Below are 57351 nucleotides of genomic sequence, written 5' to 3'. Positions count from 1 at the left end.
TGGCCGCCTCACCCGGGCTCGTGGTCGGCGCAGCGGTGGTGGTGGACTCGGCAGCCGACGTCGTCGAACTCGCCTCGGTCGTCGACTCGGCGGCCGAGGTGGTGCTCGTCGGCGCTCCGGTCGCCGTCGAGTCGTCACTCCCGCAGGCCACCAGCATCGAACTCGCCGCCACGGCGAACACACCGAGCGACAGAGTCCTGGTGAGGGAATTACGCATCATCGATCGAAATCCTTCGGTCGTCGGGTTCGCAGGCGAGACTACCGCCGCGCTCTGTGAGAACTCTGAGCTGCTATCCGCAGGTTCTACGGCGCGATCGTGGCAACGCCGTCCTTCAGCGTGATGATGCCGAACTGGAAGTTCTGCTGCTTGCCACCACCGTCGATGTCGAACTGATCACTGGTGGGGTAGCCCAACCGGCCGCCCTCGTAGCCGACCGATCCCCATGCGTCGAAGATCGGACCGTACGGTGTTGACCAGGCTCCGCTGAGCGGACTCCAGTAGATGTTGCCCGTCTCGAACTGGTTGAAGCGTCCGCCGTCCCTGATCGGGCCGAGCTCGTTGGACTTGGGGAACCCGAGAGCTCCACTCTCCCAACCCAATTCGCCGTACTTGCCCAGAATCATGCCCTGCACCGAGTGCACACCTGCATCGGGAGAGGTGTAAATGGCACCGATCTCGAAGCCCTGTACCGATCCGGGCTTGTTCGGCGTTTCGACCTCGTCGAGCACCGGGTAGCCCAGCGGTCCGCCCTCGTAACCCTGGGCAGCCCACTCGTCGAGCACAGCACCCTTGACCGCGTGCGCGCCGGTCTGCGGCGTGAAGTAGACCATGCCGTTCTGGAAGGCGTTGAACCGTCCACGGCCGTCGGGAGTACCGATCTCGCCGGTCGTCGGGAACCCGAGAGCGCCCTCTGGGCCCCCGTTGCCCTGGTAGATGCCACCGATGGCACCGGCGACGACCTGCGCACCGGTATCGGGGGTGAAGAAGACCCGGCCGAAGGTGAAGTCCTGAGCGCGACCACCGGCCACGTTGTACTCGGCGGTCAAGCACGGGCCGAGCCACGAATTGGCACCGCTCGCGTTGCCGATCAGTCCGGCGACGCTGCACGCGGGCTTGTCGACCTCGACACCGAGTGCGGTGGCGAGCTGCGGCCACAGCTGATGCAGCTCGAACTGCCAGTACGGCCACGAGTGCGTGCCCGACGGCCGGTAGTTGACCTGAGCGGGAATGCCGAGCTGATTGAGCTTGGTGGCGAACGTCTGCGAGGTCAGTCGCGAGAGGATCTCGAGACCCATGCCGGCGTAGTTGGTGCTCACGCCGGGAATGGGCGACGGCTGATCGTACGGTCCGGCCGAGCCGTTGCCGCTGGAGATGTAGAGGCTGACGCCTTCGAGCTTGTCGGCCAACATGTACGGATCGTGCTGTGCCCACAGAGAATTCGAGGGCGGCCCCCACATAGCGCTGGAGCTGTAGCCGCCGGCGTCGGTCATCGCGTACTGGATTGCCTGCGGCATGCCGAGCGAGGTGGTGCTCAGGATGCCCGAGAGCGAGCCGGCGAACTTGAAGAAACCGGGGTTGCGCGCGGCCAGGAACATCGCGGACGTGCCGCCCATCGACAACCCGACGACTCCGCGGGTGTCGGTGCTACGCCAGTCCCGCTCGAGGATCGGTGGGAGCTCCTTGGTCAGGAACGTCTCCCACTGGTAGTTCTTGCCGTTGTCCTGATCGACCCAGTCGGAGTAGAAGCTGGACTGGCCGCCGATGGGGAGGACCACGTTGACGTTCTTGTCGGCGAAGTAGGACTCGGCGTCGGTCTCGGCCGTCCAGCCGTTCTCCTGATCGGTCGCGCGTAGGCCGTCGAGCATGTACACCTGCGGGAACGTGGCCTGCGGGTTGATGTTCCAGTCACGCGCGAGCAGCAGCTGAACCTGGATGGGCGTTCCCATCGAGGGCGACTGGATCCACAGCGCGACGCGACGATCGGAGAGCCAGTCCACCGACGTGACGGTGGCACCGGACGTCTGCGTGTAGGCGGGGCCGGCAAGCGCAACAGGGGCCGTCTGCGCGATGGGGGCGGCGGAGGCGACGGTCGTCGCCGCGAAGGGGATCATCAGCGCGGAAGCGACGGTCAGTGCTGCTGCCGCTCGTCGAGCCCGTGTGCCGGCCGATGTAGTCCGACCGAACCGAACAAGCTCAGTGCGCATGATGGTGACTCTCTTTCGACGTGACTTTCGAAGGTCTCCTATCGAGACATGCTTCGTATGTCTTTCTACACGTGCCCGGTGCCGACGAGCAGCAGACGCGCTGTGACTGGTGGTGCAATTGTGAACTGGTTCGACGGTGGCGATCACGGTCGAGACCGAAAAATGCCGCCCGGCGCACAGACGCGGGGCGGCATTTCTCGAAGAACGACTTCTCGATCGGTGTCAGGCGTTGAGCGCGTCCAGGATCTGGCCGCGAGCCTTCCACAGCTCGGCTCCCCAGTACGGCCATGCGTGGATGCCGTTGGACGGGAAGCTGTAGGTGGCCGGGATGCCCAGAGTGTTCATCCGGATCTGGAATGCACGGGTGTTGGCGAGCGAGAGTGCCTCAAGCGCCATGCCGTTGGCCGTGTTGTAGAAATCGATCGGCGCGGCCGGACGATCGAACTCGCCGGGCAGACCGCTGGCTGCCGAGATGTACAGGGACAGGCCCTCGAGGCGCGGCGCGAAGACGAACGGGTCGTTGCGCAGCCACGCCGGGTTCCAGGGCGGTCCCCACATGGAGTCGACGTTGAAGCGACCTGCGTCGAGCATCGCGACGCGGATGGCCTCACGCATGCCGGGCGCCGAGATGTTGAGGTAGCCCGAGAGCGAACCGGCGAACTTGAACTGATCGCGGTGGTACGCGGCGAGCGTCAGAGCTGCCGAACCACCCATCGACAGTCCGAGAACACCGTTGTTGCTACGCGAGACGCCGTAGTTCTCGAGGAACGCGGGCAGCTCCTCGGTCAGGAACGTCTCCCACTTGTAGGTGACTTCCTGGCCGTTGAAGTTCGACGAGGTGTACCAGTCGCTGTAGAAGCTCGACTGACCGCCGACGGGCATGACCAGGGTCACGTTGTCGTTGGCGAACTGATCCTGCGCGTTGGTCTCGAACGTCCAGGCGTTGCGATCGTCGCGTGCGCGCAGTCCGTCGAGCAGGTACAGCGCAGCGTTTCCGCCGCGGGCCGCCCACTGGACCTGGACCTTGATGGGGCCCATCTCGGACGGGACGATCAGGTCTTCACGGCCACCGGCAGGGGCCTGATGCGCGACGGGAGCGGGCGCTGCAACAGCGACTGCTCCACCGACGACACCGGCTGCGAGGGGAAGTACGAGCGCTGCAGCACCGACGCCGAGCAGGCGCTGACGCCAGCGTGAAGACGCCTTCGGTGTTCTGCTGAGGCCGGCAAATCGCATGAATCGTGCTCTCTTTCATCTACGCGGTCTCCGCGACATGCGGCCCCCGGCAATCGAACAGGGCTTTCCTGGTGGCCCCTCCGGGCCGAAGGACGATGTGGTCCCGAAAAATCTGAGGTTCTGCTGTGAAAACAGGCGAACCGCTCGATGGAGGTTATTCCATCGAGCGGTTCCAAGGCAAAACTGTGATCAGCGTCCCAGTTTCACCTCGACGTTTCCCTGGAACAGGAGACTATCCTGCTCGGTCCCCGCTGAACAGCCCTGAAAAGTCGTGAAGTTTCACTAAGGGCCGGAAAACGGACCAAACAACCGAAATGTTCCGTGACCGGGTCAGTTACCGATGTTGGCGCTCAGGTCCGGTGCCATGATGCGGATCTGCTCGCCCCAGTAGCCCCACTGGTGGGTACCGACGGCCGGGAACGCATACGTGACGTTGTTGGCACCGATGCTGGCCATCCGGATCTGGAACGCCCGACTGTTCGCCAGTGCGATGGCCTCGAGGCCCATGCCGTTGCCGGTGTTGTAGTAGTCGATGAAGCTCCGCGGGCGATCGAGTCCGCCGGGCAGACCGCTACCTGCGAACACCCACACGCGGGTTCCGTTGTCGCGCAGACGAGGCGCGAAGACGAACGGGTCGTTGCGCAGCCACGCCGGATCCCACGGCGGTCCCCACATCGCGTCGATGTTGTAGCGACCGGAGTCGAGCAAAGCCAGACGCATCGCTTCACGCATGCCGGGAGCGGAGATGTTCAGGTAACCGGACAGCGAGCCTGCGTAGCTGAACTGGTCCGGGTGGTAGGCAGCGAGCGTCAGAGCAGCAGAGCCACCCATCGAGATACCGATGACACCGTTGCGGTTGGGGTTGAAGCCCCAGTTGGCGCGCAGGTTCTCACGCAGGTTCTGCGTCAGGAAGGTCTCCCACTTGTACGTGGTCTGCTGGCCGTTGAAGTTCGACGGTGCGTACCAGTCGGAGTAGAAGCTCGACTGTCCGCCGACCGGCTGGACGACGTTGATGTTGTATCCGGCCAGAACGGCACCGGCGTCGGTCTCGTGCTCCCAGCCGGAGATGTCGGTGGTGGCCCGCAGCCCGTCGAGGAGGTAGACGACACGGTTGGTGTTGCCGTCCGCGGCGCGCCAGACGCGACTCTTGATCGGACCCATGCTCGAGTCCGTCCAGACGTCGATGGCATTGCCGTCGAAGGCAGCGTTGGCAGTTGCGCCACCGCCGGCTACAGCCAATCCCAGTGGGAGGACCACCGCCATCAGCATGGACGTGGCGGCGCGGCGTCCCCAGGACCCACCCCGCTTGTCCTCGGACCGGCTCTTCCTTCTACCCAGCATGCACTCGACCTCTCAGCTGCTTCATCGTCACATCGGTTACGCAATCAACGCTTGATCTCGCAAGTTCTCCATGTCTGCCGCCCGACCACACAGGTCGGACGCATACACATCCTCCGCACTTATCGCACGAAGGACGACCCCCGTTACATGATCGAGATAGCTCATCTTGGCGTCGAGACCAATTCGGCGCAACCCGGTGACCTTTTCGTGTTCGGACATCTAATTGTCCGCCTTCAATATCGGGGCCGGAAGATCACATCGTTGTATTTCGTACTTCGGCACTCGATCGAACCGATATCCGGCGTAGAACAGCGAGCGCTTGAAATTCCGGACGAACAAATCCTTCGTCAACGGGGCCCGATACGAGGTGAGCAGCTCCTGGGTGTCGGGGCAGGTCAGTGCCACCTGAGCCTCGGTGACCCAGTCCTCGTCCATGTACCAGGGCAGGTAGGGATAGACGGCGACGAGTCCGAGATCGGCCACCACCCAGTCCGGATACAGGTTCTTGTCGTGTCCGATCCGGCCGTTCTCGAGCCGCTCGGTGTGTGACGCCAACGGGTATGCCAGCCCCATCTGGTCGATGACCCGCACGTCGAGACCGACGTTCATGCTGGTCATTCCGAGGTTGAGGAAGAAGACGGTGTGACCGAACCCACCCTCGGGGATGGGGAGCGGTGGTGGCACGACATCCCAATACGTGAACTGAGCCGACGGCAACAGCAACCCGCCGTCGGGAGTGTCCTCGATCGCCTCGACCATTCCCCGCATGCGCGGGTAGTCGAGGTAGTCCGAGGCCAGGATCGGATGGGCGTGCCCGGTGTTGAGCGAGTAGAACGCCCGCTCGTCGACGATGCCGCTTCGGCCGACGATCGAGCCCTGCGGCATACCCGTCGTATTGGCAGCCGCGACGGCCCAAACCACGATGCCACCCCAGACGAAAAGATCGGCGACGAAAACCGCTGTGGCGCGATCTGCAGACCAGCGTTTCGGGAGGGCAACCGGCAGCACCGAAATCGGCAACAAAAGCGTGAACAATGCCGGCAACAATGTCCGACCGTGCATGAAATCGCCGCCGACGCGGATGGCGTACAAAGCCAGCAGTAGACCACTGATCAACACGAAGACGACCACGGCGGTCGGCGTCCGCAGCGCTGCGAGCCAGCCGCCGACGGTGCGGGGCAGGGACAACCGCACTCGCGAGGCCGACAGTGCAGCACCGACGACCAGCAGTACGAGCGGCAGCCACAGCAGGTACGGCCCCACGAGGTTGGACAGGTACTCGAACCCCTGCGACCACTTGGCTCCGCCGGCATCCTTCGACACCGCGGTGTTGGGGTACGGCAGGCCGTAGTAGCCCATGCGCCAGATCTGATAGAGCACCGGCACGGCTCCGGCGAAGGCGAACACTCGCAGCCTGGACAGCCAGCTCTGCGGGGCCAGGAAGATCATCGCCAGCGCCAGCACCGCCACGATGGACAGTTCCGGACGCACCAGCGGGCCGAGCCCGGCGAAGAAGGCCAGCAGCAGTAGCTCGACGCCACCGGAGCGGCGCTGGCCCCAGCGGACCATCAGCAGCCACAGCATAGCCAGCCAGAAGATGACCAGGCAGGTCTCGAGCCCGGATGTCGCGAAGTCCCGGGCGGGCGGAACCGCGATGTAGACCAGTACACCGGCGGGCAGGAACAGAGTCTGCGACGCGGTGCGACCACGTAGCGCGAACGTGCCCATCATCGCGAGAACGACGGCCGCCGTGGACAGAACCAGTGCGATCGTCAGCACGACGTACTCGAGCCGGCCCTCGCTGAGCCAACTGCCCGCGTAGACGAGGTAGGTCCAGATGGTGCTGGTGTTGGTTTCCACGCGTTCGCCCGCGTTGAACACCGGTCCGTTGCCTGCCAGCAGGTTGCGGACGGTACGCAGAACGATCAGGCCGTCGTCGGCGATCCAGCGGCGCTCCCACGCACCCCAGAGGAACAACGCCCCGGTGACCACGGTCCCGATCCAGAAGACGGGCCTGGTGATCGATGCCCGAGCGGAGTTCTCTTCTCGCGCGTCTCGCTGGTCAGGCGAGGTAGACAGCGACACCAACCACTCCGATCCACGCTATGGCGAGCAGCTGCAGAACCCTGTCTCCCAACGCGATCTCTTCGGGTTCGCCTGCCTCGCCGCCATCGACATCCACTGCGTATCGCAGGATTGCGATAGTAAACGGAATCATCGAGATGGCGAACCAGTTGGCACCCGTGCCGGCATCTTCCTGGAACGCCCACAGGCCGTAACAGATGACGACGGCGGTCGCAGACAGTGTCCAGACGAATCGCAGGTACGTGGTGGTGTAGTTCTCGAGCGATTTGCGGATCTTCGCTCCGGTGCGTTCGGCCAGCTGGAGCTCCGCGTAGCGCTTACCGGCCGCCATGAACAGCGAACCGAACGCCATGATCAGCAGGAACCACTGCGACAGCGGAATCGAGGCAGCGACCCCACCGGCGATCGCCCGGAGCAGGAAGCCCGAGGAGACGATGCAGATGTCGAGCACGGCCTGGTGCTTGAGGCCGAAGCAGTACGCCAGCTGAATCGCGATGTAGACGCCGATGACCAGCGCCAGCTTCCAGTTCGCGATGAACGAGAGACCGATGGCGAGACCGAGCGAGACAACCGCCATCGCGTAGGCGATGTTGACCGGCAGTACGCCCGCGGCGATCGGCCGGAATCGCTTGGTGGGGTGCGCGCGGTCGGCTTCGACATCCAGGGCGTCGTTGACCAGGTAGACCCCGGACGCGGCGAAGCAGAACACGACGAACGCGAGCGCGACGGACAGCAGAACGTCGGGGTCGGTGACCGAGCCCGCCGCCAACGGTGCAGCCAGCACCAGGACGTTCTTGACCCACTGACGCGGACGAAGCGCCTTGACGATGCCGTCCGCCAGGTTCTTCGGCGGTGCGCCTACGGGTGCGGCATCCTCGCTCATTTGTCTCCTTCGAACTTCACGACGGCCGCAGCCGTCAACGCGCCGAGTGCCGATCCGGCCAGCACATCGGTGGGGTAGTGGACTCCGAGCACCAAGCGCGAGAGCAGCATGGGTGGGACGAGGACCGCCGGTAACGGTAGCCCGGTCACCCGGCCGAGGAGAACCGCGGCGGCTGTGGTGGATGTCGCATGCGAGGACGGGAAGCTCAGTTTGCTGGGTGTCGAGACGTTGATGCGCACGGCCGGGTCGTGGGGCCGCGGCCGGCGCACGATGCGCTTGATGACGATCGACGCGGCGTGGGAACCGACTGCCCCGACGGCCACCGAGGCCCACTGACGCCGACGCGGCTTGTCCAGTGCAGCTCCGATACCGGCGATCGCGACCCAGCCGAGTGCGTGTTCGCCGAAGTGCGACATGCCGCGGGCGACGGTGATCGCGCCGGGGGCACTGCCGACGGTGCTCTGCACCTTCTCGAGGATCCGGACTTCCGTCGGAGCCTCGGTCTGTCCCTTACGCCTGGTAACGAAAGACACGTTCCCACGTTTCCTTACTGGTCAGGTGCGGCACGGCATCGCGGTACCGAGCCTTGAGGGCGGGGAATTCGGCTGCCAACTGCTTGCGCAGCGACAGTGCTTCCTTGAGCAGCGCCGCGGCCTGCTGACGATCCCGCTTGCGGTACACGACGCCCCGGCCGTCGGCGGTGGTGACGGTGACGCCGTCGACCTGAGACAACAGGAACCAGCGCGCGTCGAGAGTCGGGACGTTGAGCTGCGGGCGATCGTGATGCTGGGTGTGCGCAGGCTTTGCGTTGTGCAGCAACCCCTTTGCCAACCGGCTGATCTTGGCGAGCGGGTTGGTCGGCAGCCCGACGGCTCCCACTTCCTCACCGGACGCGAGCGGCAGCTCCGTGGAACTGCCGACGACGATCGCGTCGGGAAATTCCTTGCGCAGTGCGTGCACCGTCGGCAGCGCGGTGGGCAGGATGTCGAGAATATGCTCGGGACCGGCAAGGAAGTCGCGGATCGCCAGGTTCTGAATGGCGACCGTCGAGTACTCGAGGCACAGCAGGTGCTTGATCGTGGCCTTGACGGTGTCGAGGACCAGGCCCTTGCCGTCCCCCGGCATGTGCAGCGAGGCGACGACGAGTCGATTGCGCAGGTGGAAGTACGCCTGCCAGTCGATCGCGTCGTCCTTGTCGCTCCACGCCATGTGCCAGATCGCCGCACCCGGCAGGGTGACCGTCGGGTACCCGGCGTCCCGTGCGCGCAAGCCGTATTCCGTGTCGTCCCATTTGATGAACAGCGGCAGCGGCTGCCCCAGTTCCTCGGCGACGACCCGCGGGATCATGCACATCCACCAGCCGTTGTAGTCGACGTCGATACGTCGGTGCAGCAGCTTGCTGGTGCGCAGCGGGTCCTCGGAGAAATCGTGGTCGTACTCCACGTTCTGTGCGCCGGTCCACATGAAGTTGCTGCGATCGATCACTTCGCCCATGACGTGTAGGTGACTGCGCGCCTGCAGGTTGAGCATCTGACCGCCGACGAGCGTGGGGACCTTGGCGAACCGAGACATGGCCAGCGCGCGCAGGATCGAGTCGGGTTCGATCTCGATGTCGTCGTCCATGAACAGGATGTGCTGGCACTCGGTGTTGTTCAGCGCCTCGTACATGATGCGGCTGTATCCACCGGATCCGCCGAGGTTGGCCTGGTCGTGGATGGCGAGGCGACCGCCGAGCGCCGCTGCCGCCTCGTCGAAACCGGGCTCGTCCTTCGCCTTGCGGGTGCCCTGATCCGGCATGATCACGGCCTGGATCACCTCGAGAACCAGCGGGTCCGAGCCGAGGGCGACAAGGGCTTTGACGGCGTCGGTCGGGCGGTTGAACGTGGGGATTCCGACGGCGACGGTGGCGTCACCCGGAGCCTCGATCGGGGCGTACCAACCCGCGCTCTCGAGAACCACCTCGGAATCGGAGGTGATGTCGAACCAGATCCAGCCGCCGTCCTCGAACGGGCCGAGGTCGATCAGAAACTCTTGGGCTGCATCGCCGTCCACGGCCTCGCGGCCCTCGACGTGGATGCGTGAGGCATCGGCCTTGGATCGGTAGACATCGATGCGGCAGTGCCCGGACACCTCGACACGGAGCACGACGGACTTCAGGATGCTGTAGCGCCGCCAGTAGCTCGCGGGGAAGGCATTGAAGTAGGTGCAGAACGACACCTCGGATTCGGCACCGACCGTGACCGAGGTCCGCGACAGCGAATGCGCTCGTTTGGCATTGGTGAGCGCCTCTTCGAGGTACAGCGTGCGCACGTCGAGCGGTTCACCCGAACGCGGCAGCAGTACGCGCTGCAGAAGCGATTTTCCGAGAATCGGCGAGATATCGGCCACACCGTCCGCGAGCAGGTGCTTGGCGGTCACTTGTCGCCTGCCAGGGGTGCGCCGGTCTCGAAGTGCGGAACCAGGGTGTTCTCGTACATGTTCAGCGCGCTCGCGATGGCCATGTGCATGTCCAGGTACTGGTAGGTGCCGAGGCGACCACCGAACAACACTCGGTTGGAGGCTGCTTCGGTCTTGGCGCGGTCGCGGTAGGCCTCGAGCTTCTGCCGGTCGTCGGGAGTGTTGATCGGGTAGTACGGCTCGTCGCCGCTCTTGGCGAAGCGGGAGAACTCACGCATGATGACCGTCTTGTCGGTCGGGTACTGGCGCTCGGGGTGGAAGTGCCGGAACTCGTGGATCCGGATGAACGGCACGTCGCCGTCGTTGTAGTTCATCACCGGAGTGCCCTGGAAGTCGCCCGTCGGGAGCACCTCGGTCTCGAAATCGATTGTGCGCCAGCCGAGTTCGCCTTCGGAGTAGTCGAAGTAGCGGTCCAGTGGGCCGGTGTAGACGATGGGGGCGTCGGGGCTCTCGGCCACGAGCTCGGCCTTGACGTCGAACCAGTCCGTGTTCAACCGGACCTCGATCTTCTCGTCGGCGGCCATCTTCTCGAGCCACGCGGTGTAGCCGTCGACCGGCAGTCCCTCGTAGGTGTCGTTGAAGTAGCGGTTGTCGAACGTGTACCGCACCGGCAACCTTGTGATGTTGCCTGCGGGCAGATTCTTCGGATCGGTCTGCCACTGCTTGGCGGTGTAATCCTTGATGAACGCCTCGTACAGGGGGCGTCCGATCAACGAGATCGCCTTCTCCTCGAAGTTCTGCGCGTCCTTCGAGTCGAATTCACTGGACTGCTCGTCGATGAGAGCCCGCGCCTCGGCAGGCGAGAAGTACTTGCCGAAGAACTGCGAGATCAGACCCAGGCCCATCGGGAACTGATACGACTGGCCCTTGTGCAGAGCGAAGACGCGGTGCTGGTAGCCGGTGAAGTCGGTGAACTTGTTGACGTAGTCCCAGACCCGCTTGTTCGAGGTGTGGAACAGATGGGCGCCGTACTTGTGTATCTCGATACCCGTCTCGGGCTCGGCCTCCGAGTACGCATTGCCGCCCAGGTGGTGCCGCCGATCCAGCACGAGGACACGCTTGCCCAACTGGGACGCCGCCCGCTCCGCCACGGTCAGTCCGAAGAACCCGGATCCGACGACGATGAGGTCGTATCGGCCGGTCACGGAGGCGTCGGAAGAGGTGGTCTCGGGGCTTACAGCAGTCACGGGCAACCAGGGTATCCGACGATCGTGACCGCTCTGCCCCACCAGGCGCCGATCACCGGGCCCGGTGTCATTCGAAGGAACGTCGGAGCAGGTAGGTGTCCATCACCCAGCCGTGCCGGGACTTGACCTCCTGGCGGGCGCGGCGGATCTCGCCCAGCACGTCGTCGAGCGGGCCCGCAACCAGCTTCTCGTCCGCCGTCCCCAGGTTGGCACCCCAGTGGATGCCCCATCCCTCGCCGGTCAGCGCGCTGCAGGCCAGGTTGCCGTCGAGCATCACCACGAGATTGTCGAGACCGGCGGCGACATCGCCCGCCAGGTTGCGGCCGGTGGTGATGACGATCGGTCCGCCGATGCGGTTGAGGACGAGCCGATGACTCGCCGCCAGCATCGACACACTGGAGATGCCGGGTGTGACATCGAACTCGATGTCACCGCGCAACATGGCAAGCCGCTCGACGACGCGGACAGTGCTGTCGTAGAGCGCGGGGTCTCCCCAGACGAGGAACCCGACGACGGTGCCCTCGGCGAGGCCGTCGAGCACATCGGCGTAGGCGCGGGCGCGGGCGTCGTGCCAATCGAGGACCGCGCTCTCGTACTGCCGGGGCGAACGGTCGCGTGGCGGGTCGGGCACCTCGATCACCCGGTAGCTGCCACCGTGGTGGCGCTCGAGGATCTCCTGCCTGGCTGCTGCGAGATCGCCGACCGACGCACCCTTGTCGGCCACGATGAACACGTCCACGGCCCGCAGCTTCTCGACGGCCTGGACGGTCACCTGGTCCGGGTGGCCACCGCCGATGCCGATCAGATGGATCTTCACGAGCGGTCCCGACACGCGTCGTACAGGTGGGATTCGGTGACGACGCGTCGAGCCAGGGCGGGTCCCACCAGAATCACCGCCGCCTGTCGCAGGTCGGCGGCCTCGACCTGATCTGCGATGTCGGCCAGAGTGCCGCGCAGAATCAGCTCGTCCGGCCTGCTGGCATGGAAGACGACGATGGCCGGGCACTCCGGGCCGTAGAACTCCGTCAGTTCTTCGGTCAGGATCCGCGTGCGAGTGATCGCCAGGTGCAGTGCCAACGTCGCCCGGGTGGCGGCGAAGTTCTTCAGCGCCTCGGTATCGGGCATCGCCGTCGAGCGAGCCTGCGCACGGGTGAGCACCACCGATTGCGTCACCTCGGGAACCGTCAGCTCGACGCCCAGTGCGGCAGCTGCGGCTGCGTAGGCCGGAACGCCCGGGGTGACGTCCCAGGGCACGCCTGCGGCGTCGAGTCGAGCGGACATCTCCGCCAGCGCGGAGTAGAGGGACGGGTCCCCCGAGCACAGGCGAGCGACGTCCTCCCCGCGTTCGTGGGCGGCGACCAATTCTGCGGTGATGGCGTCGAGGTCGAGCTTCGCGGTGTCGACCAGTCGGGTGCCTGGGGAGCAATGTTCGAGGATCGCGTCGTCGATGTAGGTACCGGCGTAGACGCAGACAGGGCTCGATCGCAGAAACTCGACGGCCCGCAGCGTGAGCAGGTCGGCAGCGCCGGGTCCGGCTCCGATGAAGTGCACAGTCACAGCTGATGAGCGTAGAGGACATGTTCGACGCGCCGGGACGCTCGAACTTCCCGCCGATGGCTAACTGTCAAGCTAAGGTTTAGTCTTGTGTCTGATGGGACTCATGTTGCTGATGTGATTCATGTTGTTCAGCAACTGGAGATCCTACGACGCGTACCTACCAACAACCAGGGAGTACCGCCTTGCCGAACCGTCGAACGAAGCCGTCGATCGTTCTCGGTGCTGTCGCACTGCTGGCCGTCGCGACCCCTTTTGCGGTCGCAGGCCTCACCGACAGCACGACAACCGGAGTTCGACCGGCCAACGAGACAACCCCCGTCACTGTGCCGACCAAGATCGTCGAGACTGCGCTGAGCGCTGCACCGGACATCGTGATTCCGCTGCAGGAGCTCACCGGACTGCCGTTGCCCGATCTCCGGCTCTCCGATCTGAAGTACCTACCGCTGCCGGATTCCATCGTGATCCCGCCGATCGAGATCCCCGACATCCCGGGTCTCACCACGCCCGCGCCGGGCAACGCGACCGCACAGGCGCCGATTCCTCGGGTGGATGCAGCTGCACCCGTGAATCCCGAAGCTGCCGATCCGACCGGCCCGCCGCTCGGTGCCGCCGTGAAGGAGATCAAGCAGGACACCCCGTTCAGCATGGTGGCCCTGACGTCCGAGCAGCTGGACGGTGCTTCCGCTCAGGTCCGCCGGCAACTGGAGGACGGCTCCTGGGGCCCGTGGCTGGAAACCGCGCCGGTGGATACCACTGCGAGCGACGCCGTTCCCGCTGCGGAAAAGCAGGGCACCGAGCCGATCTTCGTCGGACTGACCAACGCCGTGCAGGTTCTGTTGACGCCGCTGACCGGTAGTGCCGCACCGATTCCCGAGGTTCCGGTCGTCGAACTGCCTGCCACCGACGCTCCAGCCGAGGCTCCCGCTGCGGCGGAACAGCCACTGGGCTACACCCCGGCATCGTCGAGCAAGCCACTGCGCCAGCAGGATCCGGCCCCACTCGATCCGGCTGCAATGGATCCGGCCGCAGCCGAGCCTGCACCGGCAGATCCGGCAGCGGATCCGGGCCAGGCGAGTTCTGCAGAGCAGTTGGCTGCGGCCGTCAACGACATCAGCGCCGTACTCATTACCCCCGGCACGTCGCCGGTCGACTCGGCATTGAGCGATATCGCCACTCCCGTCGCCGGTGACGCAGGCCCCAAGGTCATCACCCGCGCGCAGTGGGGTGCCGACGAGTCGATCCGTTGCGCCACACCGACGATCGACGACTTCCTGGGCGGTGCCACGGTGCACCACACCGCAGGCAGCAACGACTACTCCAAGTCCGAATCGGCCGAGATCGTCCGCGCCATCTACGCGTACCACGCGCAGACGCTCGGCTGGTGCGACATCGGTTACAACGTCCTCGTCGACAAGTACGGCCAGATCTTCGAGGGTCGTGCGGGCGGCTTGGACAAGCCGGTTCAGGGCGCACACTCGGGCGGGTTCAACGAGAACACGATGGGCATCGCCATGATGGGCGACTACTCCAACGTCGATCCCTCGCAGGAGACCATCGATTCGGTCGGCAAGTTCCTCGGATGGCGACTCGGCAAGGCCGGCCTCGACCCCGAGGGCACCACCACGATGACCTCCGAGGGAACGGATTTCACGTTCGTCGGCCGCGGCCAGAGCGTCGACTTGCCGGTGATCTTCGGTCACCGCGACGTCGGCAACACCGAATGCCCCGGTGACGCCGGATACGCACGACTCGGGGAGATCCGCGACATCGCTGCGGCAAACCTCGGCGGCGGCGGAGATGCAACTCCGGTCTCGCCCGACGTGACCGACACTGCTCCCGATACCGCAGTGACCGATTCGACCCCGTCACGTCCGGGCACCGACGTCAGTTCCACTCTGGGCGAAAACATCCCGGCCCTGGTCGCCGAGCTGCAGCGACTGGCGGCGACCAGTCCGGTCGCACAGAAGTGGTTGGCGTCGGGCGGAGAAACCGGCTCGCTCGGCGTTCCGGTGAGCGGTCTGGTGCAGGTGAGCGGCGGCCGTGAGAAGGCGCAGTTCGCCAACGGCGAGATCATCACCAACATGGCCGGCCAGGCCGTGGCCGTCATCGGCAAGATCTTCCAGCAGTACGTGCAGCAGGGTGGCGTCGACGGCATCCTGGGTCTGCCGCTCACCGACGAGTTCCGGGTGCCGGAAGGCTTCCGGACCGACTTCGAGAACGGTTCACTGATCTTCAACGAGCTCACCGGAATCGTCACCACGGTGATCAAGACGTACAACGACACCTACAACGCGGAGATGCAGAACCCCGTCGCAGCACCGGTGGAACCGGCTCCTGTACCCGAGCCTGCTCCCGCACCGGAACCCGCACCCGCGGGCTGAGTTCGGACAGTCGACGAGGGCCGAGTCACCGTGGTGACTCGGCCCTCGTCGTGTTCGATACGCCCCAGGGCCGGAGCGTCACCACCAGCGTTCGAGGACGTGCGCCACTCCGTCTTCTGCGTTGGTGACGGTCTGTTCGTTCGCCGCCGCGACGGCAGCGGGGTGCGCGTTGCCCATCGCGACGCCCAGTCCCACCATCGACAGCATCGGCACGTCGTTGGGCATGTCGCCGAAGGCCACGATGTCCTTCACGTCCACCGACAGCGTCTCGGCGACCTTGGCCAGGCCCGACGCCTTGGTGATGCCCGGTGCCGAGAGCTCGATGAGTCCGTTGTCGGTGGAGAACGTCAGGTCGGCTCGACCGGAGATCAGCGGGGACAGGATGTCGGCCATGTGTCCGCTGGTGGAGCCGGACAGCCGGATCAGCAGCTTGACGGCCGGAACGTCGACCACGTCGTCCTCGGTCATCTCGACGTTGTCGGGGTTCAGCCAGGCGTGCTCGTATCCCGGGGAGCTGACGAACTGAGGGGTGGCCGAGTCGTGTGCCGTCCGGCCCACTCGCTCGGCGGCAAGTCCGCAGCCGGGCAACGCGCGGTAGGCGAGGTCGGCCAACCACTGCAGCGTCTCGACGGAGAGGGTCTCGGCGCTGAGCACACGATCGTTGGCGGCGTCGTAGATCACCGCACCGTTGGCGCACACCGACATCGGCGCGTATCCCAGCTGATCGACGACGGGATGGATCCACCGCGGCGGCCGGCCGGTGGACAGGACGAAGGGAACTCCGTCGGCCACGACGGCCGAAACGGCGCGCCGAGTACGTTCGGTAACGCGTTCGTGCTGGTCGAGCAGGGTGCCGTCGACATCGCTGGCAACGAGGCGGGGGGCGAGGCGGGGGCGAGGCGGGAGGTGTTCGGCGCGTTGGTCATCGTGACGTCATTCTGCCCTAGTGTCGAAGCACCCTGTTTTCGACATGCACGTCTTCGATGTGGAAGGAACGGTAGATGACATCTGTCAACCGTCAGATCCGATTGGCTCAGCGCCCGGTGGGACGTCCCGACGAGTCGACGTGGAACCTCACCGAGGAACCGATTCCCACGCCGGGCGACGGCGAGTTCGTCGTCACCGTCGACTACGTCTCCCTCGACCCCGCGATGCGCGGCTGGCTCAACGACGCGCGCTCGTACGTACCGCCCGTCGGGATCGGCGAGGTGATGCGGGCGCACGCCGTCGGTCGGGTGCTGGAATCCCAGCATCCCGATTACGCTGTCGGAGAGATCGTTTCGGGGTCTTTCGGCGTCACCGAGCACGCACTGTCGGACGGCACAGGCGTGCAGAAGGTCGACGAATCCATCGCACCGGCACCCACGTGGCTCGGAGCGCTCGGGTTCCCTGGGCTGACGGCGTACTTCGGCCTGATGGACGTCGGCAAGCTCACCGAGGGCGACACCGTGGTGATCTCCGGAGCTGCCGGAGCCGTGGGCAGCATCGCGGGTCAGATCGCGAAAGCCAAGGGAGCCACTGTGATCGGCATTGCCGGTGGACCCGAGAAGTGCGCGTGGCTCACCGAAGAACTGGGCTTCGACGCGGCGATCGACTACAAGAACGAGTCGGTGTACAAGGGCCTGAAGGCGGCTGCACCCAAGGGCATCGACGTGTATTTCGACAACGTCGGCGGTGAAATCCTCGACGCGGCCCTCTCCCGGCTGCGCAAGGGAGCACGAGTGGTGTTGTGCGGAGCCATCTCCGGCTACAACGCAACGGATCCACAGCCCGGCCCGGCGCACTACCTGTCGCTGCTCATCAATCGGGCCTCGATGACGGGGTTCATCATCTTCGACTACCTGGACCGCTACCAGGAGGGCATCGACGCACTGTCCGAACTGCTCACCAGCGGCAGAATGACGGCACGCGAGCAGATCGAGATCGGCGGCGTCACCGCCTTCGGATCGACGCTGAACCTGCTGTTCGACGGTGCCAACACCGGCAAGTTGGTGCTCGAGGTCGGCGAACGCACCCACGACTCGGAATTATGACGGCGTCTCGTTCGTTGAACCCCACGTATCGACCGATAATGAGCTAGGAGAGCAAAGATGTCTGCAGCCACCGAAACCGCCATTCTCGCCGGAGGATGCTTCTGGGGAGCCGAAGAGCTCGTTCGCAAGCTCCCGGGAGTGATCTCGACCCGCGTCGGATACACCGGAGGCGAGGTCCCCAACGCGACGTACCGCAACCACGGCAATCACGCCGAGGGCCTCGAGGTCGTCTATGACCCCACCCAGACGACGTACCGCGATCTGCTCGAGTTCTTCTTCCAGATCCACGACCCCACCACCAAGAACCGTCAGGGCAACGACATCGGCGCCAGCTACCGCTCGGCGATCTTCTACCTCAGCGACGAGCAGAAGCGCGTCGCCGAGGACACGATCGCGGACGTCGACGCGTCGGGACTGTGGCCGGGCAAGGTGGTCACCGAGGTGACCGCGGCCGGAGATTTCTGGGAAGCCGAGCCCGAGCACCAGGACTACCTGCAGAAGTACCCCGAGGGCTACACCTGCCACTGGGTGCGTCCGGAGTGGAAGCTGCCGCGTCGGGCCTGAGCGGCTGCGCCGCACTGAGCGAGGAGCCTGCGGTCGTTCCGCAGGCTCCTCTCCGGTCTCGTAGCCTGCTACGAATTGCCGCGCACGTGTCGGCGGAACTTGCGACACTGATCCGGTGACTTCCGACAGAACCCCTCGGTCGATGGCCGACGTCCTTCGTTCGCCGCGTTTCTGGCTTGCGCCGATCCTGGTCGTCTCAGCGCTGATGTCGTTTCTCGCCGCGCTGTATCTGGGCGGCGTGCTCGACCCCAGGGGCAATCTGCACGACCTACCCATCGCGATCGTCAACCAGGACGAGGGCGACACCCTTGCAGGCGAGCAGCGCAACATCGGCAACGACATCGTCGCGGGTCTGCTGCAGAACGTCGATCCGGAGAAGGTCGATTTTCGGGAAGTCGGTCCGGCACAGGCGCAATCATTGCTGTCGACGGCCGAGGCCTACGGTTCCATCGTCATCCCGAGCGATTTCACCAAGAGGATGGGAATTCTCGCCCAGGCGAGCGTGATTCCCGGGGACGTCGAGAAGCCGATCATCACGGTCTACACCAACCCACGTGCCGGCAGTTTCGGGATGTCACTCGTGACCGGAGTGGCGACACCGGCCTTCGAATCGGTCAATCAGACTGTGGGACAGCAGATCACCGAGCAGGTGCGCCAGCAGCTCGGTGAGACTCAGCTCGCCGGTGCAAGCGCTCTCACCCTCGCGCAGCCGATCGATGTGATCGTTGCCCAATACGATCCTCTGCCCGACGGCACCGGCGGTGGCCTGTCCGCCTTCTATTACGCGCTCTTGCTCGTCCTGGCGGGCTTCACCGGTGCGACCATCGTCAGCGCCCTCGTCGACGGTTTACTCGGATTCACGCCCACCGAGATCGGCCCCAAGTACATCCATCGGGGACCGACCCAGATCAACCGCTTCCAGACGCTGCTCGTGAAATGGCTCGTGATGATCGTCCTGGCCATGCTGGTGTCTGCCCTCTATCTGCTGATCAGCCATCTGCTCGGTATGCCGATCACCCATGCCTGGACTCTGTGGATGTACGGCGCGTACGCGATCGCCGCGGTCGGCATCACGGCACTGGCGGTGATGTCCGCATTCGGCACGGCAGGACTGCTGATCAATCTGATCGTGTTCATCATTCTGGCGTTGCCGTCCTCGGGCGGCACCATTCCCCTCGAAGCCAGCCCGCGATTGTTCACCTGGCTGGCGCAGTTCGAGCCAATGCACCAGATCTTCCTCGGCACCCGCTCGATCCTGTACTTCAACGCCTCACTCGACGCAGGGCTGCTGCACTCGGTGGGCATGACGTCTCTCGGACTGCTCATCGGGCTCGTGTTCGGTGTGGTGTTCACCCGCATCTACGACGGCAAAGGCCTCGACCGGAGCCTCGATTCGACCGGCGCTCTCAGCTGACGCCAGTACACTCGATCCAATGCTTGCTGTGAATACGGCCGGGAGCGTGGTACCCCGACGTGCCTTCCACGCTTACCTCGACGTCGCGATCGTCGTACTCGTACTCGTGGGTACCAACCTCATCGCGCACTTCACCACGGTGTGGGCCAGTATCGCGACGGTTCCGATCGCCGCGGTTCTGCTGGTCGTCCTGGCGAACCGTCGCGGTCTGGGGTGGGCCGAACTGGGACTGTCTCCTAAGCAGTGGAAGACCGGATCTCTGTACGCACTCGGAGCCGTCGGGGTCGTCCTGACCGTCGTCGCGATCGGTGCGTTGCTGCCACTGACTCGGCCGTTCTTCATGGCCGACCGGTACGCAACCGTCTCCGCCGCCATCGTCGCATCGATGATCGTCATCCCCCTGCAGACCGTCATCCCGGAAGAACTCGCGTTCCGCGGGGTGCTGCACGGCACGCTGGGTCGCATCTACGGAGCTCGGGGTGTGTTCGCCGCCGGATCTCTGCTGTTCGGTCTCTGGCACATCGCGTCCTCGCTGGGACTGACGGCCGGCAACGTGGGGCTGAGCGGATTTCTCGGTGGCGGGCTGTTCGGGCAGATCGTCGGTATCGCGCTGGCCGTGGTGGCCACTGCGGCGGCGGGTGTGGTGTTCACGTGGCTGCGCAGCCGCAGCGGAAGTTTGATCGCGCCCATCGCCCTGCACTGGTCGTTGAACGGACTCGGCGCGCTGGCTGCTGCGCTGGTCTGGCACGCGTCGGTGAGCTGAAAGACATGAAAGACGACCTGCACCAGTACCTGCGGATCGCGCGCGAAAACATGCTGTGGAAGCTCGACGGCCTCACCGAGTACCAGAAACGACGACCGATGACGCCCACGGGGACGAATCTCCTGGGGTTGATCAAGCACCTGGCGATCGTCGAATACGGCTACTTCGGTCTCACCTTCGGCCGCGAGTTCCCCGCCCCATTCGCGGATTTGGTGAAATCAGCCGAGGCGCGACTGAACTCCGATATGTGGGCCGCTGCCGACGAATCCTCCGAGTCCATCGTCGACCTGTACCGCGAGGCCTGGTTGCACGCCGACAAGACCATCGAATCGAACGACCTCGACACTGTCGGACGCGTCCTGCACTGGCCCGTCGAGAGGCAGGAAATAACTCTGCACCGCGTGCTCGTGCACCTCGTCGCCGAAACCAACCGCCATGCTGGGCATGCGGACATCGTGCGCGAACTCATCGACGATTCCGTCGGACTCCGATCGGGCAACGAAAACATGGCCGACGGCGACGCAGCATGGTGGGCTGCATATCGAGATGAGCTGGAAACTGTTGCGCGAGAATATGATTGATAGTTCATCCGAAGACATGACGGACTGAAATACCAGTTCGTTCGAGATACGCACCCCACGGATTCCAGTCGTACCGAGGAATCGACGCGGACATCTTCTGCCGGCGACTCCCGTCTATAGATGGATGGAGCGTGATGCGGCAGAGTCCGACATCTTGAGCGGACCGTACGACGACTCAAGCGTCGGTGATCGACTGCCCGAGGGCGTACGGGTAAGCCGCAAGGGCGGCAGATCGCACGCGCACGACGGCGTGGCGGTCTGATACCACACGCCACCGACAGGTTCTGGATAGCGAATAGTTAAGCGTGGCAATAGTTTTCGATTGCACTATGGTTGCCAGTCGAACGCGCGTTCGATACACTTGCTTCCATGACCACGGAGATCTGGCAACTGAGCGAGAGTGAACTCCTCGCCGAATCTGCCGCGATCTCCCACCAGATCCAGCTGCTCGAAGCCCGACGCATCGCCCTCGTCGCCGAAATCGACACCCGCGTGAGCCGCGAGAAGCTCGGCTTCCCCGGCCCCGCCGGCTGGCTGACCTCCACCACCCTTCTCTCACCGGCCAAGGCCACCAAGATCGTCGCTCTCGCCCGCGGACTGAAGAAATTCCCCGACATCGCCGACGCCGTGAACACCGGCGTCATGTCCGTCGACCACGCCGCGCTGATCCTCACCTTCGTCGAAACACCACCGAAGGACCTCCCGGAAGAGGGTCGCGATATAGCCCGCACCGCGATGATCGCCGCCGCGACCGGGCCCGACGCGCGTACCGGCCGGATCCGTGCAGCGATCACCAAGCTCGAGGACGAGTTCGGCGGCAAGACCCCACCACCCGAGAACACCGACCGCAACGAACTCTTCGCCTCGAAGACGTTGAACGGGCGGTTGGTGCTCAAAGGAGATTTCGATGCGATCACCGGCGAGAAGCTGCTCACCGCACTCTCACCGTTGACCGAACCCCGACCCGCAGCCGACGGCACCGAGACACTCAAAATCGCAGACGACCGCAGCCCCGCCCGACGCAGGGCCGACGCCTTCGGCCACATCCTCGACCAGTACCTCGCCTCCAGTAGCCGGCCCACCGAAGGCGGCGAACGCCCCCACCTGAACCTGCACATCAGCCTGCGCGATCTCACCGACCTCCGCGACAGTGCAGACACCGACGACATCACCGACGACGAGAACACCCGCACTGCAGACGAATCCGATGACGACGGCCACCCTGCCGCGGATCGTGACGCATACAGGGACCTGTTCGGCGACGGCACCACCGTCGGGTGGCTGCCCTGGATGGGGCCACTGTCCCACAACACTTCCCGGCAACTCGCCTGCGACTGCGTCCTCACCGCCATCGTCATGGACGAGCACGGCTCCCCGATCAACCTCGCCCGCACCGCCCGCACCGTCACCGCCAAACAACGCAAAGCCCTCATCGCACGAGACCACACCTGCGCGTTCCCCGGCTGCGGCAAACCCGCCGCGTGGACAGAGGCGCATCACATCTGGCATTGGGCCGATGGTGGCCCCACCGACATGAACAACCTCGTTCTACTGTGCGGATTCCATCACCGACTCATCCACCACAGTGACTGGGAAGTGTTCATCGGCACCGACAACCACCCCTGTGGGGGCACCTCCCGCTTGCGGGGGATCGTACCACCAGCAACCGTCGACCCCTACCGACAACCTCGACCATCCCACGCCCGAGCAGGCCCCCACATCGCCTGAGCCTGCCGACACGAACCGAACGAACAATCCAGCCCCGCACCGAGAACGGTGCGGGGCTGGACGAGGTTGATTCAGGAACCCGAGGGAGCTGCCGGCGGAGCGGGAGGAGTCGCGCCATCGGCCGGAGCAGGCGGCGTCACACCGTCACCCTCAGCACCCGGTGTGGGCGGAGCAGGCGGCGTCGCACCGTCACCCTCAGCCGGAGGCGCAGGCGGCGTCGCCCCATCTCCCGGGGTCGCAGGAGTAGCACCGTCCGCAGATCCCGGTGGTGTCGGAACAGCGGGAACCGTAGCTCCGTCACCGGAATCCGGAGCTGCCGGCACTGCAGGTACATCCGACCCGCCACCTCCGTCGGTCCGCTGCCCGAGGGTCGAAGTCGACGCCACCGTGGACACTCCGGGCGAGACGTCCGGCCCAGTCGCAGCGAAGACTGCCGATGCAACCAGCGCACCGACTGCGAGTCCCGCTGCCGCCGTCGCCACCAGCGGTACCCGTCCCTTCCACCGCTTCGGACTGGTCTCTCGAACCGCGTTGCCGGGGACTGGCTCCGGGTTCGAGGCGGCGGGGATCGGCTGAGTCTGATCGTTCACGTTCACTCCATGTTCTGGTCTGTGTCGTTCGTTTCGGTCTGTCATCGACCCTGCCGCGGCTAGCTGAAGTCACCCTGAAGCCGCGCGCATCTTCAGGATCACTTCAGCTGGTGGGTGACAATCGAGGCATGACATACAGTTCCGCTCCCCGGGTGATGGTGGTGGAGGACTCGTTACCCATCCGAGAAGCGCTGATGGCCGCATTCGAGGACGCGGGATTCACCGCCGCGTCCTTGCCCGACGGCGACGACTTCGAGACCACGATGGCAGGCTTCCGCCCCGATGTCGTGATTCTCGACGTCATGCTGCCCGGCGCGCGGGACGGGTTTGCGCTCATCGACATCGTCCGCCAGAGCAGCGATGCAGGAATCATCATGGTCACCGCGAAGGATCGGCTGGAAGACCGCCTGCGTGGATTGACCGACGGCGCAGACGACTACGTGGTCAAGCCGTTTCAGCTCGACGAGGTGGTCGCACGAGCGAAATCGGTGCTGCGTAGACGCGGCAGATCCTCGGACGCCATCCAAGTGGGCGATCTACTGGTCGACGAGTCCGCGGGGGTCGTCACCCGCGCCGGTCACGTCCTCGATCTGACGGCGACCGAACTCCGGTTGGCAACCTTCCTCGTCGCGCAGCGCGGTCGCACTGTCTCGAAAACATCTATCCTCGAATCGGGTTGGGGCTACGGCGCGTACGACGCCAACCTGGTGGAAGTGCACGTCAGTGCGTTGCGTCGCAAGATGGAAGCCCATGGACCGCGGTTGATCCACACCGTCCGCGGCCTCGGTTACGCCCTGCGGGCCCCGCAGTGAACCGCACACCGACGCCGTCGTTGCGTACGCGAGTGGTCGCCACTGTCGTCGTCCTGTTCGCGGTACTTCTGGTGATCGTTGGGGCATCGGTCGATGTCGTTCTGGGTCAACAGCTTCGGCGCGATCTGGAAGCGCGGTTGACCGACAGGGCATCCCGTGCGATCGAGCTCGTGGAGAGCGGCGTCGAGTCCAGCGATCTGGTGCAGTCCCTCCAGGGCGACGCCATCCGAGTACGTGTCACCGCGGCAGACGGCACGGTCTACGGCGCACCCGGCAGCGGACCGCCCGGGCCGGATATCAGGCCCGCAACCCCGGCCCCGCCTGCCGGACAGTCGAAGACTCCCAGCCCTCCCGGTCCACCCGATCCTCCTGCCCCGCCGTCGGATTCGCTGGAGATCACCGAGCCCCTGCCCGACGGGTCGACGCTGTCGCTACTCGGCGACACCACCGCGATCGCCGATGTCCGCCGGCAATTACGCATCCTGATGGTGGCTGCCGGTGCTGTCACTCTGCTGCTGGCCGCCGCCGCACTGACCTACGCGGTGCGGCGCGCGCTGTCACCTCTGGACTCCATGACGTCGGTCGCGCGCCGAATCACCAACGGCGACAGAGGGCGACGGCTTCTTCCATCCAAGCCGAAGACGGACCTGGGCCGCACAGCATCAGCCGTCGACGAGATGCTCGACGCCCTCGAGGATGCCGAGCGCAAGGAGGCTGCGGCCGCGCAGTCGGCGCGTCGAGCAGAGGAGGACATGCGACGGTTCCTGGCCGACGCGGCACACGAATTGCGTACGCCGGTAGCCGGGATCTCGGCGCTGGCTCAGTCGTTGCAGCGCGACGCCGAGCACCGCCCCGATCGGGTCGGGAGATGGAGCGAGCTGTTGGTCGGCGAATCTGCCAGGGCGTCGCGGCTGGTGGGCGACATGCTCGATTCCGTTCGTGCAGAGAACACTTCGGAGCTGGAGGTGACCGACGCAGACCTCGCCGACGTGGTTCGGCGCACCGTCGATCGCGCGGCCCTGCTGTCCCCTCAGGTCCGGTTCGAGGTCGACGGATCGCAACCGGTGCCGGTCAGGGTGGACGTGGGCCGCGTCGAGCAAATTGTCTCGAACGTCCTCGACAACGCCGCTCGTTTCACACCGCCCGGCGGTACCGTCCGAGTGACGACAGGAGCCGATTCACAGGCGTTCGTCACCGTCGATGACGAGGGTCCCGGCGTCGCAGAAGCCGATCGCGAACGCGTCTTCGAGCGGCTCGTACGACTGAACTCTGCGCGTGACCGTTCTTCGGGCGGCGTCGGGCTGGGGTTGTCCATCGCACGCACGCTGGCGCGCGCTCACGGCGGCGAACTCGTCTGTGCCGCAGGACCTACCGGCGCACGATTCCGTCTGACACTTCCCAGCCCTACCGGTCGTTCCGCGGGCTCCACTCCGGCGAACCACCGATAGCTATTCGACGATCAGGTCCATCAAGAGGCTGTCGTGCCAACCGCCCGGACCCTTCTCGTATTTGCGCATGATTCCGACGGGCTCGAAACCGACTGCGCTGTAACAGGCTATGGCCACAGCGTTGTCGGCAGCGGGGTCGATCACCAACCGATGATGCCCCAGGTCGACTGTCAGGTACCGCACCAGCGTGCCGACGGCGTCCTTTCCGACGCCGCGGCCGTGCACTGCCGGGTCCAAGAAGATGTCGATCGACGCATGCCGGTACATCGGATCGGTCTCTTCGCTGAACTGGATCAATCCCACTGTTGCGCCGTCGAATTCGACAACCAGACGCTTCTCCTCGGGGTTGTCGAACGGCCAGTTCTCGTCGGCGTCCTCGTCGCCCCACCGCGCGTACACCTCGGGGGTGTGCAGTATCCGGCGTAGCTCCGGCACGTCCTCGGCGGTGACGGGCCGCAACACGACCCGTTCACCGCGGAGGTTCATCGCCGTGCTCTACTCGGCCCGCTTGGCCGCACGTGCCGCGAGGTCCTGGGCGTCGAGCTTGTCTGCTTCTTCGAGGGTCGGTGCGCTGCCGCCCAATCGCGCCGGAACCCAGTACGCGCCCGGCTCGTGGTGGTAGCTCTCCTGCAGTTCCAGCAGCATCTTCTGCATCACTGTGCGCAGTTTCTCGGTCAGCTCGTTCGGTGGGCCGACCGGCGGCAACGGCTCACCGACGGCGATCGAGATGGGAGTGTTGGTGCGGCCCAACCGTTTCGGATATCCCTTCGTCCACACACGCTGCGCACCCCAGATGACCGTCGGGATGATCGGCACGCCTGCCTCGATGGCCATGCGCGCTGCGCCGGACTTGAATTCCTTGATCTCGAAGCTGCGGCTGATGGTCGCCTCCGGGTACACGCCCACAAGCTCGCCGTTGCGCAGGCTCGCCACGGCCGACTTGTACGACTCCGCGCCTGCTCCACGATCGACGGGGATGTGCCGCAGTGCACGCATGATCGGGCCGGAGATCTTGTTGTCGAAGACTTCCTTCTTCGCCATGAACCGGATGTAGCGCTTCACCCGTCGCGGCGGTAGCCCGGCGTAGGTGAAGTCCATGTATCCGGTGTGGTTGACGGCGATGACGGCTCCGCCGGTGGCAGGGATGTGTTCCTCGCCCTCGACGTCGAATTTCAGGCCCTCGAACGCGAACACTGCACGAGCGATGCCGATGACTGATCGGTAGACGGGTTCCACAGTCCGTTAGCGTAGTCGGTGGACGATGCCGGAGAAAAGGTCCGGGAGATGACAGGTCCGGTCGAAAGCAACGGGGGAGAAACGAAGTGAAGAACACTGCGGCATCACCACGGCGGACCAGGGTCGTCCGAACCGCGCTGCCGCTGATCGCAACGCTGGCCCTGGTGGGGGCCTGCGATTCCGCAGTCGGACTGCCGTCCGAACAGTCCGGGGCGACGAGCAACACCACCGAGGCAACGACGTCGACGACAACTCCGACCACGGCCTCCGCGACCACCACCACGCCCCCACCGATTCCGCCCGGCCCACCCGTCGGCGAGGTTCCCGGTAACCCCGATGCCGCGATGGCGCTGCGACCGTTCGTGGGCGACCTCACCGGCGGCGGAATCGGCGTCGTCACGGCACGGTGCTGGACGGTTCCGCCCACCGACGTTCCGACCATGTACGTCGACCCCGAGGCCATCCTCGCTGCCGTTGCCGCCCCCGGCGTCGACGGCCAGTACGCGGTGACGTGGACCGGGCCCACCGCGACGGTCAGCGTGAAGCGCAGTGAGATCGCCTCCGGCTACGCATGCCCCACCGTCTACCCCACCGGCACCGCCCCCGTGTTCGACGCGGCGGACGCGGTCTACACCGTCGATCGCTATCTGGGGCGTCTCGCCGGAATTCCGGTCAACCCCAGCGATATGGAAGAGACGTACCCACTGGTGTGTGACGGCCGTCAGACCTGGGATGCTCTCGGCACCGGCGTTCCCACTGTCCCGCCGCTGGTGGCCGATCCCGACATCCTGCCCGGCATCACCTCGTTCGACCCCGACAGCGTGTTCGTCACCGGGCAGAACGGCATCTACACCCAGGTCAACGCAGACATCATCGACGCAGCCGGGGTGTACCAGAACCGCACGTTCGTGCTGGCCATCGGCGGCGAGGGTTACTGCATCGGCGACATCGCCTGAGCCGACCCAACTAGCGCAGAACATCCGTCCCGACGAAAGGAACCAGCGCCTCGGGGACGCGGACGGTGCCGTCGGCCTGCTGGTGGTTTTCGAGGATCGCGACGATCCAGCGGGTGGTGGCGAGGGTTCCGTTGAGGGTCGCTGCGGTCTGCGGCTTGCCGTTCTCGTCGCGGTAGCGCACGCCGAGGCGTCGGGCCTGGAAGGTCGTGCAGTTCGAGGTGGAGGTCAGCTCGCGGTAGGCCTGCTGGGTGGGAACCCATGCCTCGCAATCGAATTTGCGAGCGGCCGAGGAGCCGAGGTCGCCGCCTGCGGTGTCGATGACGCGGTAGGGCAACTCGACGGCGGCGAGCATTTCCTTCTCGTACTCCAGCAGCTTCTGGTGTTCGGCGGCTGCGTCCTCGGGTTTGATGTAGGAGAACATCTCGATCTTGTCGAACTGGTGCACTCGGATGATGCCGCGGGTGTCCTTGCCATAGCTGCCCGCTTCGCGGCGGAAGCACGACGACCATCCGGCGTACCGCTTCGGGCCGTCGGCGAGGTCGATGATCTCGCCCGAGTGGTAGCCCGCAAGAGCAACTTCCGAGGTTCCGACGAGGTAGAGGTCGTCGGCTTCGAGGCGATAGATCTCGTCTGCGTGTGCGCCGAGGAATCCGGTTCCCGACATGATCTCCGGCCGCACCAGCACCGGCGGGATCATCATCGTGAACCCGTTCTTGACGGCTTTCTGCGCGGCGAGCTGGAGCAATCCCTGCTGCAGCAATGCGCCGTAGCCGGTCATGAAGTAGAAGCGCGAGCCCGAGACCTTGGCTCCGCGTTCCATGTCGATCAGATTCAGCGACTCACCGAGCTCGAGATGATCCTTGGGCTCGAAATCGAACTCCGGGATCTGCCCGACGGTCTCGAGCAGCACGAAATCGTCCTCGCCGCCTGCGGGCGTGCCGTCCTGGACGATGTTGGAGATCGCACGGTGGGCGGTGTCGAGGGCAGCGTCGGCCTCGGCTTCGGCAGCCTGAGCGGCCTTCACTTTGGCAGCAAGCTCCGATGCTCCGGCGAGCAGACCCGGACGGTCCTCGGCGGAAGCCTTGCCGACCTGCTTTCCCAACGCCTTCTGCTCGGCACGCAGCTGATCGCCGGCCAGAACCGCGGCCCGGCGGGATGCGTCGGCATCGAGAAGTGCGTCGACGAGAGCGGGGTCCTCGCCTCGGGTGCGCTGCGAGGCACGCACGGCATCGGGGTTTTCGCGAAGGAATTTCAGGTCGATCACGAGAGGGAACCTTACTTGCCGAGCAACCCCAGGTAGTCCTCGCGTCCGAACATCGTGGCGGCATCGATTGCCGACGGGTGGCCGCCGTGCGGATCGGCTCCACCGTCGACGAGCACGCGCACCACGTCGTCCTCACCTTTGAAGACCGCGCCCGCGAGTGGGGTCTGCCCTTTGTCGTTGGGCTTGTTCACATCGGCACCGCGCTCGACCAGTACCCGCACCGCGTCGGCGTGCCCGTGGTAGGCCGCGAGCATGACCAGCGTGTCGCCCGACTCGTTGTGCAGATTCACCGGAACACCTGCGTCGACGTAACTCGCCAAAGCGGCCGCGTCACCGGTGCGGGCCATCGCGAACAGTCGGCCGGCGAGCTCGCTGAGGTCGTCGTCACCTGTTGGGTCGCTCATGAGGACCGAACATACTCGGGCATGATGGAGGGCGATGTCCGGATACGAAACAGACTCCCCGCCGAGCGAGAAGTCTCGGCGAACACTGTCTGCACTCACAGCTCGACGTGGGCTCGCCATGGTTGCGGTCGGTGCGGTGCTGGCCGCGGGGGCGACGGTCTTTCTTTCCGACGGGTTCTCGACGCCCGAAAAGATCACCACCCATGCGACGGCCAGTGGGCCCGCGACCGATGGGCCAGTTTCGGCGTCCTCCTTCGGTGCTGCCGATCCGGGCGCATGCCTGCAGTGGACGCCCACCGACGATCCGGAGACGGACCGACAGGATCTCGCCGAAGTATCGTGCGCCGATCCCCATCGCTTCGAGGTGGCTCGCGATATCGACATGAGCGTCTACCCCGGCGTCGAATTCGGACCGGGCTCGCCGTATCCCGGATCCATCCGGTTCAGCGAATTACGCGACGAACACTGCGCGGCAGCCGTCGACGACTACGTCGGAGCCAAGTTCGATCCCAACGGACGCTTCGGCGTCGGGCTGATGTTCCCCAGCCAGGCCGGTTGGGCCAAGGGAGAGCGGACGCTGCGCTGCGGGGTGCAGATGCCGTCGAACACCGGCGCACTGATGGAGATGACCGGCTCGATTCTCGACCAGGACCAGTCGAAGGTCTGGCCAACCGGCACCTGCGTCGGCATCAACCAGAACGTGCCTGCCGATCCGGTGGACTGCTCGGCACCGCACGCGTACGAGGTGGCGTCGGTGATCAACCTGACGCAGCAGTTCCCCGGCGAACACCCGTCCGAGGGCGATCAGGACGCATACCTGGAAGGCACGTGCACCGACGCCGTCAACGGATATCTCGGCTCGGACACCGCACTGCGAGACAAGACGCTCACCCTGTTCTGGGACACCATCGACGTCGCGAGCTGGCTCGCCGGTAGTCGCCAGGTGACGTGCTCGGTGGGTGCCGAACTCGATTCAGGCGGCTTCGCGACCATCGTCGGCACCGCCAAGGGCGACATCCTCATCAACGGTGCTGCTCCCGTCCCGCCGCCCTCCGCTCCCGACGGCCGCGCACTTCCGACACCGCTGCCCGGTGCCGCCCCGATCACCACCGGAGGGTGACATTCCCACCCACATGACCCGCGTCGACTTCGAAGAAGCCGTGTCCGACGCCCTCGACACCCTGCCGCGTGAGCTCACCGACTTCATGAACAACGTGGTCGTTCTCGTCGAGGAGGAACACCCCACTGAGGACATCCTCGGGTTGTACGAGGGCATCGCACTGACCGAACGCTACGAGTACAGCGGACACCTACCGGACGTCATCACCATCTACCGCAAACCGATCCTCGAGATGGTCGACGACGAAAACGAGGCCCGACGGGAAATCGCGATCACCGTCGCCCACGAAATCGGACATCACTTCGGCATCGACGACGAGCGACTGCATCAACTCGGATTCGGCTGAGCGCACCGACCCCGCGCCCGCTCACCCCCAGGTTGGGATCAATGTGAGATTCAGTCGGTCAGACTGCAACAAAGGCGCATTGATTCCAACTGGGGGCCGGGAAAGCAGATCAAGCCGCGACGCGGTCCTGGCGGATCGGGCGAACTGCGCGGTCGGTGAGGAACGCGAAGCCCAATCCCAGTGTCAGCCACAGCGTCGCCTGGGTGGCCAGGGACGACAGTCGGAATTCCCAGAGCAGGGTTGCCGGGAAGTCCGCGCCCACCTCGTTCACGGTGGGCAGCAGCGCGTAGCCGATGCCGACCACAACCAGGAACGCCAGCAGCGGCGCGCCGACGCGAATCGCCACCGAGGTGTGAGATGCCACCACCTTCGCCACGTAGATTCCCACTGCGACGGCCAGCAGACCCAGAATCACCGTCGCCAACCACAGCCACGTGCGCTCGGTGATGGTCTCCGGATCTCCGACGGCCGGTGGATTGGCCGGGTACTTGAAGAAGGGCACCGCTTCGATGGCCAACCATCCGGCACCGGCCCCGACGAGGGCGAGTACCGATCCCGGGAGCGAGCTGAAGCGTCGCCCGTAGTGCAGCGCCGAGGCGAAGATCGCGCCGAGTGCCAGGCCGGCGAGTCCGGTGGCGAGGAACAGTCCGACGCGTTGTCCGTCCCGACCGACGAGCGCCTCGTCGCCGTGCGAGTGCACGGCAGGGGCGGCCTCGGTGTGATCGGCTCCGGTGTGATCGGCTCCGGCGTGATCGGCTCCGGCTGCTTCTTCGATGGCGATGGCCGAATCGATGTGCGGCTCACCGACGACGAAGGCGACGGCTCCGGCGAGCAACCCGGCGACGAGTCCGGCGAGCAGACCTCGCACCAGTAGTTGGACGAAGGTGCCCTGCAGCGTCGGGCCGTGGGTGTCGGTCAGTGGCATGGCAGGCCCAGCAGGTGGCGGCCGTCGTGCATCAACTCGTGCATGTACATGCCACTGCGGGAGATCGCGCCCTGATCGAAGCCGACGAGGTAGAGCACGACGAAGGCGAGCAAGATCGTTGCGGCGACGATGACGGCAAGGGCAGCCGACTCCGTCGTATTACTGGGTGCGTGAATGATTGCCATGGTGTGTCCTCCTGGGATATGCGTCCCGTAGTCCCCGCTCGAAGAACGGGGACGGCCATGCGATGAACGAGTTTTCTGACTCTCGAATTCGGACATCAGCCCGACGTCGATCACAGTGGCGCAACCGCTCCGGATTTTCACCGGATTACCTGCGTACATCGCGTCTAACCTGCGAACTGTGGCACCGAACGCGACGCTGTGTCAATCGCTGTCCTGACCTACTGCAGCTCGATGCCAGAATGACGCGGTGCCTGCGCCACAATGACACGGTGCCTGCGCCCGTGACCCGACTGATCCTGGTGAGCCACGCCAGAACCGCCGCGATGCGCACCGGCCGATTCCCCGGCGACGAACCACTCGACGACGCGGGGCTGCGCGACCTTGCTGCGGTGACCGATCTTCCCCGCGTCGACCGCGTCCTGTCCGGACCGGAAACCCGCTCGATCTCCACTGCCCGCATCTTCGGCTCGGACATCTCGGTGGAACCGGCGTTGGCCGACATCGACTACGGCCGGTGGTCCGGCCTCGAGATGACCGATCTGCCCGACGCCGACGCGCTGGCCTGGCTTGGCGATCCGGCGTTCGTTCCACCGGGTGGCGAATCCCTCGATGCGTTGTTCTCCCGCGTCGAGACGTGGCTGAGCACTGTCGGATCCACGCCAGGCCGCACGCTGGCGGTGACCTCTCCTGCCGTCGTCCGAGCCGTGGTGGTGCTGGTGTTGGCGGCCCCGGTGTCCTCGTTCTGGCGCATCGACGTCTCCCCGCTCACGCGCACATCGGTCAGCCGTCGAGGCGGCGCGTGGACTGTGGGCTCGACGGCTCAGAAGTTCGTCTGAATTTTTCTCGCGTCGAGGGAACCAAACCGAACACGGCGGCGTCCTACCTACCGACAGCGCAAAGTTCTTCGATCAGGGGGCGTGGCTCATGACCGTCATCAAGGTGGATCCGGTGGCACTGCAGCTCGCTGCCTCCGAGCTCGATGCGGTCGCCGCCCGCTTGCAAGCAGCTGTCACTGCGACGGCAATCCCCGTGCGGCCACTGCCGCCCGGCACCGACGAGGTCTCGCTGCTGACCGAGCGATTCTTCGGTACCGCGGCCGAGACCTTCGGACCTGCTGCAGCGCAGGGCATTTCGGAGTTGCACCGGGCGGCCGAGGAACTGCGGAAACAGGCCGCGGACTACGTGGCCACCGATGACGACACGGCCGGGGGCTTGCCCGGCCTACCCGGCATCTGACGCACCGAACTCGACGGCAGCAGAGAAAATGACACAACGCTCGAACATCATGGGGGCCAGAGGATGACGCTCGGAGTGACAGGTGTGGTGTGGCTGCCACGCACGGCGACGGGAAACTCGACGCGACTGCTCGGGCCAGGACCGGTGCCGTTGCATGTCGCCGGCGGGGCGTGGGGGTCGGTCGCCGCGGCGTTCACCGAGGCATCGGCGAGTATCGCCGCCGTCACCGCAGCTCTGACCGCAGGCTGGGAAGGCGAGTCGGCGCTGCTCGCTCAGGCTGCGCTCGGCCGTTTCGCGACCTGGACCGCCGCCACGGCAGTCAAGGCGGCGGCGCTATCCGTCGAGGCCCCCGCAGCAGGAACCTCCTACGGTGTCGCGTTGGCGACCATGCCCTCGCTCGTCGAAATCGGAGCCGTGCAGGCCGCCAAGGTCGCCGCAGCCTCGACGGGTGGCGTGATGAACGGCAGCTACGAGGCAGCCGAGGTGGCCGACCGACTGCTCGACATCCGCGCCGCGATGGTGATGGAGGGCTTCGAGCTGGTCTCCTCGCACCGCATCGTCAAGACCACTTTCGATCAGCCGCCGGCCATCGTCTCCGATTCCGGCAGCGGCCTCGGCAAATTCGCGAACGGCGCGCTGATGACATCTCCGGTTCAGGCCGCGATCGGCGGTTTGATGGCCGCAACCCAGAACCCCGGCGTCGCCGCGGCGGCAGGTCAGATCGGTAGTGCTGCTACCTCGATCGCCAGTACCGGCGTCTCGACCGTCGCCACCGCTGCGTCCAACATCGGGTCGAGTGCACTGTCCGGTGGCGTCGGCACCGGTACTGGATTCGCACCCGGAGGTTCGGCATCCCCCGCCGTCGGTCCGGCATCCACGCGTCCGGTGTCGTTCGGCGGCGGGGCAGGTGGAGCGGGCGGGCTCGGCGGTGGCGTCGGAATGCCCGGTTCCGCGTTGGGTCCCGCAGGTGGTGGCTCGATGCCGGCCGGTGCAGGCCAGAGCGGTCCGACCGCGTTCGGCGCACCCGCCTCGGCCGATGGCGGCGTCGCTCAGCGCGGGACGGGCGCGGCCGGTGCTCCGGCCTCCGGCACGCGCGGGCAGGCCGAGGACGACGAACACGAGACCCCGGACTACCTCAAGCAGTTCGAGCACTTCGCGGACGGCCGCACCGTTGCGCCGTCTGTCATCGGCGCGGATCCGACAGTGCCGGACACCAGCGGGAACGGCCGTTGATCGACTTGGGAACCGTGCCGGTGGGCCACACATTGCCGATCGCCGAACTCGGTGCGGACGAGATGGACTTCCTGGTCGACGAGCTGTCGATCGCCGAGCTACCCGTCGTCCTGAACGTGTTCCCGCGCTTCGACGACGCTGCGGCGCGGGATTCCGCACTGGAACGTGGCCGCGGCGCACTCGACTCGGCCGGACTGTTGGTCGGCGGCCGCGTCCACGAAGATCTCGAGCAGTGGATGCGGGTTCTCGAACAACCTCACTGGTACGTCTCGGTCCGCGTGTTCGACGTCGAGAGCGCCGAGCCCGTTCCGGCAACTCGGATCTGCGTCGCATCCGACGGTCGGTTGACGGTGTCCGCGGTGCGGCGGGACGACATGATCACCGTCCGCGCCGTCGACGGTGATCCGGCCCGAGACCTCGCGGTGTCGATCGGCTCGGCCGCGTCGTTCGACCCGGGCAGCATCAACGCGCCCACCGATCTGTTGGCCGAAGCACTCGATGCGGCACCGACCGATGTCGGAGCAACCGCGTCTCGGCTCCGCGGCATCGGCATAGCGGACGACCGCGCCGCGGCTCTGGCGTCGGCGATGGCCACCTGCGCCGGCAGAACCGAGATCACGGCCGTCGCCCGCAGGCACGGCACCCGCCACGTGGCCGGCAGACCCGTCGCCCTGTTCGACACCCGAGCCGGACGCATCGTCGCCACCTCCACCCTCGCCGCCGACGGCACGTCGTGGAGCTCACTGACCGGCGCAACGGATCGCAGAGTGACCTCTGCCCTGGCCGAGCTGATCGCATCGGCGCAGAGCATCTCCGCTAGCTGATCGGGTTGTCGGCCTTCTTGCTGCCCTTGCCCTCGAACGGCGGCAGGAACGTGCCCCATTTGGCGCAGGACCATCCTCCGCCCGGTAGCGGCAGCAGCTCGACGGTGTGGGTGTTGTCGAGGTGGTTGTCGGCCGCGAACGTGCCCTCGACGCCGGCCAGTACCGCCGCCACCAGTCGGATTGCGGCACCGTGACTGACGACAACGACGTCGCCTGCGGTGTCGTCACCCAGGTACTGCGCGCGGAGGCCGTCGAGCACCGGGACGTAGCGCTCCAACACCGAATGTCCGCTGTCGCCTCCGGGTACGGTCGCCGCCAGATCTCCGGCGTGCCAGCGGCTGAAGATCTCGGTGAACTCGCGGTGCGCGTCCGGGTCGTCGCGGTCCTCCAGATCGCCTGCGAAGGTCTCGTGAATCCCGTCGGTGACCAGCAGGGGAACCCCGGCCGCTCGCTCGATGTAGCCGGCAGTCTGCTTGGCGCGCAACGCAATCGAGGACACCAGCACCGCGGGCCGGCGACCGATCCAGGTCTGCGCATAGGCCTCGGCCTGCTGGTGCCCCAACTCGGTGAGCTCGGCTCCCGGCGGTGAGGTGTCGAGTATCTTCGCGACGTTGGCTGTGGTCTGACCGTGCCGGACCAGAATCAGTTTGCCCATCACAGATCACCGCGTCCGGCACGAATGTCTGCGACCCACTGCACGTGTTCGTCGATCGGCGGCGGTACCGAACCACCCGTTCCTGTTGCGGTGGGCCAGGATCCGAGGAACCGCAAAGGCATCTTGCGGTGGAATGCGGCCAACATCTCCGCGACGAGCGGGTCGTCGATGTGCCCGGCACAGTCGATGAAGAACCTGTACGTTCCGAATCGTGAACGGGTGGGCCGTGATTCGATGAAGGTCAGGTCGATGTTGCGAATTCCGAACTCGGCCAACGCGGCAGGCAGCGTGCCCGGATCGTTCGGCGGCTCGAGTACCACCGAGGTGCGGTCGGCACCGGTGCGCGCAGGCACCGATTGCGGCGCGGTCACCAGTACGAAGCGAGTCCGCGCGCCCTCCACGTCGATGATCCCGTCGGCCAACTGCGGCAACTTCAGGCGCTCACCGGCGAGCCGGGTCGACACCGCCGCATCGACCATTCCGGCCGCAACGTCCTCTGCTGCACCGGCATTGGACGACGCGGACTGCACCACGGCATCGGGCATGGTTGCCTGCAGCCACTGGCGCACCTGATTGAGTGCGATCGGGTAGGCGCTGACCGTGCGAGCCGAATCGAGGGTGACACCGGGACCGCCGAGAATGGTGAAGGCCACCTCGATCTCGGTCTCGGCGACGATCTGCAACCGGCGACCCTCCGACAACGCGTCGAGCGTCGGTGGAACCGCTCCCTCGATGGAGCTTTCGATGGGGACCACGGCCGCGTCGGCCGCACCAGATCGCACGGCCTCGAGCGCTGCAGGCGGGTTCGACGCCGAGATCCGCTCGACCGTCCCGTCCAGACCGACTGCGCCGAACGTTCCGAGCCTCTCGAACTGCGCAAGCGCCATCTCCGTGAACGTTCCCGATGGGCCGAAGTAAGCGATGCGAGACACGCCCCGAGGTTACGTTGTCGACGTCGACGAAGCGATCAAACCGACGTCGACGAGCCGGGCGCGGGCACGGGCGGCGTCGACGATCTCGATTCCGAGCAGCACCTCGCGCACCGCCTCGGCGGCCTCGGGGATGAGGGCCCGCAATGCGGCAACCTTCGGAGCAGCGAGGGCCGCAGCGATGTCGTCTCCGCGCAGCGACGCCACCGTCGCGGCAAGGATCGCAAGCACCTCGTCGCCGGAGTCGGCGCGGGCGACGAGGCCAACATCGGCGTGCGAGACCACGGCGAGTACGTCGGCGATGCGCCGCGGGGTGTCGGCGACGCTGATGCCCGGGGTCCGGTGGGCGAGAACGACGGCCTCCGCGGTCTCGGCCACGTCGATCGCGTCGAACACCGGGAAGACGACCAACGGCGAGGGCAACCGCAGCGTGAGCGCATCGGCGAGGTGCTCGGCCGGGGCATCGACGTCGAACCGGACGGCCTCGTAGCCGCCGGTCCGACCTGCCCGGAGCTCGTCGGGGTCGATGTCGAGGTGCACCACGATGCGCCCGAGGTCGTCCGATTCGGGCAGTGCGAGCAGGGCCGACGCCCGGACGACGGGCGGTCCGTACTCGGCTCCACGCGGGGCCGCGGCCAGCGAGTGGGCGTCGGCACAGATCGGCTGCAGCAGTCCGTGGACGAGCGCGTTCGGATCGGGTCGGTGTGGCACACCGAGGGTCAGCGGAATCGGCACGCTTTCACCGTAGACCCGGGGCTGGGTCGTTCCGCGGGCTCCACTCCTGTGGCCTGGGTCGTTCCGCGGGCTCCACTCCTGTGGCCTGGGTCGTTCCGCGGGCTCCACTCCTGTGGCCTGGGTCGTTCCGCGGGCTCCACTCCTGTGGCCTGGGTCGTTCCGCGGGCTCCACTCCTGTGGCCTGGGTCGTTCCGCGGGCTCCACTCCTGTGGCCTGGGTCGTTCCGCGGGCTCCACTCCCGGGCACGGCCTTGCGATCCTCGCCACACCGCGCTAACTTAGGTTTGCCTCACCTACTCGTCTGACCGATCGCATCGGAGGAACCCATGCTCGGCGCAACCACCACCACCGGACCGACCACTGCCGAACGCGTGCGCAGTGCCTGCATGCGCGCCGAGGGTGCCGCCCTGGCCATCGACGGCAGCGACCCGGTGATCACATCCCTGCACCACCTGCGACCCAACGGGGAGATGATCATCGCCGTCCCCACCGACTCCCTCCACAGCGCGGTCACCTGGCAGTCCTCCTGTGCCGGAACGCCCGCCGTCCTCGAACTCACCGATCACGCGCCGCTCGCTCTGCGTGAACCGGTGCGATCGTTGGTGTGGCTTCGCGGCGATCTCCGCCCGGTTCCGGAATCGCTGATGCGGCCCATGGCCGGAGCGGTGGCCGCCGAACATCCGCATCCGGCCCTGCTCGACGTCGGCCACACCACGTCGCTGATGCGGCTGATCGTCACCTCCGCCGTGGTCGCCGACAGCACCGGAGCGGAGCCTGTCGACGTCGACACGTTGCTGGCCGCCGAGCCCGATCCCTTCTGGGAAATGGAGACCAGCTGGCTCGAGCACCTCGACTCCGACCACCCGGACCTGCTCGCCCAATTGGCCCGACGCCTCCCGCCGTCGCTGCGGCAGGGTCGAATCCGGCCGCTCGGCATCGACCGCTACGGGATTCGGCTGCGGATCGAAGGCGAATGCGGCGACAACGACGTCCGGCTCGGATTCGCCGAGCCCGTCGAGGACGTCCTCTCGCTCAGTCGCGCGCTGCGCGTTCTCGCCGGCTGCCCGTTTCTGAACGGCCTACGGGCCCGAGGCTGACACCTCACTGCACGAAACTAGGGCAGACTCGTGCGGTGATCGACTTCAAGAGCTGGTTGACGCCACCGCCGCCCGCGAGCACGGCTCCCCCGCCCGATGCCCGCGAACGCACCACCATCAAGGTCGAGATCGCGATCGTCCTGCTGGTGACGTTCGGCCTGAGCGGTATGAGCAGCATCCTCTCGCTCGTCGAGGACGCGCTGCAGACCGCTGCCCTGTCCGATCAGACCGTGGCGCTGAACTCGTCGCGGTCGAGCTTCAGCCTCATCGATCTACTGTTCCAGCTGCTGAGCATTCTGCGACTGAGCGCCTGGGGAGCCCTGGGGTTGTATCTGCTGTGGCGAGCCGATCTGGCACCCCGAGCGATCGGGCTGGCCCGGCCGCGACTGAAGATCGACCTCGGTCACGGCGTCGGACTGGCCGCACTGATCGGGCTGCCCGGCCTGGCGCTGTATCTGGTGGGCAATGCGCTCGGATTCAATCTGAACGTCGTTCCCAGCGCCCTCGACGACCACTGGTGGCGCGTGCCTGCACTGATCCTGTACGCGCTGGCCAACTCCGGCGCCGAGGAGATCATCGTGGTGGCGTACCTGATCTCTCGCCTTCGCAGACTCGGTCTGAGCGAGAACGCCTCCCTGCTGTGCTCGTCGCTGCTGCGCGGCAGCTATCACTTCTATCAAGGCGTGGGCGGTGGAGTCGGAAACTTCCTCATGGGTCTGGTGTTCGGCCGCTACTGGCAGCGCACCGGCAGACTGTGGCCACTGCTGATCGCGCACGCTCTGATCGACATCGTCGCCTTCGTCGGTTACGCCCTCCTGCGCGAACATCTGTCGTGGCTCCCGTGAATCGGACGTCGAGGAAGACCGCTGTTCCCGCGACGACGGTTACAGTCGATCCGTGAACGACGACGATCGCTACGGACGGCACGGCGCGCCGGACCGGCGCACGCCGCCTCCCGGTCGAACGCCGCCTCCGGACCGAACCCCACCCGGCCGGCACGGTCGTCCCGATCCCGCGCCCCGGCCACAACCCGGTCGCGCCGCAGGTCCACCCCCGCAGCAGCCACCGGTTCCACCACGGCCCCGTCAGCAGCCACCCGGTCACCAGCCGCCCCGCCACGGCCCAACCGCCCGCCTCCCGGCCAACAGCCGCCCCCGCGTGGGTATCGTCCGGGCCAGCCGCCACCGGAGGGCACCGAGTTCATCCGACGCGACGGCCGCCCCACTCCCAGGCCGGAAGGGCCACCTCGGCCGGCACCACTCCCGCGCCACAGCCCTCAGCAGGCCTGGTCGCAGGCACCCGAACCCCGATCGGCACAGTCGTATCCAGCACAGTCGAATCCTCCGAGTTCGACGCGTCAGTACTCACGTTCCCAGGACGATCCACCGGGTCGCACCGGGTATGCGCCGCGTCAGCAGCCGGAGCCGTTCACCGAGGAGCGCAGGCAACCGGCGGCACCCGCACAGCGAGCCCTGCGCCGACCTGAACCTGCTCGGCCACAACGTGATTCGCGTCCACCCAAGGTCGCGAAGCCGCGCAAGCGCAGACGCTGGGGGCGACGTTTCCTGATCGTGTTGCTCGTTCTCGTGCTGGGCATCGGCGGCGTCGTCTACTACGTCGACAGCTCGTTGACGCGCGTGGACGCCCTCACCTCGTATCCCGGGCGCATCGGCGACACCCCCGGCACCAACTGGCTTCTCGTCGGATCGGATTCGCGAGCCGGCCTGACGCCGGAGCAGGAAGCCTCGCTCGCGACCGGCGGCGAGGTGGGCCCGAGCCGCACCGACACGATCATCCTGATCCACATCCCCGAGGGCAGCGGTGCGCCCACGATGGTCAGCCTGCCGCGCGACTCGTACGTGTCGATTCCGGGCAACGGCCAGGACAAGCTCAACGCGGCCTTCGCATTCGGCGGGCCACCACTGCTGGTACAGACGGTCGAGGGTGCAACCGGTGTGCACATCGATCATTACGCCGAGATCGGATTCGGCGGCTTCGCCGGGATCGTCGACGCGGTCGGTGGAGTCAACGTGTGCGTGCAGAATGCGATCGACGATCCGTTGGCGGGCATCAACATCGCCGCCGGCTGCCAGGATCTCACCGGAGCCGAGGCGCTCGGATTCGTGCGATCCCGCGCGACGGCACTGGCCGACATCGACCGCATGAACAACCAACGCGCGTTCATGTCTGCACTGCTCGAAAAGGCAACCAGCGCTTCGACTTTCCTCAACCCCCTGCGGTTGTGGCCGCTGGTGTCCGACACCGCGTCGTCGTTGAGCGTCGACGAGGGAGATCACATCTGGAACCTCGCCGCGTTGGCCTGGGCGATGCGCAGCGGTCCGGTGACCACAACGGTGCCCGTCGGCGGATTCCAGGACTCCGACGTCGGAAACGTGCTGTTGTGGGACGACACTCGCGCTCCGGCATTCTTCGACGCCATTGCGCAGGACCGCGAGATCCCGCCGGAACTGCTGACCGGCGGCCCCTGAGGGCCACAGCACAACGGTAGGTTGTGGACCATGACATCGCCGTCTGCCCCGCCCGCCGCCACACCCGGTACGTCGTTCCACGATCTTCTGCGCGCCCAGGTGCGGCACGAGTTCACCGCATCGCAGCAGTACGTCGCCATCGCGGTGTGGTTCGACCGCAACGATCTGCCGCAGCTGGCCACGCGTTTCTACGCTCAGTCCGCCGAAGAACGTCGGCACGCCATGATGATGATCCGTTTCCTCATCGACAATCGGCTCGAGGTCGACGCGTCGGGCATCGACGACGTGGTGACGGTATTCCAGTCGGTCATCGAACCGGTGGAACTGGCGCTGGCTCAGGAGTCGACGGTGACCGAACAGATCACCGCGTTGGCGCGCGCTGCCCGGGCCGAGGGCGACTACATCGGCGAGCAGTTCACCCACTGGTTCCTCACCGAGCAGGTCGAGGAGGTGGCAGCGATGCAGAGTCTGCTCAACATCGTTCGCCGAGCCGGATCCAACCTGTTCGACATCGAGCAGTACGTCGCTCGCGAGATCGGCTCCACGGTGATCCGCGCCACCAATGCCCCGAAAGAAGCCGGAAGGGCGTAGTTTGCGCCCTGCTCAGGGCAGACATTTAGGATCGACTGTATTAGGCCACGTTCGCCTCAATAAGGCTGGACTTGGATGACAATGCCCTCTGACCAGGCATATCGTCCTGTGCATGAGCGCAGATATCAAGGAAACCAGCCACACCAAGTTCCACGCACTTCTCCGCGACCAGATTCGCAACGAGTTCAACGCCTCGCAGCAGTACATCGCCACCGCGGTCTACTTCGCGAATGTCGACCTGCCGCAGCTGGCGAAGCACTTCTACGCGCAGTCCGTCGAAGAGCGCAACCACGCAATGATGATCGTGCAGTACTTCCTCGATCGCGACATCACGGTCGAGTTGACCGGCGTCGACGCGTCGAAGTCCGTCTTCACCGATCCGCGTGAGGCCATCGCCCTGGCGCTGGCGCAGGAGGAGACCGTCACCGAGCAGATCATCGCGCTGGCGAGCACCGCACGCGAAGAGGGCGACTACCTCGGCGAGCAGTTCATGCAGTGGTTCCTCAAGGAGCAGGTCGAGGAAGTTGCCAGCATGAAGACGCTGCTCAACATCGCCGATCGCGCGGGCCACAACCTGTTCGATCTCGAGCAGTTCGTCGCCCGCGAGATGAACACCAGCGTGACCGCCGACTCGGGCGCACCCACCGTCGCCGGCGGATCGCTCTGATCGACACCGCAACGCAACACGAGTAACGCGCGAACCCTCGCGCTCATACGGGTGGCCGCCCGAACAAGCAGTCCTTGTTCGGCGGCCACCCGGCTCGCGTTCTAGCGCAGAGTGACCTGACGTCCGCGTAGGCCGTCGCGCGAACGCAACTGCGCCGCCGTGAGCGGAGCATCGACAGCCAGAGCCTCGCCCAGCTTCTCGCCGAATTCCTTTGTGGGCGCAGCCCATTCGGTGGGGTGCATCTCGGGATCGAGATCGAACACCGGCACCAGCAGCCCGTGCGTGCGGAACGAACCGGCGTAGCGCGAGCCCTCACCCAAGTTGAGATCACCCGCAGCGTGCAGACGCGCGAGGGCGAGCATCACGTCGTCCTCGCTCTCGGGACGAACCCACCGGATATGCGCCTTGTCGCCTGCATCCACCCACCAGGCTGCGACGACGCCGTCGGCCTCGATCCGCGCCGAGGGCATGATCGCCTGGTTCGCGCGCTCCACGGTGGCAGTCACATCGGCTGCGGGAGTGGCATTTTCAGGAATCCACCAGTTGAAGTCCTGATGGACGGTGATCTCGAGCAGCGCGGACGCGTCGAGCACATCGGTCAACGCGGGGGTGCTGTCGGTGATCTTCGCGGCTTCGAGCGACTCGCCCGCGGATGCGGTGGACACCCATCCGAGCGCGCTACTGATATCTGCTGCAACGTCTTTCGACTGGTTCTGCACCTGAAGGCCGACGAATCCTTCGACGGTATCCGCGTCTTCGCGCACCAATGCTGCGACGGCACCGGGCAGCACCGTTGCCAGCGTGATCGTGCGACCGTCGACGGTGATCGGCGCGGTTGCCGTTGCCGACGGGACGAACTCACGCAGTGCTACGATGTCGCATTCGGCAGCAAGGCCTTCGAACGGGCGGGTCGACGCCGATTCGATGCTCGCGCGTTCCGCTTCTCGCTGCGCCAGCTTCGCTGCTCGGTTGCTGTCCTGCTTCGGTCCACTGTTTCTTTTGCTCTTACCCACGCCCGAAAACCTACACGTTCTTCGATTCGAGCCAGGCGCGCGTTCGGCCGGGGTGATTGGTGGCGATCCACCCGACGCCGAGCTCGCGGCACAGGTCCACGTCCTCTTTCTCGTCGACGGTCCACACGTAGCTGGCCCGGCCGGACGCTGCTGCGCGGTCGATGATGGCCGGATGCTCGCGCAGCGCTCGTATCGACGGGCCGACGGCGGTGGCCCCGACGGTCGTCGCCGCTCCCCCACCGAGATAGTGCGAGCTGTCGCCGAGGAGCACCGTCGGAAGCATCGGAGCCGACCGCCGGACGCGCCAGACGGCCGACGGTGCGAACGACATGATGACCGCGCGCGAGTGGTCGGCCGACGCGGGCGCACCGATGCCGAACGTGTGCAGCTCGGCGAGAACCTTGCTCTCGATCAGCGAGCCGTACCGCACGGGGTGCTTGGTTTCGATGAAGAGTTTGACCGGCTTGCTGGTCCAGTCCAGGACGAGCGAGATGAGGTCGTGCAGCGTCAGGAGTTCGGCGGGTTCGTCGGCGTCGCCGTAGTTCAGTCGCGCGAGATCGGCGAAGTCCATCTCGCTGACGATGCCGGTGCCGTTCGAGGTTCGATCGACGCGGCGATCGTGCACGCACACGATGTGCCCGTCCTTGGTGAGCCGCACGTCGCATTCGACGCCATCCGCTCCCTCCCGAAGTGCGAGGTCGTAGGCGGCGAGAGTGTGTTCCTTCTTGGCCGCGGACGCACCTCGATGCGCGACTACCAGTGGCCCACGCCGATCGGGACTCACGACGCCGTCACCGCCTCGGGCTGCTTCTCTTCCGGCCGGTCCGTCTCGGCCTTCTCGGTTCCGGCCTTCTCGGTTCCGGGCTGCTGCTTCGGCTTCTGTTCGGTGCCGGAGGCGATCACCCAGCGGGTCGGTCGCGACAGGGCGGAGCCGCGCAGCGTGCGACCTTCGAGTCGGCGCATCACGGCCAGGGTCAGCACGGCCGAGACCGTCGCCACCAGTGCCACGAAAGCAGACAGCAGAACTCCGTCGGCGCGGGCCTGGAGGGAATCGCGCAGGTTCCACAGCAGTTGGACGACGACCAGCGCATTGCTCGCTGCCCAGACGGCCCACCAGATACGAACCAGCGTCAGCTCGCGGTGCACGTCGGCATCGGCACCGCCGCGGAGACGGACCACCTCGGTGAGGTAGACCCCTGGCATCACGATGCGGACCAGCGGCAACATCGACAACAGCAACATCGTGCGCACCGATCGCGGATCGGTGGAGCCGGCGGCGGCGAAGGTACGTCTGCGCTGGTCGATCAGCCAGCAGGACGACGTGATCAGCGCCGCCAGACCGATGAGGAGTGCACCGACCTGGGCGAAATACACCAGTGCGTCGGACACGGCCAGGGTGATCGGCGAAATCAGTCGCACGCGGTTGTGCAGCAGGATGCCGTAACGGAACACTTCGGCGAACGCGGCGAGGGCCAGCAACATCGCGGTGACGAGGACCAGGTTCTGAGCGTTGGCGGCATACCGCTCGACGCGACCGACGCGGCGATCGGCCTCAGGATCGCGCGGGATGTCGCGCAACCCCCAGGTGGGCGTCGAGGTGTAGCGCGGCGTCGGAGTCGGGGATGCCGATCGGCTGCGACGCTCGGCTTTCCTCGACGAGGTCGCCGGGCGGGCCACCCATCGGAAGTTTCGGGTGCCCTGCGCGGGCGCTCTGGTCGACACCGGCGAGAGCAGCACGCCGTGGCAGCGGGGGCACCAGGTGCCCGGCCGTGCGCCGACAGCCCAGCGGGTGCTGCAGCGGGCACAGACCTGGAACGCCTGAGCGCGTCCCTGCGGTGCCGACATCTAAATGATTCTCGCTTCGTGGGCGTCGTCGTCGCGCTGGATCGGTCGACCAGCGGCCTGCCAGGCGAGCATCCCACCGTCGACGTTGATCGCGTCGTAGCCCACGCGATTGAGGTATTCGACGACGCGAGCCGAGCGACCACCGGCTTTGCAGACGACGTACACCTCGGATTGGTTGTCGATCTCACCGGCGCGGGACGGAATGTCGCCCATCGGGATGTGAACGGCGTCGGGTGCGTGTCCGGCCCGCCACTCGTCGTCCTCGCGGACGTCGAGCAGGATGGCCGCCGTCGGGAACGGCACCGGGAGACGATCGACGGTGACGGCAGGCGACTGCTCGGGATGAGACACACCTCGATCTTGTCACGCGTCCGCGCGGGCCTGCCACCCGTGTCCTCGCGACGGAAGCGTCGCCTCGCTATGACCTACGTCACTGCAGTCACAGAAGTTATCCACAGTATCCACAGATCGATCCACAGAATCGGGGCCTGTGCCGGTTTCTATCCACAGGTCAAAGCTTCGAGTCGGTCTCGCGGTGTACCGAATACCAACTCGGGCTGTGGATCGATGGTGATTTGACACAGCCACCGTCAGCGGTCCCGTGAATCCTCTGTTTAGGCTGACGAACATGACTTCCATCGAGCTACGCGTCTTCACCGAACCGCAACAGGGCGCCACGTACGACGAACTGCTCCGCGTCGCGAAAGCTGCCGAGGAATTCGGCTACGGCGCATTCTTCCGGTCCGACCACTACCTCGCGATGAGCGGCGACGGCGGCCCCGGACCCACCGACGCGTGGATCACCCTGGCCGGGCTCGCCCGCGAAACCTCGACCATTCGACTGGGCACCCTCGTCACCTCTGCGACCTTCCGCTACCCGGGGCCGCTCGCCATCAGCGTCGCCCAGGTCGACGCCATGAGCGGTGGTCGCGTGGACCTCGGCCTCGGAGCCGGCTGGTTCGAGGACGAGCACAAGGCCTACGGCATTCCGTTCCCGCCGCTCGGCGAACGCTTCGACCGACTAGAGGAGCAACTGGCCATCATCACCGGACTGTGGAACACACCCGTCGGCGAGCCCTTCTCGCACGCAGGCACTCACTACCCCGTCACCGACTCCCCTGCGCTCCCCAAGCCGGTGCAGACACCCCACCCGCCCATCGTCATCGGCGGCGGAGGCAAGAAGCGCACCCCAGCACTCGCCGCGAAGTACGCCGACGAATTCAACATCCCCTTCGCCTCCCTGGCCGACACCGAGACCCAGTTCGGTCGAGTCCGCGCAGCCTGCACAGCCGCCGATCGCGACCCCGACTCGCTCGTCTACTCCAACGCCCTCGTCCTCTGCTGCGGCCGCACCGAAGAAGAAATTGCACGACGCGCCGCCGCCATCGGCCGCGAGGTATCGGAGCTACGCGAGAACGGTGCCGCCGGTAGCCCCGCCGAACTCGTCGACAGAATCGGCAGCTTCGGAGCCATCGGCGCGACACGCGTGTACCTGCAGACCATGGACCTCACCGACCTCGATCACCTCGAACTCGTCGCATCCGAGGTTCTCCAGCAGCTCTGACCCCACCGAATCGCGCCGCCCAAAGTCCACTCAACGTGACATTGAGTGCCCAAAAGTCCACTGAACGTCACATTGAGTACCCAGGGGGCCTCGGTCAGGCGGCGGATCGGGCGCGTAGGCGTGCGTAGTGCGCGCTGATGTGTCGTGCGGCGGGCAGTTCGATCCATCGGTACGTGATTTCGGCGAGTGCGGCGGTTCCGGCCAGGAATGCCAGGACGGCGGCGCTGGGGCCCAGGTGCGGTTCGACGGTTGCGTAGATGCGGTAGAGCACGAGGGTGTGGATCAGGTAGATCGCGTAGCTGCGGGTGCCGATCCATCGGACGATGGGCCAGCGGGTGATGGGTCCGTCGTATCGGGCGAGGATCAGGACGGTGGCGGTGACGACCAGCAGGGTCCAGAGGTAGGTGCCATCCATCCAGAAGGTGTGGACTTCGATGGCGAGTCGAATCACTTCGATCTGCGCGATGACGCCGACGACGACCCATCGCCAGGTGACGAGTCGTGCCCATGCGAGGTAGGCGATCTGTCCGAGGAACAGGGTGGGGAGCACTCCTGCGACCTTGGTCAGAAACGGAACCGTGTAGGGCTGAGGTAGGTAGAGGTTGTAGACGATCACCAGCGCGCACAGTGCGGCTCCGACCAGCGGTACGACGATGGGCCTGGTGCGCAGCGTTCCGCGCATCGAGACGCAGTAGAGGTAGAACGCGATCTGCACGACGAGGGTCCAGGTGACACCGAGGACGGCGACTTCGGGGCGGAGGAAGAAGCCGCCGAGGAAGAAGCTGAGAAACGCCTCGCCGTTGGTGATGCCGGGTTGGCCGCTGAACATCCCGTTGAGTCCGAGTTTGACGAGGATGACGGCCATCGCGACGGCGAACCAGAGGGCGGGGACGAGACGGGCGAGGCGCGCGACCATGAAGTCCCGACGCGATTGCCGCATGGCGGATCGGGTGATCAGCAGGCCGGTGAGCAGCATGAAGATGCTGACGCCGACGAACGACAGGTGCAGGGTGAGGCCGGCACCGTCGACGAGAACGGTGTTGACGACGTCGATCATCCACCAGCCGCCGCCGATGTCGTCGAGCAGATAGAACGAGATGTGGGAGTACAACACCGCGAGGACGGCGATGACGCGGAGGAGGTCGGCACCGTCCATCTGGACTCGGGGCGCATCGACGGGCTGGGTGGCGGCGGACTCGTCGACCGTGTTCTGGCTCGGTCGGTCCCCATTCACACCCGCGAGTTTAGGTTCCGTTCATGTATTGGACCAATCCGCAGCTACTCCGCAACTGTTTCGTGATATTCGGAGCGGATTCACAGGCGAACAATTCGACTGTCTCGTTCACACGAATTTATTCCGAGAAAAGCATCTCGGTTACAACTGTTGCACTGGGGGTAGGAATGAGATTGGGTTGAACCCTACGAAAGATCCGCAGTAGGACGAACGTGCCCGCATCACATGATGGGTACGGCGTCGTTAGAGAAGGGAACCACGTGTCCGAGTACACCTTGCCCGACCTTGATTTCGATTACTCCGCCCTCGAGCCGCACATCTCGGGCGAGATCAACGAGCTTCACCATTCCAAGCACCACGCCACCTATGTCGCAGGCGCGAACACCGCGGTCGAAAAGCTCGCGGCAGCGCGTGACAACGAAGATCATGCAGCCATTTTCCTGCTGGAGAAGAACCTCGCGTTCCACCTCGGTGGCCACGTCAACCACTCCATCTGGTGGAAGAACCTCTCGCCCAACGGTGGCGACAAGCCCGAGGGTGAGCTCGCTGCTGCGATCGACGACCAGTTCGGTTCGTTCGACAAGTTCCGCGCACAGTTCACCGCTGCCGCCAACGGCCTGCAGGGCTCCGGCTGGGCCGTTCTGGGCTACGACTCGCTGGGCAAGAAGTTGCTCACCTTCCAGCTCTACGATCAGCAGGCCAACGTGCCGCTGGGCATCATCCCGCTGCTCCAGGTCGATATGTGGGAGCACGCCTTCTACCTGCAGTACAAGAACGTCAAGGCCGATTACGTGAAGGCGTTCTGGAACGTCGTCAACTGGGCCGACGTCCAGGCTCGTTTCGAGGCCGCAACGTCGAAGACCCCGGGTCTGATCTTCCCGTAACCGACGAGATTGCCGACAGTCGAGCAATCGCAGACAGGGCCACCGCAACGAATGCGGTGGCCCTGTCTCGTTTCGAATTCAGGCCCGGTCGGCTGCTGGGATCGGCCGAATCGAGGTGATTCCGTGGTCGGGCGTCGCGAAGGCCTCGGAGCGGCAGGTCGTTCTGCGCGGGGCCTCGGGACTCGGAGTCACGTGCACGTGCACCGAGCCCGTTGTCGTTGCGACGATGACGTCGGTGCCGCCGTCCGAGGATGTGGCCGCACTCGGACGTACGTCGTTGATTCCGGTCATGTCGTATTCGGTGCGCACGGCGTGTTCCGCGATCTGACCTGCGGTGTCGTCGGTACACCGGCCGCGGTAGTTCTGCAGTGACAGCTGTCCGCGGTCGTGGCGGTCCACCACTGCCTGAGCATTCGCCGGCGTGAGGTTGCCGTAGTAGCTGCCCTCCGGCAGTGCCACCATTCCGGCTGCGAACCGGTCGCCGCCGAGATGCGTCGATTCCCATACCCGCCCCTCGGGCCGACTCAGCGCAGCCGCGACGGGCCGACCGAACACCGCGCAGCACGGATCCTTTTTCCCGTGCGTACACACCAGGTACAGCGGCTGCTCGACAGATATCCCGAGGCCGGGTGGGGTATCGCCCGAAGCGGCTTCCAGCGGCAGCTCGAGCACCTGCTCGACCGCGTCGACCGTGTACTGCTCCGCCCACGGACCCGAACGGCCCGAATGCACGAGGAAGATTCGCCGCACATCGGTCGAATTCCGTGGCAGCCGAGTGTCACGTACCAGCTGGGGACGTACCGAGGCCGCCGCACAGCGACGTGCAAGTTCGACGCCGATTCGACCCAGCGGACCGTCCGGCCCCCACGGTTCGCGGCCCCAGGGGCCTCGATGTTCGATCAGCACCCACCCATCGGCCCGTGCTGCCGTTCCGCGCAACGATTCGTCTCGCTCTCGGGCAACCGCAGCGCAGCCGCCCCAGCGTTCGGATGCCGACACCTCACCCACCGAGTTCGGACGCGGTCTCCACCAACGCCTGTGCGGTGAGTACGTTGCCGAAGAGGTAGTCCTTGGACGGCAGTTCGGTCACCCGGGCACCGAGTCCGGTGAAGAGCGGGTTCTGCCGCAGTTGCGCCACGGCGTCCTCCGTACCCGCGTCGGTCAGCAGAACGATGTCGTCGGCGTCCATCACGTCGATCAGCTCGGGACTGACGTCGACGGTCTGCATCGCGTCCGATCCGCGGTCTTGCTGCGCAGGGGCCCGGTAGCCCAGATCGGCGAGCACCGAGTAGGGAAACGAGCCGTCCTGCGTCATGTACCGAAGCGAGTCGGCGCGCACCCGTGCGATGGTCAACGTGCTGCCCTCGCGCGGTGCCCGAGCCTGCGACTCGTCCACCGTGCGCCGATAGTCGGCCAACAGGTTCTCGGCCGTGTCCTGCTGGCCGAAGAATTCCGCCACCTGCTCGAGAGTGCTCTGCCACGACGCCGGCGCGTAGTCCACGACGACGGTCGGTGCGATCGGGGCGACGCGGTCGAACAACGCGCGACCGTCCTCACCCTCCGTTCGCATCACGATCAGGTCCGGTCCGGCAGCCGTCAGGGCCTCGATGTCGATGTCGGAGTCGGCCGATCCGATGTCCACCGGTTCGGCGGCGAGACGGGCACGCACGACGGGCGCATAGTCTCCGGTGAGCGGCGGCTTCACTGCTGCGACCGGCTGCACTCCCAGAGCCACGACCGCTTCGAGCGTGCGGTCTCCGTCGAGCACGGCAACGCGCTGCGGATCCACCGGAATGCTCGTCTCACCGAAGGCATGTTGCGCGGTGCGGACGTCACCTGTGTTCTCCTGCGTGCTCGACGCGTCCGCGCTGCACGCGGTCACCGCGAAAGCCACGATGCAGGACGCGGCCGCGACGCCGAGCCGCCCACCTCTTTCTCCGAATTTCATCGAAGAAGAGTATCCGGCGGCGATCCACCGCGGGGCGGCTACGTTTCGGCTGGCACTCTCCCCATCTTGTGTGCCAGCCGTTTTCGCGTCATTCTCTTCCTACCCAACGTCGTGTACCCGGCTTCGAGCCCTGTACCTGTCTGGGAGGAACGATCGAGATGGACGAGCGAGATCTCATCGGTGTTTCACCGTTTCATGCCGCCGGTCTGCTGCGCGGATTCGTGATCTCCGGCCGTTGGCCGGACACCACCAAGGAATGGGCGCAGTTTCTGGCCCTCGCCGTGCGGGTGGCCTCGATGCCGGGCCTGTTGGCAACGTCGACCGTGTTCGGGGTGCGTGAGGAATTGCCCGACGACCCCGCGCCGGGGACGGTCGGGTTGGTCGTCGCCGAGGGGCCGGTGATCGGCGATTTCGCGCTGGCTCCCGGACGGTTCGCCGCGCATCAACCGGCCGCATTGCTGATGCTGCATCCGCCGTCGGAGACGACGCCGTCGCTCCCGGAGTGTGCGGGTGCGGCGTCCGGATGCGTTCTGCTCCCCGGCCTTCCGCACCTCGGGCTCGACCATCGGGCGGCCTGGGTCGAGGCCGAGTCCGACGGCACGGTGACCTCGATGGTCAGTCGGGTGGGTCTCGATCCCATCAGCGATCCCGATACTGCAGTTTTGGCGATGCTCCTCGCATCCTGACCGCTGTCCGCACACGAATTTTCGGGAACCCAAACTTACTGGCGCATTGGACATTTCGCGTCGAGGCCCCTACAGTCGTCTGCAGCGAAGGGGAGTAGCCCCCAATCATCGTGTCGACATACTGGCCGCTTCTGCTGCCCGGCACGGTGAACCGGAGAGATTCGGTGGGCGAGACCTTCGGTCCGTTCGACGACCGAGGAGTCCGCTGTGCTGTCCGCATTACTGTTGAGTTTCGCTGTCATTTTCGTCGCCGAGCTGGGTGACAAGTCCCAGCTCATGGCCATGACGTTCGCCCTGCGTTACAAGTGGTACGTCGTCATCGGCGGCATCACCGTTGCCACCACCGTCGTGCACCTGGTCTCGGTCGCTGTCGGCCACTTCCTCGGGGTGTCGATCCCCACCGAGCTGATCTCCATCGTCGGCGGCATCGCGTTCGTCGTCTTCGGACTCTGGACGCTGCGCGGCGACTCCCTGTCCGACGACGAAGGCGCGAAAGCCTCCCGGGTCACCAAATCCGCGTTCCTTGCGATCGCGTCGGCGTTCTTCCTTGCCGAGCTCGGTGACAAGACGATGCTGGCCACCGTCACTCTCGCCGCCGACAACGACTGGGTGGGTGTGTGGATCGGCTCGACGATCGGCATGGTCGCGGCCGATGCACTCGCCATCGTTGTCGGCGCGGTACTCGGAAAGCACCTGCCGGAGCGCATGATCCAGTACGGCGCGGCCATTCTGTTCTTCGTCTTCGGTGCCGTCCTGTTCTTCGAGGGCCTGATGCCCGGCACCGCTGCCCCGTACATCGCTGCCGGAGCGGTCGTCGTGATCTCCGCTGTCGTCGTCGCCGTGTTCGTTCGGCGCTCCCGCACCAGGGCAGCGCGGGAATCGGAGAAGCAGACCACCACCGAACGCGCCTGACCTTGGTTTACACTCCTCTCCCGGGAGGGGTGCATGAACAACGACCAGCAGGTGAGCAAGACCGACGCGGCGCACCATTCGACCGATCGGTTGATCAGAATCTTCGGCCGTTTCGTCGGTACCGGCTATCTCATCTATCTGCTTCTGCTGATCCCGAACATCGCACGGAGCAGCGAGGTGGTTCCCGGTTGGTGGACTCCGGTCACTGTTGCGGTCGTGTTCGGCAGTGGTTTCGCGTTCGGGGCCATGACTTTTCATCCGAGTATCGCCGCCATCAGGATCGCCGGCTCGATAGCAGCATCGACGTTCCCGATCATGGCCGCGCTGTGGTGGGTGGCCTGGGACGGAACCACTTTCGATCAGGCCGGGACCTTTCTCTCGGTGTTTCCCGGCCTTGCGGCACTCGCGGCCGCCACGGTGTGGCACCCCGTCCCGGCGTTCGTCCACATGACCGTCAGCGTCGTTCTCGTGCAGCTCACCAATCACGCTGTCCGAGAACCGTTCCCCCGCAGCAACATCGTTGCGGAGATCTTCTTCGCAATGATGTTCTGCACGGTGTTCGTCGCCGCAACGCTGGCCGCGGTACGTACCGGACGCATTCTCGACGCCACGATCTCGACGACGCACGACGACGCAGCCCGGGCGGCCGCGGCCACCGCGCGCGAGGTCGAACGCGAACGGTTCGATGCGCTGATCCACGACGAGGTCATGTCGTCGCTGCTCGCCGTTGCCCGCCATGGCCGCACGCCGAGCCTGGCCCGTCAGGCCCGCTCGGCTCTGACACATCTGGACGAGCTGACCACAGGCACCGTCTCCGAGACATTCTCGGCCGACGAGGCTCTGGCTCAGCTTCGTTCTGCCGCAACGACGGTCGACGAATCGATCGAATTCACCGTGAACGAGGGCGCGCCCGAGCTCACGGAGGCCTATCCGGCCGACACGGTACGAGCCATCGCTGCAGCACTGGCAGAAGCGCTCCGCAACAGTCGAATTCACGCCAGGGCATCGCACCGTTCGGTTGTCGTGGAGCTGGCCCCGTCGTCGATGCACATCACCGTGCAGAACGACGGCATCGGTTTCGATCGACGTTCGGTGCCGCCCCATCGACTTGGCGTCGCCGTCAGCATCGAGGGCCGGATGCGTCAGCTCGAGGGCGGATCGGCCGAGATCGAATCCTCCGCCGCAGGCACCATCGTGCGATTGGGCTGGAAGCGATGAACGGCCAGGACATCCGCGATCTGCTGTCGATGAAGTCGACGGCCGCCTATGCCGTCGCCGTGTTCTATGTCCTCGCGTGTGCGGTGTGCGCCACGGCGACGCTGGACGGGGTGTCGGCGGTATGGCCACCGTATGCAGCGGTTCTCGTGTTCGCCGGAGCCGTCGTCGTGTTGCTCGGTGCCCCAGGTGATCCGCTGGGGACACGCGCAACAGCTCTGCTGACCGTATCGGGACCGGTCGCCGCATCGGCTGTCTTCGCCGTCCTGCCGGTTCCACTGACCGGAAGCCTGCAGACCTGGCCCCTGGGGATGTCGGTGGTGATCTACACCTTCATGTGCGTGCGCGGTCGCACCCTGGCCGCGTGGCTCGGGCTGGCACTGACCATGTCCGTGGCCATCGGGTGGGCGGCGATGACGGGTCAAGGATTTCTGTACGGGCTCTCGTTCAGCGCCATCAACATCGCACCGCTGTTGATGTCGACGTTCTTCGCGTTCACCATACGTCCGCTGGCTGCGGCCATTTTCGCGCTGCGCACCCAGTCGACGGTTCGTATCGCGTCTCGGGCCGCTGCGGCGGCCGTACTCGAGGAACGCGACGCTCGCCTGGCCAGTCTCGACGCGTTGGCCCGTCCGTTGCTGCAGCGCATCGCCGACGGTCCCGATCCCACCGACGAGGAAGTCCTCGCGTGTCGGCTGCTCGAAGCCGAACTTCGCGACACCCTGCGCGCCCGCGGTCTGGTTCGGCCCGACCTCGCTCGCGCCGCCAGGTCTGCGCGGGCCCGCGGGGTGGAGGTGATGATGCTCGACGACCGATCCCCGAACGCACTGGACGACGACGTCCGAGAACGCATCGTGACCGCCGCGTCGAGTGCGCTCGATGCCGCCGAAGCGGGCGCGGTGACGGTCCGGCTCCTGCCTCCGGGCCGCCCCGTGGCGGCGACGATTCTGCTCGACGACCTGGGCGAGGGTGCGCACCGAGTCGAGTACGACCACTCCGGTCACATCCGGCGGTGATGGATCTTCGGTGCCCGACGGCACATGAGGTCCCCCGCCGGTTATGGTGCAGAACGACCACGAGGTCGCTGCCTGTGCCGCGGCCCGTCACTGTGAGCGAAGGGGATCGTACGACGTGGAGATTTCAGGAACAGCAGCACTTGTCACCGGCGGGGCATCGGGCCTCGGAGCCGCTACGGCAGCGCGTCTGGCCGCCGCGGGCGTCACCGTGTTCGGGCTCGATCTGCCGCAGTCCATCGAGCGTGCCGGAGACAGCGTCCCGGCCGGGGTGACACTGCTCCCCGCGGACGTGACCAGCGAAGCAGAGGTCGAGGCCGCGCTGGATACCATCGTCGCATCCGGTGTTCCCCTGCGCATCGTCGTCAACTGCGCAGGCGTGGGCTGGGCGGGACGCATCCTGTCCAAGAAGGGACCGCACGATCTCGAGCTGTTCCGCACCGTCATCACCATCAACCTGCTCGGCACGTTCAACGTGATGCGGCTGGCCGCGAACCGGATGCAGTCGCAGTCGACCGTCGACGATGCGGGCCAGCGCGGCGTCGTCATCAACACCGCGTCGGTCGCGGCGTTCGAGGGCCAGATCGGCCAGATCGCGTACACCGCGTCCAAGGGCGGCGTGCACGCGATGACCATCACCGCAGCTCGCGACCTGGCCCAGGTCGGCATCCGCGTCAATACGATCGCGCCCGGCATCGTCGACACCCCGATGCTGGCCGGCGTCACCGAGGAATACCGTCAGGGCCTCGAGGCCTCGGTACCGTTCCCCTCACGTCTGGCGCAGCCCACCGAGTACGCGCAGTTGGTCCAGATGATCGCCGAGCACGATTACCTCAACGGCGAAACCATCCGCATGGACGGCGCGATCCGCATGGCTCCGCGCTAGAAGTTACTACGTGGCCCCGCCGATCGAGGCGGGGTCACGCGCGAGCGCGCAGGTCCGCCACCGTCGGGATCTCGTTCTCCGCGCGGTCGGACATCCACTCGCGCAACACTTTCGTCGCCAGAACATCGTCCTCGTTGTAGACGAGCAGTCGCTCGCGCTGCGTGTGGTCGGGCTCCGCGTCGTATCCGACGGCTTCCCGATACCACCCCATCGACGCCTCGCCGCCGGCCTCGTCGTCACGCCACGCGAATCCTGCGACCGGCGCAATCTTCTTCAGTCCCTTGCCGTTCGGGCAGATGAACTGATCGCTCACGGCCTGGTAGATATCCACCCACTGCTCGCTGTCGATGAACTCGCGAATCTGCGCCTCGGTAGGAACCCCGGGAACGTCCGCGAATCGACGGGCCGAATCGAGCAGCCATTTGTCCTCGGCTTGACGCGAATAGCAGTACGCAGCAAAGGTTTTGCCGCGCGCGGCCGCATCGGCCCTGGTGTCCATCAACCAGTTCCAGAACACCGCGAACGAGCGGCCCTCGTCCACGGTCGGCAGCGGGTCCCAGGTGACGAAACCGCGGTACGTCGGCGGCGGCCCGCCTGCCTCGGTGAGCAGCGTGCCCCACAGGTAGGCACCGTGTTCCTGGTAGCTCTCCATGTCCACGTCCACCTCGACGTCAGCGCGGTGCACCGTCACGGTCTCCGAGCGCCGCAGCAATGGCACGTCGGCTCGCCAGGCCAGCGCCGCGGACACGGCGTCGTCGAAGTTTCCGAAGGGCCATTCCTCGGGGGCCGGGCCGGTCCACTGCGCCAACTCGTCGATGGTGCGCACGCCGGCACTGCGCAGCACATCGGCGCGAGAGCCCGACGCGACCAGGGAGACGTCACGAACGGCCTCGAGTTGCGGCTTGCAGTCGAACCACCACGAACACGAACGACATTCACTGACCTGGGAGGGAACGGTGAACGCGGCACCCTGGGCAACCGAGAGCCGGTCTGCGAAGCGGGTGTCGTATTCACCGAGGACCGTGGTGAGGTCGTGCACCAGCATGCATTCGCCCTTGTAGCCCACTGCGCCGCCGACGGGTGTGGCCGTGGCCAGGCCCTCGTGCGCCAACATGCGATACAGGTGAGCGAGCCGGAGCTGGTCGCGTAGCTGACTGCGCACCTTGCGGGTCTCGTCGAACGACGGAGCCCACCGGTCGAGTGGGGTGGTGCGCGCGCCGCGGCCGGGGTCGGTGACCTTGTGGTTGACCACGATCACCGGGATGTACCCGCCCGCCGCGTCGCGGACGAGCAATTCGCTGCGACCGCGTCGGCCGGTATCGCGTTCGAGGGGCAGTACCGCATTCCAGATGCGTTCCACTCCGGCCCGACAGGCGGCGACGGTGGCGTCGGCTGCGTCGCGGGCAGTGGGTTCGTCGATCTCGGTCCACAGCGTCGGATCGTCCACGGCCAACTGCGCGCGGACGTTCTCGCGGTGAGCCTGAGCTGCTTCTCGGCGCTGCCGTACCCCTGGGTTCTCGGGTTCACCACGCAGCAACGATCCGTACGCGGTATCGAGATAGAGCCGATGCCTGCACCGCGTCAACGATCCGGCATCGAGCAACACGGGCGCTGCTTCTCGTTGACCGTTCACACTGCTAGACACTAGGTCAGCCCTCCGACAGCCCGCGACCGTCGACTGCCTTAGGGTGGGGGTAACGCACTGTTCCCGCCTAGCAGCACACGTCAGGAGCCTTTTCGATGGGTTTGTTCCGCAAGCGTAAGGGTCGAGCCACTCGCAAGGCAGAGGCCAAGGCGCTCAAGCACAAGGCAACACTCGAAGCGAAGCTGGGCGCGAAGAACGAGCGCAAGCAGTTGAAGTCCATCGCCAAGGCGCAGCGCAAGCTCAGCGCAGTGGAAGCGAAGTCCCAGAAGAACGTCGAGAAGGCCCAGGTTTCTGCTCTGAAGGCCCAGCAGAAGGCTGCCGTGCAGGGAACGCTGAGTGTGGCTCAGATC

59 protein-coding genes and 1 riboswitch (2 of these 60 only partly in view) are annotated in these 57351 nt (G+C 65.9%); of the genes, 29 read left to right on the top strand and 30 right to left on the bottom strand.

The features are described from left to right. From AYK61_RS18000 to cobM, 11 genes are all read right to left on the bottom strand, one after another. A protein-coding gene (locus AYK61_RS18000; protein ID WP_121872866.1) for a DUF732 domain-containing protein crosses the window boundary here: on the bottom strand, nucleotides 1-217 show its 5' portion. 329 nt of this gene lie to the left of the window's left edge; the window shows 217 of its 546 coding nt (coding positions 1-217); its start codon is at nucleotides 215-217; its stop codon lies off the left edge, out of view. 86 nt (nucleotides 218-303) lie between these two features. After that, nucleotides 304-2205: an alpha/beta hydrolase-fold protein gene (locus AYK61_RS17995; protein ID WP_121871816.1), complete on the bottom strand. Its 1902-nt coding sequence runs from the start codon at nucleotides 2203-2205 to the stop codon at nucleotides 304-306. A 222-nt stretch (nucleotides 2206-2427) separates the two neighbouring features. Beyond that, complete coding sequence (locus AYK61_RS17990; protein WP_121871815.1) at nucleotides 2428-3441, bottom strand: alpha/beta hydrolase family protein; 1014 nt, start codon at nucleotides 3439-3441, stop codon at nucleotides 2428-2430. Nucleotides 3442-3771: 330 nt separating this feature from the next. After that, nucleotides 3772-4782 carry an alpha/beta hydrolase family protein gene (locus AYK61_RS17985; protein WP_183130341.1) on the bottom strand — a complete coding sequence of 337 codons (1011 nt, stop codon included), beginning with the start codon at nucleotides 4780-4782 and terminating at the stop codon, nucleotides 3772-3774. Nucleotides 4783-5001: 219 nt separating this feature from the next. After that, complete coding sequence (gene zomB, locus AYK61_RS17975; RefSeq protein ID WP_121871813.1) at nucleotides 5002-6867, bottom strand: flagellar motor control protein ZomB; 1866 nt, start codon at nucleotides 6865-6867, stop codon at nucleotides 5002-5004. After that, complete coding sequence (locus AYK61_RS17970; protein ID WP_121871812.1) at nucleotides 6845-7750, bottom strand: decaprenyl-phosphate phosphoribosyltransferase; 906 nt, start codon at nucleotides 7748-7750, stop codon at nucleotides 6845-6847. Before AYK61_RS17970 ends, zomB begins: the two co-directional genes overlap by 23 nt. Beyond that, complete coding sequence (locus AYK61_RS17965; protein ID WP_052047296.1) at nucleotides 7747-8283, bottom strand: phosphatase PAP2 family protein; 537 nt, start codon at nucleotides 8281-8283, stop codon at nucleotides 7747-7749. Before AYK61_RS17965 ends, AYK61_RS17970 begins: the two co-directional genes overlap by 4 nt. Further along, nucleotides 8261-10168, bottom strand: coding sequence for a glycosyltransferase (locus tag AYK61_RS17960; RefSeq protein WP_121871811.1), 1908 nt, complete (start codon nucleotides 10166-10168; stop codon nucleotides 8261-8263). The genes AYK61_RS17965 and AYK61_RS17960 overlap by 23 nt, the downstream gene beginning before the upstream one ends. Next, nucleotides 10165-11394, bottom strand: coding sequence for a UDP-galactopyranose mutase (gene glf / locus AYK61_RS17955; protein WP_183130340.1), 1230 nt, complete (start codon nucleotides 11392-11394; stop codon nucleotides 10165-10167). The genes AYK61_RS17960 and glf overlap by 4 nt, the downstream gene beginning before the upstream one ends. Before the next feature lie 67 nt (nucleotides 11395-11461). Beyond that, nucleotides 11462-12211 carry a precorrin-6A synthase (deacetylating) gene (gene cobF, locus AYK61_RS17950; protein WP_183130339.1) on the bottom strand — a complete coding sequence of 250 codons (750 nt, stop codon included), beginning with the start codon at nucleotides 12209-12211 and terminating at the stop codon, nucleotides 11462-11464. Further along, nucleotides 12208-12951 (bottom strand): precorrin-4 C(11)-methyltransferase, encoded by a 744-nt coding sequence (gene cobM / locus AYK61_RS17945; RefSeq protein WP_121871809.1) that lies wholly within the window; start codon nucleotides 12949-12951, stop codon nucleotides 12208-12210. The genes cobF and cobM overlap by 4 nt, the downstream gene beginning before the upstream one ends. 182 nt (nucleotides 12952-13133) lie before the next feature. Between cobM and AYK61_RS17940 the strand changes: the two genes are divergently transcribed. Then, complete coding sequence (locus tag AYK61_RS17940) at nucleotides 13134-15332, top strand: N-acetylmuramoyl-L-alanine amidase (protein ID WP_121871808.1); 2199 nt, start codon at nucleotides 13134-13136, stop codon at nucleotides 15330-15332. A 78-nt stretch (nucleotides 15333-15410) separates the two neighbouring features. Here AYK61_RS17940 and AYK61_RS17935 read toward each other — a convergent pair whose 3' ends face one another. After that, entirely contained in the window at nucleotides 15411-16181 is a 771-nt protein-coding gene (locus AYK61_RS17935; RefSeq protein WP_121871807.1) for an HAD family hydrolase, read from the bottom strand. A gap of 152 nt (nucleotides 16182-16333) precedes the next feature. On the opposite strand from AYK61_RS17935, the gene AYK61_RS17930 reads away from it, so the two are divergent. From AYK61_RS17930 to AYK61_RS17905, 6 genes are all read left to right on the top strand, one after another. Then, a complete protein-coding gene (locus AYK61_RS17930; RefSeq protein WP_121871806.1) occupies nucleotides 16334-17365 on the top strand; it encodes an NADP-dependent oxidoreductase in 1032 nt (343 codons plus the stop codon). A gap of 57 nt (nucleotides 17366-17422) precedes the next feature. Continuing rightward, nucleotides 17423-17929: a peptide-methionine (S)-S-oxide reductase MsrA gene (gene msrA, locus AYK61_RS17925; RefSeq protein WP_121871805.1), complete on the top strand. Its 507-nt coding sequence runs from the start codon at nucleotides 17423-17425 to the stop codon at nucleotides 17927-17929. Nucleotides 17930-18071: 142 nt separating this feature from the next. Then, the gene (locus AYK61_RS17920; protein ID WP_121871804.1) at nucleotides 18072-19343 is read left to right on the top strand and encodes a YhgE/Pip domain-containing protein; all 1272 of its coding nucleotides are present in this window, start codon (nucleotides 18072-18074) and stop codon (nucleotides 19341-19343) included. 19 nt (nucleotides 19344-19362) lie between these two features. Further along, nucleotides 19363-20106: a CPBP family intramembrane glutamic endopeptidase gene (locus AYK61_RS17915; RefSeq protein WP_121871803.1), complete on the top strand. Its 744-nt coding sequence runs from the start codon at nucleotides 19363-19365 to the stop codon at nucleotides 20104-20106. A 5-nt stretch (nucleotides 20107-20111) separates the two neighbouring features. Continuing rightward, the gene (locus AYK61_RS17910) at nucleotides 20112-20687 is read left to right on the top strand and encodes a DinB family protein (RefSeq protein WP_121871802.1); all 576 of its coding nucleotides are present in this window, start codon (nucleotides 20112-20114) and stop codon (nucleotides 20685-20687) included. A gap of 369 nt (nucleotides 20688-21056) precedes the next feature. Continuing rightward, a complete protein-coding gene (locus AYK61_RS17905) occupies nucleotides 21057-22415 on the top strand; it encodes an HNH endonuclease signature motif containing protein (protein WP_121871801.1) in 1359 nt (452 codons plus the stop codon). Between the two features lie 71 nt (nucleotides 22416-22486). Here AYK61_RS17905 and AYK61_RS27065 read toward each other — a convergent pair whose 3' ends face one another. After that, the gene (locus AYK61_RS27065) at nucleotides 22487-23005 is read right to left on the bottom strand and encodes a hypothetical protein (RefSeq protein ID WP_147458348.1); all 519 of its coding nucleotides are present in this window, start codon (nucleotides 23003-23005) and stop codon (nucleotides 22487-22489) included. Between the two features lie 128 nt (nucleotides 23006-23133). Here AYK61_RS27065 and AYK61_RS17890 point away from each other — a divergent pair, with 128 nt between their 5' ends. Then, a complete protein-coding gene (locus AYK61_RS17890; RefSeq protein WP_121871798.1) occupies nucleotides 23134-23817 on the top strand; it encodes a response regulator transcription factor in 684 nt (227 codons plus the stop codon). Then, nucleotides 23814-25265, top strand: coding sequence for a HAMP domain-containing sensor histidine kinase (locus tag AYK61_RS17885; RefSeq protein ID WP_259468110.1), 1452 nt, complete (start codon nucleotides 23814-23816; stop codon nucleotides 25263-25265). Before AYK61_RS17890 ends, AYK61_RS17885 begins: the two co-directional genes overlap by 4 nt. On the opposite strand, the gene AYK61_RS17880 is transcribed toward AYK61_RS17885, so the two are convergent. Together AYK61_RS17880 and AYK61_RS17875 are read right to left on the bottom strand one after the other, a co-directional pair. Further along, nucleotides 25266-25751 carry a GNAT family N-acetyltransferase gene (locus AYK61_RS17880; protein ID WP_121871796.1) on the bottom strand — a complete coding sequence of 162 codons (486 nt, stop codon included), beginning with the start codon at nucleotides 25749-25751 and terminating at the stop codon, nucleotides 25266-25268. Between the two features lie 9 nt (nucleotides 25752-25760). Next, nucleotides 25761-26501, bottom strand: a complete 741-nt coding sequence (locus AYK61_RS17875; RefSeq protein ID WP_121871795.1) for a 1-acyl-sn-glycerol-3-phosphate acyltransferase — start codon at nucleotides 26499-26501, stop codon at nucleotides 25761-25763. Between the two features lie 86 nt (nucleotides 26502-26587). On the opposite strand from AYK61_RS17875, the gene AYK61_RS17870 reads away from it, so the two are divergent. Then, on the top strand, nucleotides 26588-27457 hold the full coding sequence (locus AYK61_RS17870) for a hypothetical protein (RefSeq protein ID WP_121871794.1): 870 nt from the start codon (nucleotides 26588-26590) through the stop codon (nucleotides 27455-27457). Nucleotides 27458-27467: 10 nt separating this feature from the next. Here the strand turns inward: AYK61_RS17870 and serS are convergent, their stop codons facing one another. Beyond that, entirely contained in the window at nucleotides 27468-28721 is a 1254-nt protein-coding gene (gene serS / locus AYK61_RS17865) for a serine--tRNA ligase (protein WP_121871793.1), read from the bottom strand. Between the two features lie 11 nt (nucleotides 28722-28732). Beyond that, nucleotides 28733-29125, bottom strand: coding sequence for an ankyrin repeat domain-containing protein (locus tag AYK61_RS17860; RefSeq protein WP_121871792.1), 393 nt, complete (start codon nucleotides 29123-29125; stop codon nucleotides 28733-28735). Nucleotides 29126-29159: 34 nt separating this feature from the next. Between AYK61_RS17860 and AYK61_RS17855 the strand changes: the two genes are divergently transcribed. Together AYK61_RS17855 and AYK61_RS17850 are read left to right on the top strand one after the other, a co-directional pair. Then, nucleotides 29160-30245 (top strand): septum formation family protein, encoded by a 1086-nt coding sequence (locus AYK61_RS17855; RefSeq protein WP_121871791.1) that lies wholly within the window; start codon nucleotides 29160-29162, stop codon nucleotides 30243-30245. 13 nt (nucleotides 30246-30258) lie between these two features. Continuing rightward, entirely contained in the window at nucleotides 30259-30591 is a 333-nt protein-coding gene (locus AYK61_RS17850; protein WP_082073870.1) for a metallopeptidase family protein, read from the top strand. Nucleotides 30592-30700: 109 nt separating this feature from the next. Here AYK61_RS17850 and AYK61_RS17845 read toward each other — a convergent pair whose 3' ends face one another. Both AYK61_RS17845 and AYK61_RS17840 read right to left on the bottom strand, forming a co-directional pair. Then, nucleotides 30701-31516, bottom strand: coding sequence for a CbtA family protein (locus AYK61_RS17845; protein ID WP_121871790.1), 816 nt, complete (start codon nucleotides 31514-31516; stop codon nucleotides 30701-30703). Beyond that, a complete protein-coding gene (locus AYK61_RS17840) occupies nucleotides 31507-31701 on the bottom strand; it encodes a CbtB domain-containing protein (protein WP_032396459.1) in 195 nt (64 codons plus the stop codon). The genes AYK61_RS17845 and AYK61_RS17840 overlap by 10 nt, the downstream gene beginning before the upstream one ends. Before the next feature lie 71 nt (nucleotides 31702-31772). Next, nucleotides 31773-31848: riboswitch (cobalamin riboswitch) on the bottom strand. A gap of 122 nt (nucleotides 31849-31970) precedes the next feature. On the opposite strand from AYK61_RS17840, the gene AYK61_RS17835 reads away from it, so the two are divergent. The 4 genes from AYK61_RS17835 to AYK61_RS17820 all read left to right on the top strand — a co-directional run bounded on the left by AYK61_RS17835 (nucleotide 31971) and on the right by AYK61_RS17820 (nucleotide 34994). Further along, entirely contained in the window at nucleotides 31971-32537 is a 567-nt protein-coding gene (locus tag AYK61_RS17835) for a histidine phosphatase family protein (RefSeq protein ID WP_121872863.1), read from the top strand. 88 nt (nucleotides 32538-32625) lie between these two features. Then, nucleotides 32626-32937 (top strand): PE family protein, encoded by a 312-nt coding sequence (locus AYK61_RS17830; protein WP_037186570.1) that lies wholly within the window; start codon nucleotides 32626-32628, stop codon nucleotides 32935-32937. Between the two features lie 63 nt (nucleotides 32938-33000). Beyond that, complete coding sequence (locus tag AYK61_RS17825; protein ID WP_183130338.1) at nucleotides 33001-34170, top strand: PPE domain-containing protein; 1170 nt, start codon at nucleotides 33001-33003, stop codon at nucleotides 34168-34170. After that, entirely contained in the window at nucleotides 34167-34994 is an 828-nt protein-coding gene (locus tag AYK61_RS17820) for an ESX secretion-associated protein EspG (protein ID WP_121871789.1), read from the top strand. Before AYK61_RS17825 ends, AYK61_RS17820 begins: the two co-directional genes overlap by 4 nt. Here the strand turns inward: AYK61_RS17820 and AYK61_RS17815 are convergent. The 3 genes from AYK61_RS17815 to AYK61_RS17805 are packed head-to-tail and all read right to left on the bottom strand — an operon-like array spanning nucleotide 34987 to nucleotide 37313. Next, the gene (locus tag AYK61_RS17815; RefSeq protein ID WP_121871788.1) at nucleotides 34987-35652 is read right to left on the bottom strand and encodes a histidine phosphatase family protein; all 666 of its coding nucleotides are present in this window, start codon (nucleotides 35650-35652) and stop codon (nucleotides 34987-34989) included. The genes AYK61_RS17820 and AYK61_RS17815 overlap by 8 nt on opposite strands. Then, the gene (pheA, locus tag AYK61_RS17810; RefSeq protein ID WP_121871787.1) at nucleotides 35649-36581 is read right to left on the bottom strand and encodes a prephenate dehydratase; all 933 of its coding nucleotides are present in this window, start codon (nucleotides 36579-36581) and stop codon (nucleotides 35649-35651) included. Before pheA ends, AYK61_RS17815 begins: the two co-directional genes overlap by 4 nt. 9 nt (nucleotides 36582-36590) lie before the next feature. Further along, a complete protein-coding gene (locus AYK61_RS17805) occupies nucleotides 36591-37313 on the bottom strand; it encodes a hypothetical protein (protein WP_121871786.1) in 723 nt (240 codons plus the stop codon). A 325-nt stretch (nucleotides 37314-37638) separates the two neighbouring features. On the opposite strand from AYK61_RS17805, the gene AYK61_RS17800 reads away from it, so the two are divergent. The 5 genes from AYK61_RS17800 to AYK61_RS17780 all read left to right on the top strand — a co-directional run bounded on the left by AYK61_RS17800 (nucleotide 37639) and on the right by AYK61_RS17780 (nucleotide 42156). Next, nucleotides 37639-38409, top strand: a complete 771-nt coding sequence (locus tag AYK61_RS17800; protein WP_121871785.1) for a DUF2470 domain-containing protein — start codon at nucleotides 37639-37641, stop codon at nucleotides 38407-38409. A gap of 35 nt (nucleotides 38410-38444) precedes the next feature. Next, nucleotides 38445-39254 (top strand): type II CAAX endopeptidase family protein, encoded by an 810-nt coding sequence (locus AYK61_RS17795; RefSeq protein ID WP_183130480.1) that lies wholly within the window; start codon nucleotides 38445-38447, stop codon nucleotides 39252-39254. Nucleotides 39255-39611: 357 nt separating this feature from the next. Then, nucleotides 39612-40898 carry an LCP family protein gene (locus tag AYK61_RS17790; RefSeq protein WP_259468200.1) on the top strand — a complete coding sequence of 429 codons (1287 nt, stop codon included), beginning with the start codon at nucleotides 39612-39614 and terminating at the stop codon, nucleotides 40896-40898. A gap of 30 nt (nucleotides 40899-40928) precedes the next feature. After that, nucleotides 40929-41489, top strand: coding sequence for a ferritin (locus tag AYK61_RS17785; protein ID WP_121871783.1), 561 nt, complete (start codon nucleotides 40929-40931; stop codon nucleotides 41487-41489). A gap of 112 nt (nucleotides 41490-41601) precedes the next feature. After that, nucleotides 41602-42156 carry a ferritin gene (locus AYK61_RS17780; protein WP_121871782.1) on the top strand — a complete coding sequence of 185 codons (555 nt, stop codon included), beginning with the start codon at nucleotides 41602-41604 and terminating at the stop codon, nucleotides 42154-42156. Nucleotides 42157-42257: 101 nt separating this feature from the next. Here AYK61_RS17780 and AYK61_RS17775 read toward each other — a convergent pair whose 3' ends face one another. From AYK61_RS17775 to AYK61_RS17760, 4 genes are read right to left on the bottom strand one after another with little or no spacing between them, the layout of a single operon-like run. Next, entirely contained in the window at nucleotides 42258-43169 is a 912-nt protein-coding gene (locus AYK61_RS17775) for a DUF5926 family protein (RefSeq protein WP_121871781.1), read from the bottom strand. 10 nt (nucleotides 43170-43179) lie between these two features. Next, nucleotides 43180-43953, bottom strand: a complete 774-nt coding sequence (locus tag AYK61_RS17770) for a glycerophosphodiester phosphodiesterase (RefSeq protein WP_121871780.1) — start codon at nucleotides 43951-43953, stop codon at nucleotides 43180-43182. Then, the gene (locus tag AYK61_RS17765; RefSeq protein WP_121871779.1) at nucleotides 43950-45014 is read right to left on the bottom strand and encodes a DUF4328 domain-containing protein; all 1065 of its coding nucleotides are present in this window, start codon (nucleotides 45012-45014) and stop codon (nucleotides 43950-43952) included. The genes AYK61_RS17770 and AYK61_RS17765 overlap by 4 nt, the downstream gene beginning before the upstream one ends. Then, a complete protein-coding gene (locus AYK61_RS17760) occupies nucleotides 45015-45365 on the bottom strand; it encodes a rhodanese-like domain-containing protein (protein WP_121871778.1) in 351 nt (116 codons plus the stop codon). A 286-nt stretch (nucleotides 45366-45651) separates the two neighbouring features. Here AYK61_RS17760 and AYK61_RS17755 point away from each other — a divergent pair, with 286 nt between their 5' ends. Next, nucleotides 45652-46578 carry an LLM class F420-dependent oxidoreductase gene (locus AYK61_RS17755; RefSeq protein WP_183130458.1) on the top strand — a complete coding sequence of 309 codons (927 nt, stop codon included), beginning with the start codon at nucleotides 45652-45654 and terminating at the stop codon, nucleotides 46576-46578. A gap of 94 nt (nucleotides 46579-46672) precedes the next feature. On the opposite strand, the gene AYK61_RS17750 is transcribed toward AYK61_RS17755, so the two are convergent. Then, on the bottom strand, nucleotides 46673-47734 hold the full coding sequence (locus AYK61_RS17750) for an acyltransferase (protein ID WP_121871776.1): 1062 nt from the start codon (nucleotides 47732-47734) through the stop codon (nucleotides 46673-46675). Nucleotides 47735-48072: 338 nt separating this feature from the next. Here AYK61_RS17750 and AYK61_RS17745 point away from each other — a divergent pair, with 338 nt between their 5' ends. Beyond that, nucleotides 48073-48696, top strand: coding sequence for a superoxide dismutase (locus tag AYK61_RS17745; protein WP_094614729.1), 624 nt, complete (start codon nucleotides 48073-48075; stop codon nucleotides 48694-48696). Nucleotides 48697-48774: 78 nt separating this feature from the next. Here AYK61_RS17745 and AYK61_RS17740 read toward each other — a convergent pair whose 3' ends face one another. Next, nucleotides 48775-49695, bottom strand: a complete 921-nt coding sequence (locus AYK61_RS17740; RefSeq protein ID WP_183130337.1) for a sucrase ferredoxin — start codon at nucleotides 49693-49695, stop codon at nucleotides 48775-48777. Nucleotide 49696: 1 nt separating this feature from the next. Next, nucleotides 49697-50644, bottom strand: a complete 948-nt coding sequence (locus tag AYK61_RS17735; protein WP_121871774.1) for an ABC transporter substrate-binding protein — start codon at nucleotides 50642-50644, stop codon at nucleotides 49697-49699. A 158-nt stretch (nucleotides 50645-50802) separates the two neighbouring features. Between AYK61_RS17735 and AYK61_RS17730 the strand changes: the two genes are divergently transcribed. The 5 genes from AYK61_RS17730 (at nucleotide 50803) to AYK61_RS17710 (ending at nucleotide 55356) form a co-directional block, all read left to right on the top strand. Next, nucleotides 50803-51330 (top strand): peptidase, encoded by a 528-nt coding sequence (locus AYK61_RS17730; protein ID WP_121871773.1) that lies wholly within the window; start codon nucleotides 50803-50805, stop codon nucleotides 51328-51330. A gap of 207 nt (nucleotides 51331-51537) precedes the next feature. Continuing rightward, a complete protein-coding gene (locus AYK61_RS17725) occupies nucleotides 51538-52242 on the top strand; it encodes a TMEM165/GDT1 family protein (protein ID WP_121871772.1) in 705 nt (234 codons plus the stop codon). A gap of 33 nt (nucleotides 52243-52275) precedes the next feature. Then, the gene (locus AYK61_RS17720; protein WP_121871771.1) at nucleotides 52276-53460 is read left to right on the top strand and encodes an ATP-binding protein; all 1185 of its coding nucleotides are present in this window, start codon (nucleotides 52276-52278) and stop codon (nucleotides 53458-53460) included. Then, nucleotides 53457-54473: a hypothetical protein gene (locus AYK61_RS17715; protein ID WP_121871770.1), complete on the top strand. Its 1017-nt coding sequence runs from the start codon at nucleotides 53457-53459 to the stop codon at nucleotides 54471-54473. Before AYK61_RS17720 ends, AYK61_RS17715 begins: the two co-directional genes overlap by 4 nt. Nucleotides 54474-54588: 115 nt before the next feature. Further along, nucleotides 54589-55356, top strand: coding sequence for an SDR family NAD(P)-dependent oxidoreductase (locus AYK61_RS17710; protein WP_032397116.1), 768 nt, complete (start codon nucleotides 54589-54591; stop codon nucleotides 55354-55356). Between the two features lie 34 nt (nucleotides 55357-55390). Here AYK61_RS17710 and AYK61_RS17705 read toward each other — a convergent pair whose 3' ends face one another. After that, entirely contained in the window at nucleotides 55391-56989 is a 1599-nt protein-coding gene (locus AYK61_RS17705) for a TM0106 family RecB-like putative nuclease (protein ID WP_237669716.1), read from the bottom strand. 107 nt (nucleotides 56990-57096) lie between these two features. Here AYK61_RS17705 and AYK61_RS17700 point away from each other — a divergent pair, with 107 nt between their 5' ends. Beyond that, on the top strand, nucleotides 57097-57351 hold the start of the coding sequence (locus AYK61_RS17700) for a DUF6474 family protein (RefSeq protein WP_121871768.1). It continues 396 nt past the right edge of the window; 255 of the gene's 651 nt are visible here — the first part of the coding sequence; its start codon is at nucleotides 57097-57099; the stop codon falls past the right edge of the window.

The organism is Rhodococcus sp. SBT000017 (assembly GCF_003688915.1).
Taxonomy (GTDB): domain Bacteria; phylum Actinomycetota; class Actinomycetes; order Mycobacteriales; family Mycobacteriaceae; genus Rhodococcoides.
Note: the sequence above shows the minus strand (reverse complement) of the source record. Positions and strands in the feature narration are given on the sequence as shown.

Bases quoted from the DNA above. Each gene is read 5' to 3' on its own strand.
- AYK61_RS17840 (WP_032396459.1), bottom strand. From the start codon at position 31,701: ATGGCAATCATTCACGCACCCAGTAATACGACGGAGTCGGCTGCCCTT.
- AYK61_RS17845 (WP_121871790.1), bottom strand. From the start codon at position 31,516: ATGCCACTGACCGACACCCACGGCCCGACGCTGCAGGGCACCTTCGTC.
- AYK61_RS17995 (WP_121871816.1), bottom strand. From the start codon at position 2,205: ATGCGCACTGAGCTTGTTCGGTTCGGTCGGACTACATCGGCCGGCACA.
- AYK61_RS17915 (WP_121871803.1), top strand. From the start codon at position 19,363: ATGCTTGCTGTGAATACGGCCGGGAGCGTGGTACCCCGACGTGCCTTC.
- AYK61_RS17890 (WP_121871798.1), top strand. From the start codon at position 23,134: ATGACATACAGTTCCGCTCCCCGGGTGATGGTGGTGGAGGACTCGTTA.
- AYK61_RS17970 (WP_121871812.1), bottom strand. From the start codon at position 7,750: ATGAGCGAGGATGCCGCACCCGTAGGCGCACCGCCGAAGAACCTGGCG.
- AYK61_RS17910 (WP_121871802.1), top strand. From the start codon at position 20,112: ATGAAAGACGACCTGCACCAGTACCTGCGGATCGCGCGCGAAAACATG.
- AYK61_RS17990 (WP_121871815.1), bottom strand. From the start codon at position 3,441: ATGCGATTTGCCGGCCTCAGCAGAACACCGAAGGCGTCTTCACGCTGG.
- AYK61_RS17880 (WP_121871796.1), bottom strand. From the start codon at position 25,751: ATGAACCTCCGCGGTGAACGGGTCGTGTTGCGGCCCGTCACCGCCGAG.
- AYK61_RS17800 (WP_121871785.1), top strand. From the start codon at position 37,639: ATGCTCGGCGCAACCACCACCACCGGACCGACCACTGCCGAACGCGTG.
- msrA (WP_121871805.1), top strand. From the start codon at position 17,423: ATGTCTGCAGCCACCGAAACCGCCATTCTCGCCGGAGGATGCTTCTGG.
- AYK61_RS17930 (WP_121871806.1), top strand. From the start codon at position 16,334: ATGACATCTGTCAACCGTCAGATCCGATTGGCTCAGCGCCCGGTGGGA.
- AYK61_RS17850 (WP_082073870.1), top strand. From the start codon at position 30,259: ATGACCCGCGTCGACTTCGAAGAAGCCGTGTCCGACGCCCTCGACACC.
- AYK61_RS17860 (WP_121871792.1), bottom strand. From the start codon at position 29,125: ATGAGCGACCCAACAGGTGACGACGACCTCAGCGAGCTCGCCGGCCGA.
- AYK61_RS17730 (WP_121871773.1), top strand. From the start codon at position 50,803: ATGGACGAGCGAGATCTCATCGGTGTTTCACCGTTTCATGCCGCCGGT.
- AYK61_RS17920 (WP_121871804.1), top strand. From the start codon at position 18,072: ATGGCCGACGTCCTTCGTTCGCCGCGTTTCTGGCTTGCGCCGATCCTG.
- AYK61_RS17825 (WP_183130338.1), top strand. From the start codon at position 33,001: ATGACGCTCGGAGTGACAGGTGTGGTGTGGCTGCCACGCACGGCGACG.
- AYK61_RS17715 (WP_121871770.1), top strand. From the start codon at position 53,457: ATGAACGGCCAGGACATCCGCGATCTGCTGTCGATGAAGTCGACGGCC.
- AYK61_RS17765 (WP_121871779.1), bottom strand. From the start codon at position 45,014: ATGTCGGCACCGCAGGGACGCGCTCAGGCGTTCCAGGTCTGTGCCCGC.
- AYK61_RS17985 (WP_183130341.1), bottom strand. From the start codon at position 4,782: ATGCTGGGTAGAAGGAAGAGCCGGTCCGAGGACAAGCGGGGTGGGTCC.
- AYK61_RS17735 (WP_121871774.1), bottom strand. From the start codon at position 50,644: ATGAAATTCGGAGAAAGAGGTGGGCGGCTCGGCGTCGCGGCCGCGTCC.
- AYK61_RS17720 (WP_121871771.1), top strand. From the start codon at position 52,276: ATGAACAACGACCAGCAGGTGAGCAAGACCGACGCGGCGCACCATTCG.
- AYK61_RS17780 (WP_121871782.1), top strand. From the start codon at position 41,602: ATGAGCGCAGATATCAAGGAAACCAGCCACACCAAGTTCCACGCACTT.
- AYK61_RS17830 (WP_037186570.1), top strand. From the start codon at position 32,626: ATGACCGTCATCAAGGTGGATCCGGTGGCACTGCAGCTCGCTGCCTCC.
- AYK61_RS17750 (WP_121871776.1), bottom strand. From the start codon at position 47,734: ATGGACGGTGCCGACCTCCTCCGCGTCATCGCCGTCCTCGCGGTGTTG.
- AYK61_RS17785 (WP_121871783.1), top strand. From the start codon at position 40,929: ATGACATCGCCGTCTGCCCCGCCCGCCGCCACACCCGGTACGTCGTTC.
- AYK61_RS17855 (WP_121871791.1), top strand. From the start codon at position 29,160: ATGTCCGGATACGAAACAGACTCCCCGCCGAGCGAGAAGTCTCGGCGA.
- AYK61_RS17905 (WP_121871801.1), top strand. From the start codon at position 21,057: ATGACCACGGAGATCTGGCAACTGAGCGAGAGTGAACTCCTCGCCGAA.